Source organism: Paenibacillus sp. NPDC093718 (genome assembly GCF_050279985.1).
Taxonomy (GTDB): domain Bacteria; phylum Bacillota; class Bacilli; order Paenibacillales; family Paenibacillaceae; genus Paenibacillus_AQ.
In genome coordinates this window covers 230,686-273,552 of sequence record NZ_JBNNUS010000003.1, presented here as the reverse complement: position 1 = coordinate 273,552, position 42,867 = coordinate 230,686, and the positions used below count along the sequence as shown (strand labels likewise).

The 42,867-nt window shown below is 48.7% G+C and carries 38 protein-coding genes, 1 tRNA gene, 1 pseudogene and 2 riboswitches (1 of these 42 only partly in view); of the genes and pseudogenes, 27 read left to right on the top strand and 13 right to left on the bottom strand.

Translation table 11 applies throughout. The features are described 5' to 3' along the window. Positions 1-548: 548 nt before the first annotated feature. Complete coding sequence (locus ACQKPA_RS11100) at positions 549-2,882, bottom strand: ribonucleoside-diphosphate reductase subunit alpha (protein ID WP_427492139.1); 2,334 nt, start codon at positions 2,880-2,882, stop codon at positions 549-551. Between the two features lie 194 nt (positions 2,883-3,076). Further along, a riboswitch (cobalamin riboswitch) is annotated at positions 3,077-3,310 on the bottom strand. A gap of 359 nt (positions 3,311-3,669) precedes the next feature. Between ACQKPA_RS11100 and ACQKPA_RS11095 the strand changes: the two genes are divergently transcribed. After that, positions 3,670-3,975, top strand: a complete 306-nt coding sequence (locus tag ACQKPA_RS11095; protein WP_427492137.1) for an MTH1187 family thiamine-binding protein — start codon at positions 3,670-3,672, stop codon at positions 3,973-3,975. Between the two features lie 108 nt (positions 3,976-4,083). Continuing rightward, positions 4,084-4,155 (top strand) — tRNA-Thr (locus ACQKPA_RS11090). A 267-nt stretch (positions 4,156-4,422) separates the two neighbouring features. Here the strand turns inward: ACQKPA_RS11090 and ACQKPA_RS11085 are convergent. The 3 genes and pseudogenes from ACQKPA_RS11085 to ACQKPA_RS11075 all read right to left on the bottom strand — a co-directional run bounded on the left by ACQKPA_RS11085 (position 4,423) and on the right by ACQKPA_RS11075 (position 5,240). Continuing rightward, entirely contained in the window at positions 4,423-4,854 is a 432-nt protein-coding gene (locus ACQKPA_RS11085) for a hypothetical protein (RefSeq protein ID WP_427492135.1), read from the bottom strand. A gap of 9 nt (positions 4,855-4,863) precedes the next feature. Further along, positions 4,864-5,043 (bottom strand): annotated as a pseudogene (locus ACQKPA_RS11080) (hypothetical protein); the annotation flags it as partial. A 2-nt stretch (positions 5,044-5,045) separates the two neighbouring features. Beyond that, positions 5,046-5,240, bottom strand: coding sequence for an Arm DNA-binding domain-containing protein (locus ACQKPA_RS11075; RefSeq protein ID WP_427492780.1), 195 nt, complete (start codon positions 5,238-5,240; stop codon positions 5,046-5,048). Between the two features lie 360 nt (positions 5,241-5,600). Here ACQKPA_RS11075 and ACQKPA_RS11070 point away from each other — a divergent pair, with 360 nt between their 5' ends. The 4 genes from ACQKPA_RS11070 to ACQKPA_RS11055 all read left to right on the top strand — a co-directional run bounded on the left by ACQKPA_RS11070 (position 5,601) and on the right by ACQKPA_RS11055 (position 11,619). Continuing rightward, on the top strand, positions 5,601-5,801 hold the full coding sequence (locus ACQKPA_RS11070) for a hypothetical protein (RefSeq protein WP_427492133.1): 201 nt from the start codon (positions 5,601-5,603) through the stop codon (positions 5,799-5,801). 637 nt (positions 5,802-6,438) lie between these two features. Beyond that, positions 6,439-6,538: riboswitch (cyclic di-GMP riboswitch) on the top strand. A 344-nt stretch (positions 6,539-6,882) separates the two neighbouring features. Continuing rightward, the gene (locus ACQKPA_RS11065; RefSeq protein WP_427492131.1) at positions 6,883-10,017 is read left to right on the top strand and encodes an Ig-like domain-containing protein; all 3,135 of its coding nucleotides are present in this window, start codon (positions 6,883-6,885) and stop codon (positions 10,015-10,017) included. 371 nt (positions 10,018-10,388) lie between these two features. Beyond that, entirely contained in the window at positions 10,389-10,514 is a 126-nt protein-coding gene (locus tag ACQKPA_RS11060; protein ID WP_427492129.1) for a hypothetical protein, read from the top strand. Positions 10,515-11,451: 937 nt separating this feature from the next. Further along, entirely contained in the window at positions 11,452-11,619 is a 168-nt protein-coding gene (locus tag ACQKPA_RS11055) for a stalk domain-containing protein (RefSeq protein ID WP_427492127.1), read from the top strand. Positions 11,620-11,839: 220 nt separating this feature from the next. On the opposite strand, the gene ACQKPA_RS11050 is transcribed toward ACQKPA_RS11055, so the two are convergent. After that, complete coding sequence (locus ACQKPA_RS11050) at positions 11,840-12,079, bottom strand: WGxxGxxG family protein (RefSeq protein WP_427492125.1); 240 nt, start codon at positions 12,077-12,079, stop codon at positions 11,840-11,842. Between the two features lie 274 nt (positions 12,080-12,353). Between ACQKPA_RS11050 and ACQKPA_RS11045 the strand changes: the two genes are divergently transcribed. Together ACQKPA_RS11045 and ACQKPA_RS11040 are read left to right on the top strand one after the other, a co-directional pair. Then, positions 12,354-12,452: a YjcZ family sporulation protein gene (locus tag ACQKPA_RS11045; protein WP_074961926.1), complete on the top strand. Its 99-nt coding sequence runs from the start codon at positions 12,354-12,356 to the stop codon at positions 12,450-12,452. A 1,201-nt stretch (positions 12,453-13,653) separates the two neighbouring features. Continuing rightward, positions 13,654-14,382: an N-acetylmuramoyl-L-alanine amidase gene (locus ACQKPA_RS11040; protein ID WP_427492123.1), complete on the top strand. Its 729-nt coding sequence runs from the start codon at positions 13,654-13,656 to the stop codon at positions 14,380-14,382. A gap of 273 nt (positions 14,383-14,655) precedes the next feature. Here the strand turns inward: ACQKPA_RS11040 and ACQKPA_RS11035 are convergent, their stop codons facing one another. After that, positions 14,656-14,988 carry a hypothetical protein gene (locus ACQKPA_RS11035; protein WP_071222114.1) on the bottom strand — a complete coding sequence of 111 codons (333 nt, stop codon included), beginning with the start codon at positions 14,986-14,988 and terminating at the stop codon, positions 14,656-14,658. Positions 14,989-15,250: 262 nt separating this feature from the next. Between ACQKPA_RS11035 and ACQKPA_RS11030 the strand changes: the two genes are divergently transcribed. From ACQKPA_RS11030 to ACQKPA_RS11005, 6 genes are all read left to right on the top strand, one after another. Beyond that, complete coding sequence (locus ACQKPA_RS11030) at positions 15,251-16,996, top strand: ABC transporter ATP-binding protein (RefSeq protein ID WP_427492120.1); 1,746 nt, start codon at positions 15,251-15,253, stop codon at positions 16,994-16,996. Continuing rightward, positions 16,993-18,798 carry an ABC transporter ATP-binding protein gene (locus tag ACQKPA_RS11025; protein ID WP_427492118.1) on the top strand — a complete coding sequence of 602 codons (1,806 nt, stop codon included), beginning with the start codon at positions 16,993-16,995 and terminating at the stop codon, positions 18,796-18,798. The genes ACQKPA_RS11030 and ACQKPA_RS11025 overlap by 4 nt, the downstream gene beginning before the upstream one ends. Positions 18,799-18,938: 140 nt before the next feature. After that, positions 18,939-19,172, top strand: coding sequence for a hypothetical protein (locus ACQKPA_RS11020; protein WP_427492116.1), 234 nt, complete (start codon positions 18,939-18,941; stop codon positions 19,170-19,172). Positions 19,173-19,383: 211 nt separating this feature from the next. Further along, entirely contained in the window at positions 19,384-19,683 is a 300-nt protein-coding gene (locus ACQKPA_RS11015; RefSeq protein WP_071222109.1) for a phage holin family protein, read from the top strand. 113 nt (positions 19,684-19,796) lie between these two features. After that, on the top strand, positions 19,797-20,315 hold the full coding sequence (locus tag ACQKPA_RS11010) for a DinB family protein (protein ID WP_427492114.1): 519 nt from the start codon (positions 19,797-19,799) through the stop codon (positions 20,313-20,315). 190 nt (positions 20,316-20,505) lie between these two features. Continuing rightward, the gene (locus ACQKPA_RS11005; RefSeq protein ID WP_427492112.1) at positions 20,506-20,667 is read left to right on the top strand and encodes a hypothetical protein; all 162 of its coding nucleotides are present in this window, start codon (positions 20,506-20,508) and stop codon (positions 20,665-20,667) included. A gap of 51 nt (positions 20,668-20,718) precedes the next feature. Here ACQKPA_RS11005 and ACQKPA_RS11000 read toward each other — a convergent pair whose 3' ends face one another. Beyond that, positions 20,719-20,949, bottom strand: a complete 231-nt coding sequence (locus ACQKPA_RS11000) for a hypothetical protein (RefSeq protein WP_071222107.1) — start codon at positions 20,947-20,949, stop codon at positions 20,719-20,721. Beyond that, positions 20,950-21,525, bottom strand: a complete 576-nt coding sequence (locus tag ACQKPA_RS10995; RefSeq protein WP_071222106.1) for a 5' nucleotidase, NT5C type — start codon at positions 21,523-21,525, stop codon at positions 20,950-20,952. A gap of 286 nt (positions 21,526-21,811) precedes the next feature. On the opposite strand from ACQKPA_RS10995, the gene ACQKPA_RS10990 reads away from it, so the two are divergent. From ACQKPA_RS10990 to ACQKPA_RS10980, 3 genes are all read left to right on the top strand, one after another. Beyond that, positions 21,812-24,064 carry an ATP-binding cassette domain-containing protein gene (locus tag ACQKPA_RS10990; RefSeq protein ID WP_427492109.1) on the top strand — a complete coding sequence of 751 codons (2,253 nt, stop codon included), beginning with the start codon at positions 21,812-21,814 and terminating at the stop codon, positions 24,062-24,064. A 292-nt stretch (positions 24,065-24,356) separates the two neighbouring features. Next, positions 24,357-26,033, top strand: coding sequence for a glycoside hydrolase family 13 protein (locus tag ACQKPA_RS10985; protein WP_427492107.1), 1,677 nt, complete (start codon positions 24,357-24,359; stop codon positions 26,031-26,033). Positions 26,034-26,072: 39 nt separating this feature from the next. Then, on the top strand, positions 26,073-27,134 hold the full coding sequence (locus tag ACQKPA_RS10980; RefSeq protein ID WP_427492105.1) for an NAD(P)-dependent alcohol dehydrogenase: 1,062 nt from the start codon (positions 26,073-26,075) through the stop codon (positions 27,132-27,134). 130 nt (positions 27,135-27,264) lie between these two features. Here the strand turns inward: ACQKPA_RS10980 and ACQKPA_RS10975 are convergent, their stop codons facing one another. Together ACQKPA_RS10975 and ACQKPA_RS10970 are read right to left on the bottom strand one after the other, a co-directional pair. Then, a complete protein-coding gene (locus ACQKPA_RS10975) occupies positions 27,265-28,113 on the bottom strand; it encodes a hypothetical protein (protein ID WP_427492103.1) in 849 nt (282 codons plus the stop codon). Next, positions 28,110-28,628, bottom strand: a complete 519-nt coding sequence (locus ACQKPA_RS10970) for a sigma-70 family RNA polymerase sigma factor (RefSeq protein WP_427492101.1) — start codon at positions 28,626-28,628, stop codon at positions 28,110-28,112. The genes ACQKPA_RS10975 and ACQKPA_RS10970 overlap by 4 nt, the downstream gene beginning before the upstream one ends. Positions 28,629-29,339: 711 nt before the next feature. Here ACQKPA_RS10970 and ACQKPA_RS10965 point away from each other — a divergent pair. From ACQKPA_RS10965 to ACQKPA_RS10950, 4 genes are all read left to right on the top strand, one after another. Then, a complete protein-coding gene (locus ACQKPA_RS10965) occupies positions 29,340-29,660 on the top strand; it encodes a PadR family transcriptional regulator (protein WP_427492099.1) in 321 nt (106 codons plus the stop codon). Between the two features lie 71 nt (positions 29,661-29,731). Further along, entirely contained in the window at positions 29,732-30,073 is a 342-nt protein-coding gene (locus ACQKPA_RS10960) for a DUF1048 domain-containing protein (protein ID WP_427492097.1), read from the top strand. A gap of 169 nt (positions 30,074-30,242) precedes the next feature. After that, positions 30,243-31,004, top strand: a complete 762-nt coding sequence (locus tag ACQKPA_RS10955) for an ABC transporter ATP-binding protein (protein WP_427492094.1) — start codon at positions 30,243-30,245, stop codon at positions 31,002-31,004. Continuing rightward, positions 31,005-31,754, top strand: coding sequence for an ABC transporter permease (locus ACQKPA_RS10950; protein ID WP_427492092.1), 750 nt, complete (start codon positions 31,005-31,007; stop codon positions 31,752-31,754). Between the two features lie 103 nt (positions 31,755-31,857). Here the strand turns inward: ACQKPA_RS10950 and ACQKPA_RS10945 are convergent, their stop codons facing one another. Beyond that, positions 31,858-36,057 (bottom strand): WIAG-tail domain, encoded by a 4,200-nt coding sequence (locus tag ACQKPA_RS10945; RefSeq protein ID WP_427492090.1) that lies wholly within the window; start codon positions 36,055-36,057, stop codon positions 31,858-31,860. A 651-nt stretch (positions 36,058-36,708) separates the two neighbouring features. Between ACQKPA_RS10945 and ACQKPA_RS10940 the strand changes: the two genes are divergently transcribed. Beyond that, positions 36,709-38,214 (top strand): HD-GYP domain-containing protein, encoded by a 1,506-nt coding sequence (locus tag ACQKPA_RS10940; protein WP_427492088.1) that lies wholly within the window; start codon positions 36,709-36,711, stop codon positions 38,212-38,214. Between the two features lie 186 nt (positions 38,215-38,400). Here the strand turns inward: ACQKPA_RS10940 and tatC are convergent, their stop codons facing one another. Both tatC and ACQKPA_RS10930 read right to left on the bottom strand, forming a co-directional pair. Further along, positions 38,401-39,171: a twin-arginine translocase subunit TatC gene (tatC, locus tag ACQKPA_RS10935; protein ID WP_427492086.1), complete on the bottom strand. Its 771-nt coding sequence runs from the start codon at positions 39,169-39,171 to the stop codon at positions 38,401-38,403. A gap of 23 nt (positions 39,172-39,194) precedes the next feature. Next, on the bottom strand, positions 39,195-39,446 hold the full coding sequence (locus ACQKPA_RS10930; protein WP_071222093.1) for a MerR family transcriptional regulator: 252 nt from the start codon (positions 39,444-39,446) through the stop codon (positions 39,195-39,197). A 277-nt stretch (positions 39,447-39,723) separates the two neighbouring features. Between ACQKPA_RS10930 and ACQKPA_RS10925 the strand changes: the two genes are divergently transcribed. From ACQKPA_RS10925 to ACQKPA_RS10905, 5 genes are all read left to right on the top strand, one after another. Next, positions 39,724-41,328 (top strand): flavin monoamine oxidase family protein, encoded by a 1,605-nt coding sequence (locus tag ACQKPA_RS10925; RefSeq protein ID WP_427492084.1) that lies wholly within the window; start codon positions 39,724-39,726, stop codon positions 41,326-41,328. Positions 41,329-41,347: 19 nt separating this feature from the next. Then, positions 41,348-41,902, top strand: a complete 555-nt coding sequence (locus ACQKPA_RS10920) for a RidA family protein (RefSeq protein WP_427492082.1) — start codon at positions 41,348-41,350, stop codon at positions 41,900-41,902. A 91-nt stretch (positions 41,903-41,993) separates the two neighbouring features. Further along, positions 41,994-42,209, top strand: a complete 216-nt coding sequence (locus ACQKPA_RS10915) for a twin-arginine translocase TatA/TatE family subunit (protein ID WP_071222091.1) — start codon at positions 41,994-41,996, stop codon at positions 42,207-42,209. A 244-nt stretch (positions 42,210-42,453) separates the two neighbouring features. Beyond that, positions 42,454-42,657 carry a CsbD family protein gene (locus ACQKPA_RS10910; protein ID WP_071222090.1) on the top strand — a complete coding sequence of 68 codons (204 nt, stop codon included), beginning with the start codon at positions 42,454-42,456 and terminating at the stop codon, positions 42,655-42,657. Positions 42,658-42,690: 33 nt separating this feature from the next. Next, positions 42,691-42,867, top strand: the 5' portion of a protein-coding gene (locus ACQKPA_RS10905) for a hypothetical protein (RefSeq protein WP_427492080.1). The gene runs 99 nt beyond the window's last position; only the first 177 of its 276 coding nucleotides appear in the window; the start codon lies at positions 42,691-42,693; its stop codon lies off the right edge, out of view.

Below are 42,867 nucleotides of genomic sequence, written 5' to 3'. Positions count from 1 at the left end.
AGTAACTCAACAAACGTACGAAGTAACTCAGAAGTCCCCGTACCGCATGAGAAGCGATTCCCAAAGGGAGAGCGATCCCAGTAGGCAGCAACTCAACCAATCGCACGATGTAGCTCAGTAGTCCCGCAGCACCGCATGAGAAGCGATTCCCAAGGGGAGAGCGATCCCAGCAGGCAGTAACTCAACAAAACGCACGAAGTAACTCATGGTCCCTGCACCGCATGAGAAGCGATTCCCAAGGGGAGAGCGATCCATGCAGATAGTAACTCAACAAACGTACGAAGTAACTCAGAAGTCCCCGTACCGCATGAGAAGCGATTCCCAAAGGGAGAGCGATCCCAGTAGGCAGCAACTCAACAAATCGCACGAAGCAGCTCATTCGTCTCCGCACTAAATTCCAGCGTTCCCGTAGGGAGAAAGCGCTCCTAGCCACCAAAGTAACGTAGAAGGTCTCATTCACACCTTATACGCCTTGCGGGTGTCCAGAGGGCAGAGCCCTTGGGGCCCTCCCTTGGAAGGGAGGGTTTGGGTGGGATCGAAATTAAAGGTTAGCTTGCGCACGACTCGCACTCTTCAATCGTCAGCGCACGGCTGCGTACATAGTACGTGGACTTAATACCGGCTTTCCAGGCATGCAGGTGCAGCTCCAGGAATTCCGAAGCACGGATATCAGGGCGGACATACAGGTTAAAGCTTTGTGCCTGGTCAACGTGACGCTGACGGGCGGCAGCCATTTTGATGGACCAATGCTGGTCGATCAAGAAAGCCGTTTTATAGTACCAGATCGTTTTTTCGGACAGATCCGGAGCCGGGTTAGCCACTTTATAGGTGGTTTTTTCTTCATAAGAAAGAAGTTCGTACAATGGATCGATGCTCGCCGTGGAACCTGCGATGATCGATGTGGAGCCGTTCGGTGCGATGGCAAACAGCCATGCGTTACGGACGCCGTTCGCTTGTACTTCTTGCTGCAATTCGCGCCATTGTTCGGTGGTTACGTACTTGCCCTCATGCTCGCCGTCGGTGTAACCGCGGAACGTGAAGTACTCGCCGCTCTCCCAGTCGGAGCCTTTGAATTTCGGATAATGGCCTTTTTCCTTGGCCAGCTCCATGCTGGATTTAACGAGCAGATAGTTGATGTGCTCATACAGGTTGTCATTATAGGCAACGGCTTCGTCGGATTCCCAGCGGATGCCTTCCAGCGCCAGCAAGTGGTGCAGACCGAAGGTGCCGAGACCGACCGCACGATATTGACTGTTGGTATATTGAGCTTGCAGAACTTCAATATTGTTAATGTCGATGACGTTATCCAGCATACGAACCTGGATTGGAACGAGACGCTCCAGCACACCGGCAGGTACAGCACGAGCCAAGTGGATGGAGTTCAGGTTGCAGACAACGAAATCGCCAGGGATTTTGGAAATGACGATCCGGGTTTGGCCGTCTTTCGTAACCAGCTCCTCTTGTTCAACCACTGTCGGAGATTGGTTCTGCATGATCTCCGTGCACAGGTTGGAAGAGTAGATCATGCCATGCGCAGAGTTCGGGTTCGCACGGTTGACCGTGTCGCGGTAGAACATGTACGGTGTACCCGTTTCAAGCTGGGATTTCATGATGCGCTTCATAATGTCGATGGCTTGTACCGTAATGCGCGGCAGCAGCGGGTTCGCCACAGCTTCAGCATACTTTTGACGGAATTCGCCTTCGCCTTGTCCTTGATCATAGAAGTCTTCCAGGCCCAGCGGACGGCCATTCTCGTCTTTCCAGCCCATGATTTTCTTCACTTCATGCGGACAGAACAGGCTCCACTCTTCACGTGCTTCTACAGCCTCCATGAACAGATCAGGCAGACATACGCCATGGAACACGTCGTGTGCTCTCATACGCTCGTCACCGTTGTTCAGCTTCAGATCCAGGAAGGATAAAATGTCTTTGTGGAACACATCCAGATAAACCGCGATGGCACCTTTACGAGTTCCCAATTGGTCAACGCTGACAGCGGTGTTGTTCAACTGGCGAATCCAAGGGATAACGCCGGAGCTGGTATTCTTGTGACCGCGGATGTCAGAGCCGCGTGCACGGACTTTACCGAGGTATACCCCGATGCCGCCGCCCATTTTGCTGAGACGGGCGATATCCGTATTGGAATCGAAGATCCCTTCCAGGGAGTCGTCCACGGTATCGATGAAGCAGCTGGAAAGCTGGCCGGCTACTTTTTTGCCTGCATTGGACATTGTCGGCGTAGCCGCTGTCATGTACAGGTTACTCATGGCCCAGTAGGCTTCCTTGACAAGGTCGAGACGCTTGTCGGCAGGCTCGTTATGCATGAGGAACATCGCGATGACCATGTAGCGTTCTTGCGGAAGTTCCATAACGCGACCGTCAAAATCGTTTGCCAGGTAACGCTCAGCCAGCGTCAACAAACCGATGTAATCAAACAGCAGATCGCGGCTTGGATCGATGCACTCGCCGAGTTCTTCGATTTGTTCTTTGGTATAGCTGGTCAGAAGATCCTCGCGATAAATGCCTTTTTGTACAAGCTCCGTAATGAGCGGATAGAAGGCACCGTATGGTTCTTCCGGGTAAGCTTTGTATCGGCGGTTGGTGGCCGCTTTTTTATATAAAGAGGTCAGAAACGAACGTGCAGCTGCAAACTTCCAATTCGGCTCCTCTTTGGTGACAAGCTCAAGGGCGGACATTGTGAAGGCGTTGCTGATTTCTTCGCCGGTAACTTGCTCACCGCGCAATTTGGCATTGACGCCGCGAAGCAGGCGCTCTTTATCGAGCATGTCCAATCCTTTAAGAGTCCGGTCGGCATAAACGGAGAGGCGAATTTCATCAAAGGCGAGCTGACGGTTGTTCGGTTTAACTACGAGCTGGGGCATGAATAAATTCCTCGCTTTCTTCGGGGGAAATATGAAAAAGGACATCAAAAAAACATTTTCTAAAACCCGCGGGCAGGCTTGAAAATGTCCGTGCGCTGTGATTCGAAAATGACGTTTGCCATAAGCCCATGAACGGGCATGATGTTATGTACAGACGCAAGTTTAACGAACACTTACCTAAAACCCCGTAGGTTGGTGTCTACTGCATATAGGCAGGTCTCCTGACTCGAGCTTCTTCCCTCGGCATTGCCTTTCCAGGGACCTTGCTCCGGTTCCTCGGTGGCATATGTCGTATGTGGATGGCTGATAGACCATAAACAGCCTTAGAGCCCTTACAGTGGCGGGACCGTGATGGATTTACACCATGCTTCCCTATTAAGCCGGACTGCCTTATAGGTTGATCCGGCACCTATATACACTATATTTGGTTGTTGTTAATCTAATTTAACCCAATATATTGTGTTTGTAAACCATATTCTTAAAATTGAACGCAAAATGAATTATAGCAAACGAGCGGTCATTGTGCCAGTTAAGAAACTGTCAAAAGGCCATAACATTTCCTGAATTGTGACCAAATGCGACCTTTTCTGCGCAGATACCACGTATATTATCGTTTTGACAAAATAGGATATATTCGTATGGACGAAACGAGGAAGGTACACCATATCTTGTGTGAAGCTACAGACAGACGGACTTTGATATGGAGGGCCAGAATTGTTATGATAACAGTATTCGAGAGTTTAGAGCATTCCATATAAATGAGATGGGAACGAGGGAGGTTTTCAAGATGGCGATAGCGGAGGTAACGGTGATACCGATCGGAACCGCAACAACGAGTTTGAGCTCTTATGTTGCCGAGATGCAGCGTGTATTGAAACAACAGGATGGAATATCCTATGAGCTGACTTCGATGAGCACCATCATCGAGGGAGAGCTTAACATGATCTGGCGGGCGATTGAGGCTTTGCATGAAGCGCCTTTTCTGTCCGGTGTGCAGCGCGTATCGACTTCCGTGAAGATCGACGACCGCAGGGATCAAGTTTCCTCAAGCAAACAGAAGATCCAGTCCGTGCAGGAGAAATTAGGCGGGTAATGCCGCCAGTTTCGGGGGATATTTCCGTAAGAATTGGGCTTGCATTTTGCTGCTGAAGTATTATAATAATTTTTGTTGTTTCGTGAGGAATAGCATCGAACCACATGTGCTGGTGTAGCTCAGGGGTAGAGCAACGCACTCGTAATGCGTAGGTCGGGGGTTCAATTCCCTTCACCAGCATCTTCATAAAGTCAATAACGGCGCGGCTTTCCGGGATTCGGGAGCTGCGCCTATTTGTTTAATAACCTACACTTCTAGCATTCCTCTAACCCTAAGTCGAGTAAAGTAGGCTTTTCGTCCTCGATTTGATTCCCTAAGATCGAGTCACCAATAGTGTTAAGAACAGCTTCTTGCAAGTTGGGTAGCACGTGGGAATAGGTATCTAAGGTTAATTAATAGAAGAATGGCCCAATCGTTCTTGAACGATTTTAGGGTGTATACCTGCTTTTAGAAGAAGTGTAGCGTTTGAACGACTAAACCCGAATCTGTGTAAAATGTATTTGTTTCTTTCTCTATCCGTTGTTTTTCAAAATGGTCTTGGAGAATTTGTACAGTGTTTGCAAACAGAGCGATTGATCGAATGCTGCTATCATGTTTTGTATCGTCAAAATCATGTCCAACCTCTGCAATTGTATATATCTGTCTTACCGATATGCTCCGGATGTTTAAGTCGACATCAATACGTCTTAAAGCAAGGATCTCGCTCTGCCTCATGCCGGTGAATGCAGCGAGTTCGAAGGCAATGTAATACTGATTATGAGCTGCTGTATCCAAGAAAAGTTTTAGCTGTTTTTCATTCCATACTTCAAACTTTGCTTTTTTCCCTTGGGGAAGTTCGACAGAACTTGCTACATTTTGGACAATCTCACTCCAAGTCACAGCTCGATCTTAAAGCGTCCATAATGATTCGTGGGCCTTTTTAATGGATCCAACTGCTAATTTCGGTAACAGCGTTTTATGATAAAAATCGTGGAAGTGTTTTGGTTTTAATTTTGTCATCTGCACCTTCCCGAAGTTTGGAATAATATGTTTATAAACTAACCACTCATAAGACTTCCAAGTGCCATGTTTTACTGAAGTTTCTTATCCTTAAGCCACGTTTCCATGATTTCTCCAAAAGTTATCTTAGAAGGCTCCACAAAGGTTCCTTTAATAAAATCAGAGAGCACTCCAGGAGGTGCCCGTTCTGCATCTCTTTTACGATCATATCCTGACAGCAACTTTTGTTTTCTTTTCCCAGTAACCTCATCTTTATTTAGATCTATTACAATGTAATTACTTGTTCCCCTTTTTGGCGATATGTCCTCTCATCAAAGATCCTCCTTAAAAATCTTCTCCATAAAACTGCAGCAATTGCTCGATATCTTTCCTTTGTACGAAGGCAGAATTATAGTGCCTACTGGCAGGATGACTGAGCTTCAAGCTGATCCGTCCGTCCATCGTGTAATCCAAAGCATTAAACTTTACAGGTTTACTGTCTGTGAAATTCACAAGCTGGCCATCCTCAACTAGCTCAAATGGACCATCCAAGGAGAAGATAAGTTCTTCTTGAGAGCGGAGGAGCTCAGGAAGGTTCCGATCTCCCGGAATGGATGCAAGACCAGAAGCATGAGGAAAAATCGGATGTGCAGGAAATGACCCTCGAGGAAGGTGATCAAAAGCCTGCAGCGGACGGCACCTCTGATTCTGAGGAAAGCCAGGCATCCAGCGATGAAGTAATTAGCAAGGAGGAGCTGGAACGGTTCATCCTGAAAGAACGCCCTTCTTTTGAAGATATTCCATTGGATTTCCCGTTGTTCTTGGAAAAACGTCTGAATGAGGGTTAGACATGGGTTGAGATTTCAAAAATTGCTGGTATTCCTTCCAGCCAAATTCAGCCGAAGTGGAAGAAGTATAAGGAAAAGGTCACAAAAATGATGAAAGGCGGCGGAGCCGCTTAATAGAGACCAGAGTCACAATCCCGGTCGATTCAGGCCGGGGTACCTAAATACATTTAAAATAAGTGGCCATTGATGGCGAAGTTGCTCGCCGCATCGATCAGGAGGACTTTCATGCTGATTAGACTGCCAACGCTACGATTCTGATAGAAAAGCAGCGTTGGGTATATCAACGGTATCGGTTCTACACGCAGCAGCTTGAAAGGGCTTTTGGTTTGATACTTCAGGGAACTGAGAGTATGGCCTATACGTTGAAACTAATGGGGGTCTTTGAGCAGGATCATGAGGAGTTTTAAGAATAGGGAAGTAAAAAAAAGCTGTCCTCATCGGACAGCTTTCTTGTTCTATATTTAAAATAAAAGTTTTCTGAAAAAATATGACCCATGGCCTATTATCATCATATTTTTCCTAAAAGCGACAAATAGAAAGAAATAACTACGAAAAATGAGTCTCAAGATCCTAACTTATGATTCTTTTATAATATAATTTAAATCTAATGGTTAATTTTCTCAAAAAATACATGCTCGTACGATAATGGCAAACCCATTGAAAAATGGGGACGCAAAGCTAAAGGGGCTAACGGATTTGTAGGAAACTACAAATGCTACTGCCAGCCAGCTACCGAATACGACGGAAAACTCCGTCTGCTTGCGCCTGTCCGCTAAGATGGAGTTTTTTTATTGGGAGCTTATAGGAGAGGTGGTGGTAAACAGTAAGGATTCAAAATAAGACTTATATAATTTGAATGGTCAAAAAGGTAAGAATGCTGCGCAGAGGTGTCTTTTTTTGTTTTATGGCCAATTGATGATACGAACATATTATCAAGACACTAATATAAAACCTGCCCTGGTGCATTGACCGTTATCTACTAAATAGGAGGGGAAATCGAACATACATAAGAAATCACTCATAATCAAATTTTCCCCGGTCAAGTAGAGAAGAAGGCAGCGTATAAGGAGGGGAATATCTAATGCAATCAAAAGCAATTATCAGTCCGATTATTAAAGTTTTGCTGGTGATTCTCATCACTATCAGTGGAATGCTTTCACCTGGATTGGAGGTTAATGCTGCAACCGCAGTAACCGTCAATAATGTTGATTCATATGGTATTCAGGGGATGACACTTCATCAATTTGATGGGAATAATCCAAGAGCTACCCCAAAGGCAAGTGTTCGTATTACAGGTGTTGCTGAAAATACTGGTTTAAACGGGTTGGCAGTAGCTATGAAAGAGAATGCTTTCTATGCAGCTACTTACACTTACGGGAGTAATCCTGTTTCCAAAATTTACAAAATTAATGCAAATGGAACCGCCCAGTATGTAACCCAAGTGCAGGGCATAACCGGGAATTCTGTAATCTTCGAAGGTAAATATTATTACATTTATGGTCTTAACGGTAAAGTGTATATAGGAACCTATGATTTAGTTACGAAGCAAAAGAAATCAATTCAAATAACTAATTATAGTTTTCCGTCATATCAGGATATGGGGGGCGATATGATTTTTGATAGCAATGGTTATATCTGGTTCTCCCAGTCCAATTCTTTAATGCAGATCAATCCAAAGACGGGTACCGTTGTTCGGAGTGTCAACATATCCGCAACAAATAGTACCCCTGTAGAATTCGGTTTAAGAGGAATGAGCTTTTTACCTAACGGAAATGTATTAATCGTTGGTGGTCAGAGTAATCCGAAATTCTATATACTTAATCGTGTTACTTTCAGCACGACTTACCTCGGAGCAATGACAGGGGGATTGATTTTTGATTTAGCATCGGAAGTTGCGCCGAAATTCGATCCCAATCCTCCTAGTCTTCAATCCGATAAAACGGTAACCATACAACAGAAAGCGGCAGGAAACACGGATACAGCCCATCCGGAGGTGGGAGATACATTACTTTACACGATTAAAGGCCGCAATACGGTAGCTAAAAGTCTGATTAGTAACCTTGTTATCTCGGATACCATTCCGGCAGGACTGGCATACGTCCCTGGTAGTTTGAAGGTAGATGGAGTGGCTGTCACTGATGCTGCAGGGGATGATAAAGGGCATTATGCTGCTACAGGTAAGGTTGTCGGTCAGTTTGGTGACATTGTAGACACCAACTGGCACACGGTTCAATTTAGAGCGACCATCCAAGCGGGCCAAGCTGGCAAAAACATTCGGAATATAGCAGAAGTTTCTGGCATCAATGTCAGTACTCCAAGTAAGCCTAGCGTGGAAGTGAACGTATACCCGCCTGCAAACCAATCGCCAATGGCATCGGATACTCAAGAAACTACATGGAAAAATACCACGGTGTCTGGAAGTGTGTATGGAGTAGATCCTGACGGTGACCAGCTGACATTTTCCAAAGGAAGCGATCCGAAAAACGGTACAGTAACGGTGAATCCGGATGGTACATGGACGTATGTGCCGGACACAGACTTTACAGGAACGGACAGCTTTACGGTTACAATCAGTGATGGAAAGGGTGGAACCTTCACATCGACAGTAACAGTTAATGTAACTGAGCCTCCAAACTTGCCGCCAGTGACCGGCAATTATGAAGTAACGACGCAGCAGGATACGACGGTAACCGGCAGCGTGTATGCAACCGATCCAAACTCGGATACGTTGACGTATACGAAAGGAAGCGATCCGAAGCACGGTTCGGTGACAGTGAATCAAGATGGAACATGGACATATACTCCAGATCCAGGATATGACGGTCCGGATATTTTTACGGTCACGGTCAGCGACGGTAAGGGCGGGGTTACGACATCAACGGTAACCGTGAATGTAACGGACAAGCCGAATAGTACTCCAATAGCACCAAATAAAAACGTAACGACGGACAAAGGTACATCCGTAACGGGCGATGTTTATGGCACGGACCCGGACGGAGATCCATTGACGTATACCCCAGGCAAGCAACCGGGGAACGGAACTGTCATTGTCAATCCGGACGGAAGCTGGAAGTATACCCCAGATCCTGACTTTGTCGGCGAGGACAGCTTCACTGTTATCGTTGACGACGGCAAGGGAGGCCAAACTGAGGTTGAGATTATCGTAGATGTGACGGATACAACGACTCCGCCACCAACAAATCAACCTCCAGTATCTCCGGATAAAGAAGTAACGACGGAAAAAGGTACATCCGTAACGGGTGATGTGTATAGCACGGATCCGGATGGAGATCCATTGACGTATACTCCAGGCAAGCAACCGGGGAACGGAACTGTCATTGTGAATCCGGACGGAAGCTGGACATATACCCCAGATCCTGATTTTGTCGGCGAGGATAGCTTTACCGTCATCGTTGACGATGGCAAGGGAGGCCAAACTGAGGTTGAGATTATCGTGGATGTGAAGGATAAGACGAATCAACCTCCAGTATCTCCGGATAAAGAAGTAACGACGGACAAGGGTACATCCGTAACGGGCGATGTTTATGGTGCGGACCCGGATGGAGATCCATTGACGTATACCCCTGGTAAGCAACCGGGGAACGGAACTGTCATTGTGAATCCGGACGGAAGCTGGAAGTATACCCCAGATCCTAACTTTGTCGGTGAGGATAGCTTTACCGTTATCGTGGATGACGGCAAGGGCAACAAAACCGAGGTTACAGTTACCGTTCGAGTAACAGAACCGAAAACAAATCCAGGGAACGGCACAAACCCAACAGATCCGGGCAACGGCACGAATCCAACAAATCCAGGGAACGGTACGAACCCAACGGATCCAGGGAATGGTACGAACCCGACAGATCCAGGGAATGGTACCAACCCAACAGATCCGGGCAATGGTACGAACCCAACGGATCCAGGTAACGGTACCAACCCAACAGATCCAGGTAACGGTGCAAACCCAACAGATCCAGGTAACGGTGCAACTCCTGAGGATTCTGGAGATGGGGCTGGCCAGTCAGACTCTGCACAAGATAACAACGAAATGACCGCAGGAGAATCTGGTGGAGTTCCTTCAACTGCAGACCAATCTGGTGCACCTCAAGGCAACAAGTTGCCGAATACATCAACAAACCTCTTCAACTTGGGACTTGCAGGACTCATCGCCTTGTGCGCTGGCTTGGTTCTCATGTTCAGAAAAAGAAAAGCTTAATTGACGAAAGAAAGCAAACACAATTTCCTTTGGGAAGGTGTTTGCTTTTCTTTTTATATTCAAGAATTGAGCTAAACTGCTAAATATTTAGATGATGTGAGTCGATCTAGATTTGACCGTAAAGTAAACACAACGTGAGCACATGTTGACTCTAAGTTGAGCACTACATGACAGTTTTCCCGTGATAGGATGTAACCATAGAAAAAGGCGAGAATGACACGCACGGCTGCATGAATGCGGCATATGACCGAGGCGTAACTCTTCTCGCTTTTTTTATGTTCTCGAAGGAGTGTGATGTTATATGAAATGGTTTGAATGGTTGGTCCGACTCACGGCGGGCAATTCGCCACGAAATAGAGAGGAAAGACGACATGGCAGGAAAACGTAATAAGCTGCAACGACCACGTTATCGCCAAAGCAGCCGGACAAGTGTAAGAGGTGCGAATGGGGTGAATGGACTGGCACCAAGCAGTTTTGCAGCAGACGACCATGTGTGAAGAAGGAAAAACCTTCCTAATGTCGAAATTTGTTTTATTTAAGATATAGGAAAGGTGGTGGAATCGATTTACAATGACGACATCCAAATTATTGAGCTTAAAAATACAAGTCTTTCTCGTTCGCAGTTATACTTGTCTCATTCATATTATTCTTCACAATAGTGCCTCTTTTAATTAAATATTTGCCAGATAAACAAAGCGAAAAAGTAGCTAAAAGTATGCCCTTTTTAATTGTTGCTATAATAATTGTAGACGTTATAATAGCTGTAATCTTTGATAGATGGTTCGTGATTTAGACAAGCTTGTACATAAATTTAGAGAATGTCGCTCTAAACGACAAAATCTAAGCCGATTTAAGGCATCGGTGACCGATTAGGGATGAATAGCGGAATAAGTCATGAAAATAGCAGAGAAGGGGCATAGCGTTGGCGTATGCTCCTATTTTTGTCGTTGACCACCCAAAACTATACTTCGATGTCCAGATCAGAAATCCAAGAACAAAAACTGCTACTGAGGAAGTAGTATCAGAGCTAGTTGATTCGTATTTTGAGTAATTAAGTGAAAACGGTGAAGTCGACGCTAGTTTGCAGTCTAGGTGCTTTTTTAATTTTCACTAAATTGGGTCTTGACCACTATATGCCAGCAGGTTCTTTTTTTCGTCTAAGTCGTATTAATCGACTCACATGCTTTATTTCCTCTAATGGAACCCAGACTGGCCCATAAGCACTCCGCATCTCTAAACGATCTGTACAAGCATCTGGTATGCCTTGTAATACTTCGCCATTGATGAGGTATATCGTCACGATATGCTTCTTCTGAATGGCTATTTTTAGTTCTTTATCCCACATTTGATTGATCACGCACCCATGACTAAAGTAATAATGTCAGTATATCAAATTCAGGTAAAATTTACTATGGTTCATTTGAACACGAGTAGATGGTATCTGAAAAAATGGGGATTACAGACGGTAAGTTAGCAGACGGAGTAACTTATGTACCTCTCTGGGCTGTTGGCGAGGTGCTCGGGGTCAACGTGGGCTGGGATAACAAAACTAAAACGAAAGCTAGAGCACTAATGGAATATAAGATCCTGCTGGCTTATTGACAGGCAGTTTTTGTTATATCTAAGGGTCTCAGCTCATTTCCATCAAGTCAAAGTACACCAAAAGTCAAGGAACGGGACTCGCGAAAGGGAACCTCGCTGCTGCAAAGTGTGTTGACTCAAAGGGCCGATCCTGAGCAAGGTGGACTCTGAGATTGGTGAAAGGAATGATAAAATCCCGCTCGAATGAGCAGGATTTTATCATATTGCTTCAACGTTCTCTTTAATGACGTTCCGGATTGCGACGTCTCAGACCTACGAGGCCGGCAAGACCGAGTAAACCGAGCCAACCCCAGTCTGTATCGTTGTCATTGCCTACAGCATTCGTGTTATAGCCGTTTGTGTTCACGTTATTGGTTCTCATATCGTTTGAATTCATGTTGTTGTTTTCTGCAAAAGCAGGAACCGCAAGAATCAAAGCAATACTTATACCGGCTAAAAATGTGGTGAGGATTTTCTTCACGATTTGAACTCCTTTCAGTAATATTGTTGATTATTTAGCGGGACAGGTACCAGAATTATGGTGCCCTTTACGGATATTATTATTCGTTACTGAACAACGAAGGACATCCTCATCGTTATAGTGGAAATACGGATAATGAACAGGGTTAATCAGTAACCTCATCTTCGATAGTTCTTGTTTTATAAAATATGTACTTGACTATTACCTCTTGCCTTTGCGTTATCAGATGCCCTTACATACTATGTATTATTCCAATTAGGAAGGGGTATGGAAAATGAGTGGATACGAAGGTTCTGGGTATGGTAGTAGTATTGGTGTTATTCTCGTTCTCTTTATTCTACTTGTAATTATACTTCGTACTTGGGGATTTTAATTAAATACCTTGGTAAGGACCCCGCTTACGTGAATTGAATGTTCCAGGATTATATTTGAAGGCATCCAGACAAATCTGGGTGCCTTTTCCATAACACAGTGCAATCAGAGAGAGGGTTCTCTTGTCGATTGTTTCATGATTTCATTTCATAGATTAGTAGTCCAATTCATTCTCGCAGACGCTGCATATAATGCAATATCTTCTGTGAAGGGAGGATTTCTTATGAAAAAACATCATCATAAGGTTAAAGTTATCGTCCTCAAACCTGGACAAAAAATCATTGTAAAGTGTAAAAAGCATAAGAAGAATCACGCATAAAAAGTCTGTAATGCAGTGGTGAACCTTAACAAAGGTTCACCACTATCCTTAGAGCTACAACTTGAGAATGAAATGGAATTGACTATCTGCCGCTTTTCCTTTGATAGGATGTATAACCATTGAAAAAGGCGAGAAGGTGTGTGGGGGCTCGCTATTATGCTTGGAGAGAGGGATCATAGCAGTACAATCAGAATTCCAGCCACGAATAAAATGGACCCGAGAACCAGCAGAAGAAGCCCACTGGATTTGATATATTGAATGTAGTCCGAACTTGGCTCAGACTCATACTTCACTTTCCATATTGTGTATAAGGAACCCCATGTGGGTTTGCGTATTCTCAATACACCACGTACCAAAAAAACGACAGCAAACACGATAAGTACAAATCCAGATATATTAACCAGCTCCTCACCAAAAACTCAATGAAAATAGTTAATACGAGTAATACATATTACAAGCTAAAAAGGTGGATAATTCCACCAGAGCTACAGTTCATTCGAATTGCTATTTCTTCGGATTTCTGAATATGAATAGACCAAGCCAGATATGAATGGCACCGACGAACATGGTAAACATAGAATCAACCCCTTACAAGACCATGCGCAAGTCTCAATTTAGAACTTCGTTTAATGTAAAACGGGAGACGTGTACCTAATGCCCAAAAGGGAATAGAGACTGTATCTAGGCCATCCAATATAGGCTTAAGCAAACACCGAATGTACCAGATTGGAGTATCTTATATATTATACTCGTCCTTGCAGTAGGACTTACAGTTGCTTGCCTAATATAAGCGTGGAAGCATTGGTGGAAGGAATTGCTGCAGTTGCCTTCGCTGTAATGGATCACCGGGCTATTCAACAACCTACAAAGGCGGTGAATGATCGTGAAAAAGGTTTGGATTGACGCAGGGCATGGCGGGAAGGATTCCGGAGCAACCGGAAATGGCCTGCAGGAGAAAGACGTCGTGTTAGCGGTGTCTCTTGCTGTGAAGAAACGATTGGAAGCTGAATATGGCGATGTCCAAGTACTACTCTCCCGGTCTTCAGATGTGTTCCTTGAATTGGCTGAACGGACCCATAAGGCAAACGCTGCTGGCGCAGATATCCTAGTTAGCATTCATTGTAACGCGGGTGGAGGTGCAGGGGGCTTTGAGTCATATCGATATACCTCGGCAAGCTCCGGTTCGGTAAAATTGCAGAACGTTATGCATATGGAGGTCATGAATGCCATTAAATCCTTCGGAGTCATCGATCGGGGGCAGAAGGCCGCTAACTTGCATATGGTCCGTGAATCTAAAATGCCTGCTGTCTTAACCGAAAACTTGTTTATCGATGTCGCGGCAGATGCAGCCAAGCTTAAACGGCAGGATGTAATAGATTCTATTGCGATCGGGCATGTGAATGGCATTACTAAATATTTGGGGCTTCAGAAGAAAGAGGGGGCTGGTACAGTGGAGGATAAGGTACATGTCGTCGTCAACGGAAAGCAGATCGCGGATGGCAAGCTTGAGAATGGCGTGACCTATGTGCCGCTTCGGGCCATCGGTGAAGCATTAGGCGCCAAAGTTAGCTGGGATAATAAGACCAAGACGGCTACAGTTACGACCGAATAAATACCTGATTATTATGAGATAGGAAGTATGGTTCTCCTCCATGTATATGCAAACCTCCACTTGTTGGGGGTGTGCAAAAGAGCAGTGCTTTTTGTGCCCCATCGAACAATTTATGTCCCTTTAATCCTAATTTAAGCTCCCATTAATATTCGGAGCATATGATATAAGCACCCCTTAAAAAATATATCAGAAGCCCTTCTAACATCGGTTAGAGGGGCTTCTTTGGTTGTCTTCCCTCATCTGAGGCAAAGTCCAGTCTTTTGGATGAGCTATTTACAATCCCAGCCATTTCGTGATATAAGCCGATACGGCTAATTCCTGGAAATCCTGCCAGCTGCGAAATGGGGTATGTTCAACGATAAACGGGTTAATCGTATGTCCTTGTATGAATTCGTCAAACTCTTCATCTGTGCTTCCCTCATAACCTGCGGCTTTCAGCAAGTGACCGATTGAAGAAAACTTGGTATGTCTTTGAATAAATGATTCCGAGAACAATTCTTCCACGGGCACTTCTTGTTTCATGTCCGAGAGCCTTGCAGCATTTTCGCGAATTTCTGATAGCTTCTCTTCATCCAGTCCGTCTAATCCACTGATCCCAGTATTCATTATGCCCACCTCCAAAAAGTTGCACGTCACTCTATTATACATATACGAGTATGCTGAATTATCGGATTCGCTTTTTTTTGAAGCAGGTATTGACTTGCTATTTTTATATAAAGGGAGATGGTTTATTACATATTTATAATTATTCTTTACCTAGGAATGACGGTCGATATCATGTAGACTGGTAATGATTTACTGCCGCCACACCTTGCTTTATGGGGGGTGGAGGTCCGTACATACTTGCTTGCATATGGGGGTGGGCACTGTGCCCAAACAAGAAAAGGTTTCCATGTCATGGCTGCTGCGGTATTTGAAACCGGTTAAAGGACGGCTAATACTGCTGCTCGTGTTGCTGCTGACGTCGACGGGCTTGCAGCTCTTGAATCCGCAAATTGTTAAACGGTTTATTGACACGGCAGCCGAAGGCGGGGTTATAGCCACGCTGATTCAGCTGGCGGGATTGTTTCTGGTCGTTGCTGTTTCTAACCAGCTGATAACCGTGGCTGTCAGCTATATGGGGAACGATATTTCATGGCGCGCGACAAACCGGCTTCGCGGCGATCTTTTGAAGCATTGCTTGCGGCTGGATATGCGATTTCATAATGTCAAAACGCCCGGCGAGATGATTGAGCGGGTTGACGGCGACGTGACGAATATTTCGAACTTCTTCGCGATGTTCATCGTGCAGGTTATCGGAAGTTTTGTGCTGCTCGCCGGCATACTAGGATTTATGTTTACGGTCAATCTGCCGATCGCGATCGTCATGACGGTGTTTACACTGCTGTCCATTTTGTTCATGGTGTTCATCCGGAATATGGGCGTCAATTCTTCGAAGAATGAACGTGAAGCCAGCGCTTCGCTGTTCGGGTTAATTGAGGAACGCATCGCTGGCATTGAGGATGTACAGGCGAACGGCAATGTGCCGTATGTGATGAATCGGTTTCACCGCATGATGCGCAGTGTTTTCCTGAAAGGGAGAAAAGCCTGGATGCTCCGCGTCGTCCCTTGGAACACCACGGTGATTCTGTTTGCTCTTGCGGTTACCGCTGTCCTGTTACTAGGAGTTCGCTATTATTTGATCGGTGAAATTACGCTGGGGACCCTGTTCCTAATCTATCAATATACGCAGATGCTGAATGACCCGATCGAGATGCTGGGTGACCAGGTGCAGGAGTTTCAAAAAGCAAAATCCGGCATGCTGCGCTCCAGAGAGCTGTTGTCCAACAAGAGCGAGATTGTAGACGGAGAGCAAGAAGAGCTTCCGGAAGGAGCGCTCGGTTTGGAATTTGAGGGCGTCAGCTTCAGTTATAACGAAGATAAACCGGTGTTAAAAGACATCAACTTTGAAGTCAAACCAGGCGAACGCCTGGGCATTATCGGTCGTACCGGCAGCGGAAAGTCGAGTCTCAGCCGTATTCTGCTTCGACTGTATAACATCGACAGCGGCGTGATCCGCGTCGGGGGGACCGATATCACGAAGCTGAAGCTGCCTGCGCTTTACCGCCGGGTGGGTATGGTCACACAGGATGTGCAGCTGTTCGATGGCTCGCTGCGTGACAACCTGACGTTGTTTGATCACGGCGTGTCGGATGCATTCATTCTGGAAACGACGGAGCGTTTGGGGCTTCGGCAATGGATCGATGCACAGCCGGAAGGCCTGGATACGCATCTGACAGCAGGCGGAGCTTCGCTGTCTGCGGGAGAAGCGCAGCTATTCGCTTTAACCCGGGTATTTTTGACGCAGCCAAGCCTGGTGATTCTGGATGAACCGTCTTCACGCCTGGATGCCGCAACGGAAACGATGCTGCAGTCAGCCGTGGATCAGCTGATGAGCAGCTGTACGGGCATCATCATCGCGCACCGGCTGGCTACGCTGGAGCAGGTGGATAAAATTATGGTGCTGGGTGACGGGCGAATTATGGAATTCGGCGCACGGGAAGCTCTTGCGTTAGATCCGGCATCACATTATGCCAGACTGCTGAGCACAGGCAGAGAGGAGGAACTGGCATGACCATCACGGGTTTTATAGGGCGCCTCTTTCGATTCAGGCCTTCATTATTTTTAATCAACGGTCTGTTGTGGTGCATTTTTCATTCCTTGCCGCTATTGATCGGGCTGGGGATGCAGTGGTTTTTTGACCGGGCGACGGCAAGTTCCACGGATTATGTATGGCTGGCGGTGCCCTTGATCTTTATTGCCGTTGTAAGGGTTGCGCGGGTAGGGACGTTCTTTGCGGCATTCTATCAATGGGTAACGTATATTTACCACATTCAGGCCATTCTGCGCACGAACATGCTGGCCGGGATTATGCGTTGGCCGGGGCGGAATTTGCCGGCTTCTCCAGGGGAGGCGATGAGCCGCTTCCGCGATGATGTGGATGAAGTTGTGGAATACGTGGAGTCCTGGGTTGATTTCTGGGGACGTCTCGTTTTTGCCCTCGTATCCGTTGTCATTATGGCGAGCATTAACTGGAAGATCATGCTGGTGGCCGTGCTTCCGCTCGTGGTAGTCACGCTCCTGAACAATCTGTCCGGCAACCGCGCGCGTCGTTACGGGCTAAAGAACCGGGAAGCTACGGGGCGCATTACCAGCTTTATCGCGGAAACCTTCGGTGCGGTTCAAGCCTTGAAGCTCGGGCAGGCCGAGGATCATGTACATGAGCGCTTCATGAAGCTGAACGAAGACCGCCGGCAGGCAGCGCTGAAGGATAATCTGTTCAAACAATGGATGCGATCCTTGAATCAGCATGTGCTTAGCATCTGTACGGGACTGATTCTGTTAATGTGCGCAGCTGAAATGCAGGCCGGGCATTTTACCGTCGGGGACTTTGCTTTGTTTACGTCTTACCTTGCCAATATCGGCTTCAGCATTTCCTTATTCGGTTATATGGTATTCCAGCACAAGCGGCTGAAGGTTTCCTTTGACCGGATGCGCTCGCTGTTTCGCCCTGGCGAGGAAGACCGGATTATTGAGGCGCGGGAAACGTATTTGAACGAAGAGCCGCCGGAACTGCCCGTCATTCACAGAGAACCGGGGGAGAAGCTGAAGGAGCTGGAAGTCAAGAGTTTATCGTACCGTTATCCGAATTCGGAGAATGGCATATCGGATATTAATTTCCGCCTGGAGCGCGGCAAGTTTCTGGTGGTGACCGGACGAATCGGGGCGGGGAAATCGACGCTTGTCCGGACATTGCTGGGACTGCTGCCGAAACAGGAAGGGACGATCCGCTGGAACGGGGAAGAGGTGGATCCTGCAACCTTCCTAATGCCTCCACGGGCGGCATATACTCCGCAGGTTCCAAGGCTGTTTAGCGATCCCTTGAAAGAGAACATCGTACAAGGGAAGAAAGAGCGGACGGAGGAAGCTCTGGAACGGGCTGTCCGTCTGGCCGTCATGGAGAAGGATATCGAGAATCTGGATCAGGGACTGGAGACGTTTGTCGGTCCGAGGGGCGTGATGCTGTCGGGGGGACAAATCCAGCGGGCGGCAACAGCACGCATGCTGATCACGGGCGCGGATTTATTCATTTTTGATGATCTGTCCAGCGCACTGGACGTGGAGACGGAGCAGCTGGTATGGGATGGGTTGTTCAAGGAGCGGGACGTCACTTGCATCGCGGTATCACATCGCAGGGCAGCCCTTTCGAAGGCCGATCATATCATCGTCATGAAGGATGGCCGGATCGAAGCGGAAGGCAGCTTGTCTGAGCTGCTCGCCACTAGCGAAGAGATGCAGCTGTTATGGCAGGGCGAGCAGTCGGCTGTCGAGGCTCAGGCCCCCGCAGAGGATAGAGCTGAGGTTAGCAAGGTATAACATCAAGTTTGGTTTGGAATTGGGGATGTTAGAACAGGTTTCGAATAAGGCAGCTTCCGTTGGTGTGGAGGCTGCCTTTTTTGTACAATGTATATGGAAAATAATAGGCGAGAATTCGGATGTTTAAGGAGGAGGTCATTATGAAGAATCGCAAATTCTTGGTAACCTTCGGTTATAACCTGGACCATAGCAATATCGATTATCTGGTGTCAGATCACCTATCCCGCTATAAGGGCTGGATTCAGAAGGATTATTTTGATCCGGTGCTGCACAAAGGGGCTGCGTTTATTCTAAACTACCAGATCATCGACACGAAATTGCAGTCAAGAAGAGAAGGATCGGCGGCTGACCGACTGGATCATCGGAATTATTGAAGCGGGGAGGCAGCAGCCTTAAGTGTCACCGCCATTCATATTGGATACTCACTGCGATTTCCTCCACCGGGGAAACAAAGTAATTCGTTGCTGCGTCTGCTCATCGTCAAACCTATCGTAAATTCCGTTTCGCATATTCTATTATTTTGCTTGCGAGAATAAGGATATAAATACAAGCCGATCGATAGGCTCGGGGAATAGGATGTAGAAGATGAATGGAAAGGGTGGGTTTACCATGGAATGGAGCGTCATTTTTCAATTGATTGACCCGCGGCTCTTCATGGTCGTTGCTGCCTGTTGGGTAATCGGATATGTGCTGAAGCAAACGCCCAAGGTTCCGAATTGGAGCATTGTATATTTGGTTATGGTTGTATCGATTCTGTTCACAACCGGCTTGATCGGCTGGAGCGTGGAAAATATCATTCAAGGCATACTCGCAGGAGCGTTTGCGGTGTTCGGCCATCAGGCCGTTAAACAAACGGCAGAGGCGATTGCGACTAGAAAGAAGTAAGAACGGCTGAATGCCCCGGGATGATTTTTGCCTAAACCGAACTTTACCTGGCAGTCTGCCGCTTGAGCCTGTTACTCTTAAGTCCATAAGATGATTTAAGGGAGCGTGAAGATTTGCAGAGGAAAACGTTGACGGTTGAGGCACTGCCTGGGTTTGAGCCGGAGATCGGCCGCTGGATATGGGGACTTGAGGATGTGCGGCGAACGATATTGAAACGGCTGGAAGGGATTCGGTATGAGCAGTTGAACCATAGGGTGGACGGTCGGCAGTCGATCGGTTCGCTGTTGTACCATATTGCTTATATTGAAGCGGACTGGCTATACGCTGAAGTGCTTGAATCCGATTGGGATCCGAAAATAAAGGCCGGCTTTCCCTGGGATCACCGTACCGAAGATAACCGTCTTTCTGAAGTGCCGGATCAGTCACTGGATGAACACCTTCACCGTATGCAGAAGGTACGTCATGAACTGCTGACCCATTTCAAAGGCATGGACCTCTTGGACTGGAGGAAAGTCAGACAACTGGAACCGTACGATGTAACACCGGAATGGGTCATCTATCATCTGATAGAGCATGAGTCCCACCATCGGGGACAGATATTTCAGCTGTTAAGAGAATTGGAGCCATCTTAAGAATCGAAAGTCCACTCCGATGAGAGTTTTGGCCTTCGCGGCTAAAGACGGAGCTTTTTGAGGCTGCTGCTATTCACGTTCATATTCCCCGGGCAGGGAGCTTTCCTTGCTCTTTTTTTGTATATCTACAACGATCCAGCTTGCCAAAACGTAATAAGCAGATAAAGAGTACGGTATCGGAGGAGATAGGATGAATAATGAATTCTACGTGGGATGGGGAACGCTGGCGTTAATCAATGCGGGATTGGCTCAAGGGAAAAACAGAACGGGATTAAACTGGTTTCTGCTATCCCTGTCCCTGTTGTTAGGTCCGCTCGCAACCCTGTTTCTTGTCCTGTCAGCTAAAAGGTAATCTGAGCAATAAAAGAGCCGCCTCCCGGCAAGGGAAGCGGCCTTTATCGGTTTACATCCGTTGAAACATAGCGGTGTCACGGCTGTAGTGCGTCAGATAACCTGTCTCTTCGTTACGGATGCGGACGACATCCGGTGTGTAGCATTCAATGTAACCTCGCTCGATCTCCACGTATACGCTTGCGGGATCCTCTTCCCATACGGAAACCACCGTTTCCGATAATGCGGCCGCGAAAAAATGGATGTCTTGCGATAGGTACCGGCTATTGCGGTCTGTATTCATTTATTTCATATCCCCTTGATGGTTAGAATCAGATAAAATGCGGTCTACTAGCTCGTTCATTCCCTTCCAGGAATCCTTCAGAATAAATTCATGCTGAATATGCGCGTTCCACGGACGCGGAATCAGAATGGTTTGTTTTCCGGCTTTTCTGGCGGCAATCGCATTATGGGGACCATCGTCAATCAGAAGATCAAATTCCACTAAATCCTTGCGCTTGGCCACGAAAAAATTCTCGAACGGAATAAAAGGCATATGCCGCTGCAGCCATCTCCATTTCTCGGGCACTGAGGAGGGGCGGGCTGCGGTAACAACAATGACGTCATAATCATGCGTCATTCTGTGGACTTCGTCAATCGTATATTCATCAAATAGTTCCAGTTCTTCATATAAACCCGGCTTTCCGAAGAAAAACTCTTCCGAGCATTCAGGATGCCAGATTTGGTGCAGGTTATAATCGGTAATCTGATCCAGTGTCAGCTGAGGATCCTTGTACTGCAAATTGTGATAATGAATGGCCTTGGGTATGAGATGGCAGATGGTATCATCCATATCGATGGCGACTATTTTTTTGCTCATATCGTCATTACTCTCCTGTTAATCATGAATTCTAAGAAACGATGATGTTCCGTAAATTGTAAGGGACAGGATGCTTGTTGGCAAACCAGAATCAAAAATGGGAGGAAGTAACATTTTTCTTCTCCTGACTCATTATAAACTAAGTATAGCATTAATGCGGCAACAACCTTCCTGATATTTCGCGGTTACGGGAATAACTTAATAAAGCCTTCATCCATTATGACAGTACATGTCATGATTGCCCTTTTATAATAAGAACACTACAGGGTACAAGGGAGGAACGGCCATGGTGCAAGAATATATCAACATTCGTGGAGCCAGAGAGAATAACCTGAAGAATGTGACGCTGCAAATTCCTAAACGAAAAATCACGGTCTTTACCGGCGTATCCGGGTCGGGCAAATCGTCCATCGTGTTCGATACAATCAGCTCGGAAGCTCAGCGATTGCTGAATGAGACGTTTACCGCTTTTGTCCGTAACCGACTTCCACGGCACAGTCAGCCGGACGTCGATTCGATCGAGAACTTGTCTACGGCCATCGTCATTGACCAGAAGCGTCTGGGGGGCAATTCGCGATCCACGCTAGGGACGATTACGGATCTGTACGCCATACTCCGTCTGTTGTTTTCCAGGGTGGGACAGCCATTTGTGGGATATTCCAACGTCTTTTCTTTTAATGATCCCCAAGGCATGTGTCCGGAATGTCAGGGAATCGGCAGGAAGGTCGATCTCGATCTAAATAGACTGCTGGATACGAGCAAGTCTTTGAATGAGGGAGCGGTCCGATTTCCTATTTTCTCCGTAGATAGCTGGTATATGAAGAACTACACCCTGTCCGGTTTCTTTGATAACGACAAGAAGCTGGCCGACTATTCCGAAGCGGAATGGGATCTCTTCCTGTACGGCAAGGAGGGGAAGGTAACGTTCCCGTCCAAGGGAGGACCGGTACAGTCCGACTTCGAAGGTCTCGTGTTGAAGTTTAACCGGCTTTATATTCAGAGAGACAGCAGTGAATTATCGGAACGCACCTTGAATCACGTCAAAAATTTTATTACGCATGGCACATGCCCGTTATGCAAGGGGACGCGGCTCAGTCAAACGGCATTAAGCTGCAGGATCAACGGTTATAATATCGCCGAGTGTGCGGCCATGGAGATTGGGGAGTTAAGGGAGGTCATCCTGAATATCAAAGAGCCGGTGGCTGCCAGTATGGTGGCCAGCTTGGCCGAGCGGCTGCAGCACTTGATGGATATGGGGTTGGATTACCTGACGCTGAGTCGGGAGACAACCACGCTCTCCGGGGGCGAGTCGCAGCGGGTGAAGATGGTTAGGCATCTGGGCAGCAGCCTGACGGATATGATGTATGTTTTTGATGAGCCTAGCGTAGGTTTGCATCCCCGGGATGTTCACCGGCTGAACGACATGCTCAGGAAGCTTCGCGACAAGGGCAACACGGTGCTGGTCGTGGAGCATGACCGTGACGTGATTGAAATTGCCGACCATGTGGTGGACGTGGGGCCGAATGCCGGTACCCGGGGAGGGGAAATTGTCTTCGAGGGCACGGTTGAGCAGCTATGCAGCCAAGATTCTACGTTAACCGGGCAGTATATGAAACGTTTCATGCCGATGAAAGAACAGTTCCGGGTACCGACAGGACAAATGCGCATTGCCAATGCCAATCATCATAATCTGAACAATGTAACGGTGGATATCCCGGAAGGCGTGTTGACCGTGGTTACGGGCGTAGCGGGGTCAGGCAAGAGCTCGCTGATTCATCGTGTCTTCCTGTCCCAGCATCCCGAGGCTGTCGTCATCGACCAGTCCGCCGTCAGCACCTCGATCCGTTCGAATCCTGCTACCTATACGGGCATCATGGATGACATCCGGAGCATGTTTGCCAAAGCTAACGATCAGAGTCCATCCCTGTTCAGCTTCAATTCGAAAGGGGCTTGTCCCGACTGCCACGGCCTCGGGTTCATCTATACGGACCTGGCGTTCATGGAAGGCATCAAGTCTCCGTGCGACACCTGTGACGGCAGGCGCTTTAAGGATGATGTACTGCAGTATAGGCTCCATGGAAAAATGATTACCGATGTGCTGGATATGACCGTGCTGCAGGCACTCGATTTTTTCGAGAAAAAAGAAATCAGGCGGCGGCTGGAGGCTTTGCACGATGTGGGCCTGCACTATCTGACCCTCGGACAGCCGCTAAGCACCCTGTCCGGGGGCGAAAGCCAGCGCATCAAGCTGGCCAGTGAACTGCACAAGCAGGGAAAGATCTACGTGATGGACGAGCCGACGACCGGACTGCATATGTCGGATGTCGGGCATTTGCTGGACATGATGAATCGGCTCGTTGATAATGGCAGCTCGGTGATCGTGATCGAGCACAATCTGGATGTGATCCGTCAGGCGGACTGGATCATCGATCTCGGACCCGAGGGCGGCAGCAGGGGAGGCAGGGTCATGTTCGAAGGAACGCCTGCTGAACTGATCGCGGCGGAACAATCGCTGACTGCGAAGTATGTACGGGGTTAGCGGGAATTTAAGGGAGTGAATGCCGATCCTTACCGGTGTCTGACAGAACCCCTGCAGTATGTTACATGGGAGCAGGGGCGAATTCGCTTTTCGTAGTTTCATAGTAGACTTGCTAAAGGCCATGCTGCATATCCCCGCGGCATGGCTATTCTATGGTTGTTAGGCTTATAAGATCGCTTATACGGCAATACTGTATGCTGCGACAGACCAAGTTGGTTAATGATGTACGTGTAATGACTCGGTCTGCATTTCTAAATAAGCAGCATATTTATTGTAAACGGGGGATACGACAATGCAGAAAGTATGGTGGAAAGAAGCCGTTGCTTACGAAATCTATCCGCGCAGCTTTATGGATTCGAATGAAGACGGCATCGGGGATCTGCAAGGGGTTATATCCCGCCTGGATTATTTGAAAGATCTCGGGATAGATGTTATATGGGTATGCCCCATCTATCGTTCGTCCAATAACGACAACGGTTACGATATCAGCGATTATCAGGATATTATGACGGAGTTCGGATCCATGGCCGACTTCGATCAGCTGCTGGCCGAAATCCATAACCGCGGCATGCGGCTTATTATGGATCTGGTGCTCAATCATACCTCGGATGAACATCCGTGGTTTATTGAATCCCGTTCCTCCCGAAACAATCCGAAGCGGGATTACTATATCTGGCGGAATGCGAGGGATGGAGCCGAGCCGAACAATTGGGAATCCGTCTTTACCGGCTCCGCTTGGGAATATGACGAGTTAACGGATCAATATTATCTCCATCTCTATTCCAAGAAGCAGCCTGATTTAAATATGGAGAATCCGGCGGTCAGGGATGATCTGGTCAAGATGATCCGTTGGTGGCTGGATAAAGGGATTGACGGTTTCCGCGTGGATGCGATTACCCATATTAAGAAGCTTCCGGGTTTGCCGGATATGCCGAATCCGAATCACCTTCGTTATGTCGACTCGAATCCCGGACATCGGAATATAGAGGGCATCCATGAATTTCTTCAGCAATTCAAACGCGAGGCGTTCGCTCATTATGACATTATGACGGTTGGCGAAGCGAGCGGCATTCCGATAGCGGAAGCAGACCGCTGGATCGGGGAAGAGAACGGGTCGCTGAACATGATTTTTCAATTTGAGCATGTCAATCTTGATTTCGGACTGGAAGGTCGCTGGGATTATGCGGTCTGGGACTTGGCCGAATTGAAGCAGATCATGCATAAATGGCAGACGGGGCTTGAAGGCGTGGGCTGGAATGCTCTCTATATGGAGAATCACGATCAGCCGCGCTCCGTATCCCGTTTTGGCGATCCGGTCCATTATCATAAGGAATCGTCCAAGATGCTGGCTACTTTTTTTATGCTGATGCAGGGGACGCCGTTTATTTATCAGGGTCAGGAAATCGGAATGACGAATGTCGAGTTTGCAGAGCTGAGTGATTATCGGGATGTGGAGATCTACAATTATTACCGCGAGCGGCTTCTGGACGGGAAAGACGTGTCCGAGACGATGCGTAGAATCGCGTACCGGGCTAGGGACAATGCAAGAACGCCGATGCAGTGGGATAACACGCTCTATGGCGGCTTCTCAACGGTTGTGCCGTGGATCCGCTGCAATCCGAATTATCATGAAATCAACGTAGAGCAGCAGTTAACCGATCCCGATTCCATTCTGAATTACTATAAAGCCTTGATCCGACTGCGCAAATCCAGTGAGGCGCTGATCTACGGAAAATATGAAGCCGTGCTTAAAGAGCATTCAGAAATTTTCGCCTATTCCAGATCGCTCAGGAACGAGGCGTACTTGATTGTTCTCAACTTCTATAGCGGAACACCGGATTTTCAATTCCCGGCGGAATGGCGTGAGCATCAACCGGAAGTTGTACTCTCGAATTACGAGCGCTCGGACCGAAGCTTCGACGAATTCGCTTTACACCCTTATGAAGCGATAGTTTATCGTGTAAACTAAGTTGGTAAGCGATTTCTTGAGATGAGAGGTGAATGCAGCTTGTCACAATTCAATATGATGTCTGCCGCCGTTCTTGAGCGCCCGTTATCCATTGGGGTGAAGCAGGTTCCCATTCCTAAGCTGAAGCCGGATGAAGCCTTGATTCAGGTGTACTGCATCGGCATATGCGGCTCGGATGTGCATTACTATGAGCATGGACGGATTGGCAGGTATGAGGTGAAGGAACCGTTGATTCTGGGACATGAGCTTGCCGGCGTTGTGGTAAGAACGGGGGAGAAGGTAAGAAATGTCTCCGTTGGTGACCGCGTGGCCGTGGAACCGGGCGTAACGTGCGGGCGCTGCTCTTATTGTAAAAGCGGACGTTACAACCTGTGTCCGGATGTTGTATTTATGGCGACCCCGCCGGTTGACGGAGCTTGGGCCGAGTTCGTTGCGGTGCGAAGCGACTTTCTGTTCCGGCTGCCGGATGAAATGTCCTTTGAGGAAGGCGCTTTGCTTGAACCGCTGTCCGTAGGACTTCATGCCGTACGCCGCGGGCGTATCCGGCCAGAGGACCGGGTGCTGGTGCTCGGACTGGGGCCGATTGGCTTGCTTGCCATGGAGGCGGCCAAAATGTCCGGAGCCTCACAGGTATATGGCAGCGACGTCGTGGAATACCGACGTAATCTGGCCCTGCAGATGGGAGCCTCCGGCGTGATCAATCCGATGGGCGAATCCGTTTCGCAGCGATTGAACGAACTCACGGGCGGCAATGGCATTGATCTTATTATTGAAACGTCAGGCAACGCCGGGGCCATCGCGGATTCGATCGGTTATGTGAACCGGGGAGGCCGGATCGTGTTTGTAGGACTGCCCACAAAGGATGCTATCCCGGTTGATATTGGCGCTTTGGTTGACGCCGAACTGGATGTATACGGCGTGTTCCGCTACGCAAACACGTACCCGGCGGCTATTCAGATGCTGCAAAACAAGGCCAGCCGCATACGCGATATCATCACCCACCAATTTTCCTTGGATCAGATCGAGGAAGCCGTAGAGCTTGCTCGCACGCACAAGGACACCAGCGTAAAAGTCATGATCTATCCTCATCCAAGAGCGTAGTTGTTCGCGGCCTGGAGAGTCGCTTCCGGAGCTGGTGCGTGTAACAAACGCGCCAATGCAGCGTAATGGACCATCATCAAAAGGCACCGCTCCAACATTTGTCGGAGCGGTGCCTTTTTCGTGTTACCGATTAGTTCGGGCGTTCATTACTCATCCAGCTGTCGATGCGCAGATCATCGCCGTAGCTGTCGCGGGCCGAAATTTCGCCGAGCTTCTGCTCGGCTTCCTCACGGGTATCGAACCCGCCGATGACCGCGATGAAGTCGTCACTGGCCGTCTTAATGAAGGTTACGTCGTCTTCCCAATAAATCTCTTCAAGAATAGCAAGGGATTCCCCTTGCGGCATGGCTTCACTGCGGATATAGAAGACCTCGCGCGGGGTTACCGGCTCTCCGGTCGAAGTGAGCTTCAGCTCAATATAGCCGGGGTCTTTATATTCGGATACGGTATGCTTCACGCCATCCTTCAGTTCAACGACAAAACGCATGGCCGAGTCGTCCAGAATCACGTTCTCATAGACATCCTTCACCAGCGGCAGAGCCAGCATGTCTTTCTTAAGGGTTTCATAATCAAAATTTCGTACTCCATTAAACGTGAAGATCAGACGGTTTGGCGCATCCCGATGATCCACCGTGTAGGCCGGGACACTGGAAACGGACTTGCCTTCCTGGTCAAATTGAATTTTTAGTACGTCTTCGGAAGCTTCCGTGCCCACGGTAACGCCGTCGGTCCGTTCGCCTCCGCCCCCGAACTGCAGAACCTGAACGATGCTGCCCACCACAGGGACTTTGGATAAGGCGTTGGCCACCGTCGGGATGTTGACCACGAATAGCAGGGCAACGGCAGCTGCAACAACGGAAGAGTATCTCGTCAAGCGCATGGAGCGTTTGCGGGCAGCCGCCTTTTTCTGTGCAGCATCTATAACGCCGGTTAGCTGGGCGGGGATTTCAATGTGTTCGTAGCGTTCTTTTCCTGTCATAGGCTATCGACCTCTCCCTCGATTAGATATGATTTTAGTTTTCCGATAATACGATAAAACCTGGTCTTGACGGTACTTTCGGATACGGATAGCACATCCGCCATTTCTCGAAAGCGCAGGTCTTCAAAAAACTTTAAAATAATGTAGGTTTTCTCCTCCGGCAGCAGTCTGTCCAGCGCATCGTACAGATCCATCTTCTCTTCCAGCGGTACGGCATGCTCTGCGGCTGCATAGTCTTGCGTCTGATCTTCCATATAAGTAACCCGCTTCTTGCGACCGAGATGGTCGATGGCAGCGTTAATAACGATCCGGGTCATCCAGGAATCAAAATACTGCGGCGTGTTCATCCGCTCGTAAGCGAGATATCCCGTATAGGTTGCCTCGGAGACGATATCCAGTGCCTCCTGTTCATTTTTGACATAGCAATAGGCTACCCGGTATAACTTGTTTTTGCATTTCTCCATATTTTCTCTGAACTGTTTTTGCTTCGACTCTTTCGCTCTCAGTTCACTCACCCCTAACTACTAGCACTAGTATTAACGTCATGGCACGAATTCGTTTCATCTATTCATTCATTGGCCGGATTGGATCATGCTCAAGTACTTGAGTGCGCTTGACTGATCATTAGACCGTGGAGGGGGCCAAATAGTTTTAACCGGGGATAAAAAAGTTGCGGTTTGGTGAGATATACCATCGAATAATCATTAAACAAAAGGCGAGCTTAACGCTCGTCTTTTTTTTGCATGCCTAAATTGATCCGGACGCAAGCTGCAGCAAGCATCGAAAAACGGTGCATGTCGACTTAAAGGAGATGTTCGAATATGTCCCCAAGGCAAAAAGTAACCGTACTTTCCAGAATTCAGCATTATCAAGCGCTGGATAATCAATACGGTTTACGGAACGTGAAACCTTAATAATCGCAGGGCGATACTGGTTTTGAAAATATTTCGAAAATCCGGTTGACAATCCATCTACTACGTATTACGATATACCTGTAGTAGGTCACACTGAATACCGACAACACTGAGCAATGAGGTTGCAAAAATATTTTTAAAGAAATTGTTGACATCCCCTACTACTCAGTATTACAATGTACATGTAATGAGTGATACTTAATAGTGTCTTTTTTCAAGTGCTATTAAGTAAAAATTTCCCTTAGTACTATGTTATACTGAATATAGGTAATACTGAATAGGGGAGGGACGAAATAGAGGAGGCTTTCGAATATGGAAAATTTAACTGAAATGCTGAAGGGTTCGCTGGAAGGCTGCGTGCTGGAAATCATCAGCCGCCGTGAAACCTATGGCTATGAGATTACCCGCCGTCTGAACGAGCTTGGATTTACCGAAGTCGTGGAAGGAACGGTCTACACCATACTCGTGCGGTTAGAAAAGAAAAAGCTGGTGAACATTGAAAAGAAACCGTCAGATATGGGGCCGCCGCGCAAGTTTTACTCACTTAATGAGGCAGGCCGCCAGGAGCTTGAATTATTTTGGGAAAAATGGGATTTCTTATCATCCAAAATCAACTTCTTGAAGTCAAATTAGCCTCATAAGATATTCCGTCCGATATTTTTGGGGTGCCTTGTTCAGCTTTATATAAAAGGAGGAAAAATAATATGTTGGAAATGTTCAAAAAAATGATTGGTGATAAAAAAGAATACAAAATGATGATGGCACGGGTCGAAGTCCTGCCAGAGGACTACCAGTTTGTATTTAAGAAAATTCAAAACTACATGTGGAATTTCTCAACGGGCAACGGGATGGATATGCTGCACATGCAGTATGAATTAATCGAGTTGTTCGAAGCCGGTGCGGCGGAAGGCAGACAAGTGCTGGAAATCACTGGTGACGACGTGGCGTCCTTTGCCGACGAACTAGTGGCAAACGCTAAAACCTATGTAGCCAAGTATCGGGAAGATTTGAATCAGGATATCATGAACCGATTGGGAAAAAAATAATTTTAATAGATAATACGACTGATTAGCTGGTTTACAAACGTGAATTACCGCCTTCGCTATTCAGTTCATTTTTGACCCGGTAGTAAGTAGTACAGATTATCAGTCATACTAAATAGATGAGTGTAGGCAATCTAGCTCCGCAAGGCACCTATTATAAGGAGGATAAAATATGAGAAATGCAGTGATTTCTGTAAAAGGGTTAAAAAAATCCTTTAAAGACAAAGAGGTCTTAAAGGGGGTGGATTTTGAGGTGCGGCGCGGCGAAATTTTCGCACTGCTGGGCTCCAATGGAGCGGGCAAGACGACGACAGTCAACATCCTCTCGACGCTGATGAAGCCCGATGGCGGCGAAGTAGGTATTTGCGGCTTTGACGTCCAGCGTCAACCGGATCATGTTCGCCAGAGCATCAGTCTGACAGGGCAGTTTGCAGCTTTAGACGGCATGCTCACCGGGCGGGAAAACCTGATGATGATTGCCAAATTGCGGGGAGTTTCCAATCCTGCTCAAGTTGCCGACAATCTGCTTGCAAGATTCAGCCTGACCGATGCGGCCAATCGCCGGGCAGACCAGTATTCCGGCGGGATGAAGCGCAGGATTGACATCGCCATGAGCCTGATCGGGACGCCAGCCGTCATTTTTCTCGACGAACCGACGACAGGGCTTGACCCCGAAGCGCGAATTGAAGTCTGGGATACCGTCAAGGAGCTTGCCGGCGGCGGCACGACCATCTTGCTGACGACCCAGTACCTGGAGGAAGCCGAACAGCTAGCGGACCGTATCGCCATCCTGCATAGCAGAAAAATCATCACGACCGGTACGCTTGCCGAACTCAAAGCGATGTTCCCGCCAGCGAAAGTGGAGTACATTGAGAAGCAGCCGACATTGGAGGAAATTTTCCTCGCGATCATCGGCAACAAGGAGGCGATGTAAATGAAAAGCAAAACAGGGACATTACTAGGGCGTTTAATGCGCAACATCATGCGCAGCCCGGATACGATTATCACGGTGGCGATTACGCCGATTATGATGATGCTGCTGTTTGTCTACGTATTTGGCGGTGCCATAGAGACAGGTACGGACAACTACGTCAATTATTTATTGCCGGGAATCTTGCTGATGGCTGTCGCATCCGGCGTCGCTTACACTTCACTGCGGCTGTTTACGGATATAAAAAGCGGGTTGATGGCGCGTTTCGTTACCATGCCTATCAAGCGCTCTTCGATATTGTGGGCTCACGTGTTGACTTCGCTAGTTTCTAATGCGCTTACTGTCGTGGTGGTTTTCCTCGTCGCGCTGCTGATGGGCTTCCGTTCAAGCGCGAGTATCCTGGATTGGCTCGCGGTAGCTGGGATACTAGGGCTGTTTACGCTGGCGCTGACATGGCTGGCGGTCATCCCTGGATTGACAGCGAAGTCTATGGAAGGGGCGACAGCCTACTCGTATCCGCTGATTTTCCTGCCGTTTATCAGTTCGGCCTTTGTCCCCACCGAAACCATGCCTAAAATTGTTCGGGCGTTTGCTGAGAACCAACCCGTGACATCTATCGTGAATACGATTCGTTCCCTTTTGTATGAAGGGTCTGTTGGAAACGGGATCTGGGTTGCGCTTGGCTGGTGCGTCGGCATCATGGTCATCGCTTACTTCTTCGCCAGTAAACAATTTAAACGCCAGTTAGGGTAAGTACACCATGATGAGATTAGCCATATCAATAGTCAGCCGCTAGTGAAAGAGGCCCTCCCGTGTTATGCAGGGGAGAGCCTCTTTTTTGGGGATTGCTATGGTGTTATCGTGAAGGGCCGATTGCAATCCAGGACATGAAGCCGTAGGCGAGATTGCAGTTGGGCTGGCGGCTCACTTCAAGGACGGCGGCATCCTCGCGTTGGGATTTCAAGGAGATCTGGAAGCCTGGATTATTGCTCATTCCCACAATGATGTAGTTGATCCCAGCAAAAGCCTCCTCGAATTGGACGGTCACCTCGGTCAAAGCTTCAGCTCCGAATACAAATGGCGTCATGCCAAATTGCTGCAGCTTCGGCTGGCCGGCTGCGCTGCGTATTGGCGCAAAGCTTAAATGTTCTGCCGTTACTGCACCTTTAGCCAATTGTTGTCCGGTAACGGCTCCGTCGGCCAGATGGGCGGTTGTGACGGCGCCGTTTGCAAGCTTGTCGCTATCAATGGAGCCTTCGGCTAACGAGAAGTTGTTGAAAGCATCCGGTCCGAGATGTTTGCTGCTGATGGCCCCGTCGGCAATCTGGGCGCCAGTCAGAGAACCGTCAGCAATGTGAGCGCCTGTAATGGAAGCCTCAGCAATCTTGCTGCCAGTAACCGATCCTTCGGCTAACGAGAAGTTGTTGAAGGCATCCGGTCCGAGATGCCGGCTGCCGATGGCTCCGTCAGCAATCTGGACGCCCGTCAGCGATCCTTCAGCTACATGCGATCCTGTGATGGATGCCTCAGCAATTTTGCTGCCGGTAACCGATCCTTCGGCTAACGAGAAGTTGTTGAAAGCATCCGGTCCGAGATGTTTGCTGCTGATGGCCCCGTCGGCAATCTGGGCGCCAGTCAGAGAACCGTCAGCAATGTGCGCGCTGGTGATGGAGGCGTCGGCAATTTTGCTGCCGGTAACCGATCCTTCGGCCAGCGAGAAGTTGTTGAAGGCATCCGGTCCGAGATGCTTACTGCCGATGGCCCCGTCGGCAATCTGGGCGCCAGTCAGCGATCCTTCAGCTACATGCGATCCTGTGATGGAAGCCTCAGCAATTTTGCTGCCAGTAACCGATCCTTCGGCTAACGTGAAGTTATTGAAGGCATCCGGTCCGAGATGCTTACTGCCGATGGTTCCGTCGGCAATCTGCGCTCCGGTAAGTGAACCCTCAGCAATATGCTTGCCGGTGATGGAAGCCTCAGCAATTTTGCTGCCATTAACCGATCCTTCGGCTAACGTGAAGTTATTGAAGGCATCCGGCCCGAGGTGCTTGCTGCCGATGGTTCCGTCGGCAATCTGCGCTCCGGTAAGTGAACCCTCAGCAATATGCTTGCCGGTGATGGAGGCGTCAGCAATCTTGCTGCCTGTAATTCCACCGTCCTGCACAAGTTCCGTTGTGATTGCGCCGGCTTCGATATGCTGCGAACCGATGCTGGAAATTTGCAGGTGATGGGGAAGAACGGCACCCTCCGCCAGTTGCCTCGATTTTACGGCCCCCGGCTGCAATTGATCGACGCCAACGCTGTCCGGCTGCAGGTGGACATGACCGACAGACTGATTTCCGAGATGCGCTGCGTTGATCGAGTACGGCGCCAGGTGATGGCTTTGAATCGAGAATAATTCAATATGCTTGGAGCTCACAGCGCCTTCGGCAAGGTGTCCGCCCTGGATCGACTCTCCGGCGATATGCTCAGGAAGGACGGCCTCGTTCGTGATATGTGCGGACTCTATGCTTTCAGCTTGAATGTGCCGGGCATTGACAGAGCCGGAAGCAAGATGGCGGCCAGTCACCGATCCTTCATCCATATGCTGTGACTTCACAATATCCACGCCCAGATGGTCAGACTGGACGCTCGCTTCTTGCAGATGCACTGCTGAAATGGAAAGGGGCTTGATCTTGTCACCACTCACAGCGTTCGCTTGCAGTGCGGCTCCCGAGACCGACGAAGGCGAGAGATGGGCTTCCGTAATCGATTGTGATCCGATTTTTGCGCCCGGGATGCTGCCGTCCGCAAACAACGCTTCCGCTGAGCGGCTTTCATCGGCCAAATGGCTTAACGTGATCGATTTTTTCTTCAAGTGGTAGCCATGAATGGCCTCCTGCACGATATGTTTGCCCAGGATGGATTCCAGTCCCAGATGTGCTCCCTCTACAGCTTGCGGAGCGATTTTCTCTGAAGTAACGGCCTTGTTCTGAAGCGCTTCTGAGGTCACCGCATTCGGCGAGAGATGAGTGGATTGAACAGCCTTTGGAGCTATTTTGCCAGCAGTGACACTGCTCTCAGCCAGTTTATTAGAAGTTACGGCAAGGTCAGTCAATTTATCCGTGGACACGCTTTCCGGGGACAGCTTCGGTGAGGTTACGGCATGGTCCCCCAAATGTCGAGGCGCAATAACCCCATCGCCGATCGAGGACTCTACGATGCTGCCTGCGGCAATTTTATCTGTCGTTACCGCACCCTGTGCGAGCGCTTGTGTCCGTACGCTTCCCTTCTGCAGATGACGGCTGGCAATAGAGCCATCGGCCAGATGCTGCTCGCGAACCGCACCGTTTTGCAGAGCTTCGGCACCTACGCTGCCTCCTGACAGATGCTGCTGCTGAATGGCCTCACTGGCAATATTGCCGGAGGTTACGCCATGCTTAGCAATAATGGCTCCGCCAACCGATCCAAGCGCAAGCTTTTGGCTCGTCACGCTCTCAGGTGCCAGCGTCTCTTCTCCGACGGATGCGGGCTGAAGATGCTGTTTCCCGATCGCTCCGTCAGCCAGATGCTGCTCCGCTATCGTTTTGGGATGAATGGCGCGCCCTATGACGCTCTGAGGCGCGAAATGCTTAGGTAAGATGCTGCCCTCGGCAATGTGCTCGGCGTTTACTGCATCCGCAGCGAGATGCCGGGTTTGAATGGCATCCGATGCAATTTGATCCGATTCCACCGTGCCCTTAGCCAGATGGCGCGTTTGGACGGCTTCATTGGCAATTTTGTTAGGGAGTATGCTCTGATCTGCGATTTTCGAAGCCGTCACCGCCTGTTCCACCAGCTTCACCGTATGGACGGATTGATCGGCAAGCTTGGAGCTTGTGACGCTGGAATCGGCCAGATGGCGGGCCGATACGGCGTTGATGCTGATCTGGTCGGAACCGATAGAGCCAGGCCGGATTTGCTCTGATCCTATGGCTCCGTCCGCTAAATGGCGGGCGCTGAGCGAGCCTTCCTCAATATGTCCGGCATTAATGGCACCATCTGCAATTAGGCCTGACCCGATGCTGCCGGCAGCAATATGCTCCGTAGTTACGGCTTCGCTGGCCAAATGCTTACTTTCGATGCTTAGCGGTTTTATGTGGGACCCTGAGATGGCATCATCGGCAATTTTTTTCCCTGTTACGGCACCTTCACGGATTTTGGTCGAAGTGACTGCATCCTCTGCAAGCTTGGAGCTATGAACGCTCCCATTAGCGAGATGTCGGGTTTCTACGGCGCTGGATGCGATTTTGTCTCCTTGAACCGCTTGGTCTTCGAGCAGGTCGGTCGTCACGAGAAGCTGTTGAAGATGACGTGCAGTAATAGCCCCATCCGCGATTTTGTCGCTAACTACGGCGTGGTCTGCCAGCTTCTGCGAGGTTACACTGCCATCCTTGATCTTGCTGGCATTCACGGAACCGTCTCGAAACTTGCGCGTAGATAAGATGCCATCCATTAGATGTTCACCCGTGACCGATAATGGCGCGATTTTTCCTGAGGTCACGGCTTCGTCGGCAAGGTGCAGACTGGTGATGCTGTAATCTTGTATGGCATCAGGTCCGACGGCACCACGTGACAGCTTGGATGCTGTGACCGCTCTCGAAGCGATCCGGCTTTCGGTTACCGCATATTCCCCTATATCCTCTGTATATATGAATGCGCCCTTAATTTCAGGCATTTCCTTCTCCATAATCAGCTGCACATGCTCGATCTCCATCTCGGGAAGGGAGGGGGGATCGGTAGGCACGGTCAGGGTGTCAGCGGCTACAGCATCTTCTGTAGGTAAGCTGGAATCTTCGTCAGATATCGATAATGGGGTGTTTTCTTTGTTTTCTTTTTCTTCTTGTCTTAATTCCATGATACCGATAAGATCCTCATCCAGATCCATAATGGTTGCTGCTGAAAGAATGTGGGCATCTTTATCTTTTTTGAGGCTGCGTCCTTTATTTCGCTCGAGCAGATCGAGTTCCCTCGTAGTGGGATCTACCCTGTAGGGCTGGGAAGAGGAAGATGATGGGCTTTTCTTCTTTTTCTTCAAAACAACACGCTCCTTCCGAATACTCATCGTCTCCGGTATCATATGCAGCCGTTTAGGCGGCTGTCACTGGTCTTTTGGGATTCGACAAACGAAAGGGCAGCGTAACATGGAAAAGGACCCGGCCAAAGGCCGAGTCCTAGGTTGAGCGCTAAAAAGCACATATAAAATTTAACCCCTGACGGCCGTTAACGGCTGTACAGTCGGTTCCGTATTTGAAGTATTCTCAAGAATCTTTGCTTCTAAAACGACAAAAGCCCTGCCTCTCTTTCGTCCTTGCGGCTCCGATGACCGCGCCAGTGTGAATCAGAAATCCGTTCCATAAAACTCTTACTCTTAGGGTCATAAAATAGGAATTTGCACTTCAACAGAGATGTAAATAACCATGTTTCGAGGAACTAACGGGGTTAAACTTCATGTAACAATTACTTATTATAGCACAGGTACTCGTAATAAGCAAAGATATTCAAATGTATATTAGAATGTTATGCAAAAACGCTTGATTTTTTCTGGAAATCCAACGATATTCATATTAACAGTTTTTTCTTGCAAATTCTGCTGTTGGGATCTTAAGTTGTAGCATCATGTCGAATACGTTCGGATTCACACCTGCCTTGCCGATGTTTATTATCTGTTAATGAAAGTAGGCGTTCCATGCAACTGTATAAGTCTTTTCTTAAACAGCTAATCCGGAACTATATGATCGGGTCCATTGCAGCTGTGCTTGTTGTGGGTGGCGTATTAATGGTAACGACTCTGGAAATTCCTATTGAGGAAGGCGCGCGCCTTGTGGTCATACTGACCATTTCATTCATGGTGATGATTGCATCCGAGCTGACCGTCTTTCTTCGGCATTTACGACCGATTCACGCGGGGTTTAATGAAGGCCATACGGATTTGGAAACGTTGGAAAAAGCATATTTGAGCATACACCGTATGCCGCGTTTGGCGGTATACCGTATATTCGGACCTCATCTGCTCGGCTTGTCGCTTCCGGCCATTCTGCTGACGGTTTGGATGATGGAGCAGGGCAAACTGAATTTTCCCCCGTTCTATATATGGCTGGCTTGCCTGGGGGCGGTCCTGCTAGCCAGCTGTCATGCCATGATCGAATTTTTCCTGACGATAGCCGCCATTCGCCCTTTGATCAAGGAGATTCGGCGGCAGGCGTTATCTCGGTATGGCGTGGATTTCTCCCTTGAGGGTCATGTATTCATGGCGATTCGCACAAAATTTTTGCTCAGCACGATGCTAATCGGCACTTTTCCGCTGTTTCTGTTTAGTCTGGCGGTCCAGATTCGTCTGGAGGGGCTCAGTCAGATCGTAGCTCAGCAGTACTGGGGTTGGGCGGGATTTATACTGCTCCTTGGCGTCGGTTTTGCTTATATCGGCGCCTGGCTCTTGACCCAGGATTTACAGCGGCCGATCCGGCAGCTGTACCGGGCGATGAATGAGATTAAGGAGGGCCGTCTGATTCAGACCTCCAATCTCTATTCTGATGAATTTTCTAATCTGATCGCGGGTTTCAATATGATGGTTCGCGGGCTGCAGGTGCGTGAGGAGCGGAATCGCAAGCTGCTGGACAGTTATTTTGCCGCCCTGGCAGCGGCATTGGATGCCAGAGATCCATACACGGCCGGACATTCGCTTCGGGTAGCGGAGTATTCGGTGTTAATCGGCCGTCTGGCAGGACTCAGCGAAGAGCAGGTTGATCTGTTGCACAAGACGGCATTGCTGCATGATATCGGCAAGATCGGAGTTCGGGACAATATTTTGCTGAAGGAAGGGAAACTGACGGCAGAGGAGTTCGATCAGGTAAAGGCCCACCCGGCTCAAGGAGAGAACATTCTGCTGCAGATCGAGCCTGCCGATGCCATGGCTCCTTATCTGGAAGGGGTGCGGTCCCATCATGAGCGCTATGATGGAGGCGGGTACCCTGACGGGTTGAAGGGGAAGGAGATTCCGTTGTTTGGACGAATTATTGCCGTGGCCGATGCCTATGATGCCATGACGTCGGACAGGCCGTACCGCAGCGGCATGAAATCGGTGGATGCCTTGAACATACTGGAAGCCGGCAGGGGAACCCAGTGGGACCCCGATTATGCGGGCGTATTCGTTAAATATATGAAAGCGGAGAAGAAGGTCATTACGATCCGCTAGTGGTAATAAGCAGGGAATCGCAGCTGATTCTAATGGATACGAATGAGAAGGAGACCGTACCTGTGCAGGTAAACGGCCTCTTTTTTGTACGCCTGTCGTTAAAATATCACTGCCCCTAGGGCAGCCAATAAATTGGTCTTCGATTCTCGTGCTGCTCCGTGAGTCGGCTAGGAATGAATACGGAAATTAGATCATCTGGTGAGCCGTATCGATTTCCGTGCTTTCTTCATGCTTCACATGCTTCTGTTTGCGATGCATCCAGCTTGCCAGCCATGTGCTGATCTCATACAGACCGATGAGCGGGATGGCAACCATCAAGTGAGATACGAGATCAGGCGGCGAGATCAGCGCTGCAATGATCACCAGAACGACGTAGGCATAGCGCCTCATCGTATGCAGGATAGCCGGGCTTAATATTCCTATTCGCGTCAGAAACAGGACGACAACGGGCAGCTCGAAGGCAAGGGAGAGCGGGATGATGATATTAAACATGAATCCGAAGTACTGGGCGACGCCGTACGTTTCGACAAGGTCCATCTGACTGTTGATTCCTGTCGTAAAAGCAAGACTCATCGGAAAAACGACAAAGTACGCAAATGCGACCCCTATAAGAAAACATAAGGCGGAGAAAGGGATAAACCGAAGGGCTGCTCTCTGCTCGCGGTTGTTCAGTCCCTGATTGACGAACAGCCATATTTGATAAAGGGTAAACGGCAGGGTAGGAAGCAGCGATAATACGATACTTATGCTCATATAGATGCGCAGTCCGTCCCAAGGCGAGAACACGTTCCAGGTTACCTGAAAGGCCGGTGAGTGATGCTTTAACATGGATAACACATGGGGGGCGGCAATCAGGCCTACCGCCATACTCAGGATGAAGACGGCAGCTACCAGTAGGATCCGTTTTCTAAGTTCGGCGATGTGCTCGAGCAGCGTCATGGTATTCTTGAACTCCATAGGCTTCGTCACTCCTTTGGTCATCATCGGAAGATGGGCGTGCAGCGCTGTTTTTTCGTTTTGTTCAATTCCTTCAGTTCAAATGTATTAAATCCCTCCTGCATTTTTTGATGGATTTCCTGGATGCTTTTCACATCCTCAAAAGAATATCGACGATTTCCTCCCTTCGTACGCTCCGGAAATATAAGCTTTCGTTCCTCGTAGTACCGAATTTGCCGTTCCGTCAAGCCGGTCAGTTCGCAAACAACCCCAATACTCATCACCTTACTCTCCATAATCTTTACCTCCTATGTAAGTATTGTTAACCCTTAGCTATTGTTCCTGGCTTGGGATTAAAACCGAAGAAGATAAAACGGCAATAATTTTGGCGATTTCATTTTGTTTGGAAGGATTTATGACATGATTTTATGAAAAAGAAGGTGAAAAAGCAATCATTTTTCAAAAATAAAAAAACTATGTAAGAAAACCTAACAAAATTTAAGCCAAACCTTGTATTCTCTGCTAAGATCGGCTCATGAATCCAATCACAAACTAGCGAAGGAGTGAACGAGGGTGGCTACAAAAGAACAACCAAAAGAGATGACCCGGAGGCAATTTCTGACGACTGTTGGCAAGGTGGGGGGATCTGTCGCCGTCTTCAGCTTGATGGGTACGATGGGGCTCCTTACGCCAGAAACGTTGAAAGCAGCGGAATATACGCCTCCCGGAAAAAATGACCTGAATCTAAGCGGCCGCGGTGGCAAGAAGATTATTATTCTCGGCGCAGGAATCGCGGGTTTGACGGCAGCGTATGAGCTCGGTCTGGCAGGTTACGACTGCACGATATTGGAAGCAAAAAGCTTTGCCGGCGGGCGCAACTGGACGATTCGCAAAGGAACCTCCATTGCGGAGATCGGATTCGGCCGTCAGACTTCCCGCTTTGATAACGGGCTGTACTTCAATGCAGGCCCGATGCGGATTCCCCAGTTTCACGTCACGCTGGATTATTGCAAGAAGTTTGGCGTAGCCATCGAGCCATTCAACAATGTGAATGAGAGCGGCTACTACTATAACGAGAACGTGGGGGCTTTATCCGGGCAGCGAGTCCCCAAGCGTGCAGCCAAAGCCGACGTGCGCGGTTACGTGGCCGAGATGTTGGCCAAAGCCGTGAATCAAAATGCGCTGGATCTGCCGCTGACAGCGGAAGAGAAGCTGAAGCTGGTGGATTATCTGAAGGCCGAAGGAGATCTGAATCCGGATCTGTTCTACAAGGGATCCGAGCGCGGCGGGTATAAGGATGAGCCGGGAAGCCGCCTGGATGCCGGTGTGCTCCGGGATCCATTCGATTTGAAGGCGATCATCAATTCCGGCTTCGGCAAATATTTCAGCAACGAGTACGGTTATGACCAGCAGATGATGATGTTTCATCCCGTAGGCGGCATGGACGCCATCGTCAAGGCATTTGAGAAAAGAATCGGCAACCGGATCAAGTACCGGGCAGAGGTGAAGGAGATTCGCCAGTCCTCTTCCGGTGTGCGGATCGTGTACACGGACGGCCATTCCGCCAGAGAGCAAGAAATTCGCGGCGATTATTGCATCTGCACCATACCGTTGACGGTATTGAAGAAAATCCCGGCCGATTTCTCGCCGGAGATGTCCAAGGCGATCAGCAGCGTCGGCTACGCCTCCGCAGGTAAAATCGGCCTGCAGTTCAAACGGCGTTTCTGGGAAGAAGACGAATATTTATATGGCGGCAGCAGCTTGACGAATATGGACATTACGCAAATCTACTATCCGCCGACGGACTATTTTGGAAAGAAGGGGATTCTGCTCGGCTATTACGCATACGGGGGCACTGCGGATAAACTCGGCGCCATGTCGTATGCCGAGCGCGAGCGACTTGCGCTGACGCAGGGCGCCAAGATCCATCCACAGTATCCGAAGGAGTTCGAAGCATCCTTCTCCATCGACTGGAAAAAGACCAAATACCAGGAAGGTGGCTGGGTATCCTATTCCGCCAACGACAGGAAAACCTATTACCCTACCCTTTGCAAGCCGGATAACCGTATTTACCTGGCAGGAGAGCACATCAGCTACATCACGGCTTGGCAAGCAGGGGCCATTGAGTCCGCCCGCGAGGTCGTAACCGACATCCATCAACGCGTAATGAAAGCGTAAATCGAAGGGAGACGATTCCATGAAAAATCAACTGAAGACAATCCTGGCACTGGCCATGCTGATCAGTGCGGTGAGTGTTCCCGCCGCGTATGCCGACAGCTCTTCCGCCTATAAGAAGCCGTCCAAAGCTTTACCCGCCCCGAAATTTTACGGCAGTCCTACCTCCTCTATTTCCAGCGGGGTTATCGTACCCGAAGGGGCCTCCTATCTTTATACAAGCGGGACGGTTCCGCCCTTGCTGAACAAGGATGGCAAGACGGTTTATGAGCGCTATGGCGATACCAAAACCCAAGGGATCGGCATCCTGAAGGAGATCGAGAAACAGCTGAAGGAGCAGGGGCTGACGATGAAGGATGTCGTCTATTTGAGAGTGTACTTGACCCCGGATGCAGCCAAGAACGGAGCTTTTGATTATACCGGCTGGTTTGACGCATACGCCCAGTTTTTCAATACGAAGGAGAATCCCGTGAAGCCTGCTCGTTCTACCGTAGGAGTGGCGAGCCTCGTGAATGCCGATTGGTTAATCGAGATTGAAGCCGTAGCCGTATACCCTGGCAAGGATAAGAAAAAGTAAGTTGTTCTCGTTTCACGAAGTCTGCTGATCGAATAGCCGCTGGCTTTTACAAATGAACGGTCACCATCACATATTAAAGGAGTTGGGTTCTATGTTTCAAAATGTCGGCTTTGTTGGATTGATGATGATCCTGATTGTTGTGCTCATTTTGTTCGGTCCTTCCAAGCTGCCGGAGCTTGGCCGGGCGGTGGGCCGCACGTTGTCTGAATTCAAAGCTTCCGCCAGAGACTTGGTTGGGGAAGATAAAGAAGAGGAAAAAGGCAAGGAGAGGGAAAGGGAGGGGGCGGTCATCAAACTGAAAGGGTGATCAGGCCGTTTCATCCACCCCTCAGCACTATGAGATTGGATATGTATGTACAAATAAAGCTGTCCCGTGGAGCTGTTGATGCCCATGGAGACAGCTTTTTTGATGTGCCTTTGAGGGTCAATGCGAGGACTGAAACTTCGCGATGACATCCTTTGCCAGGATTCAGAGAAACTCCTGAGGGGTATACACAAGTACAGGCAATTCTACATTTCATCATTCATTACTCTAAGAGGAGCTGATATTTATGGATAGCAACGTATTTAAAGGGAAATGGAAACAGATGAAGGGTGAAGCGAAGAAGCAATGGGGCAAATTGACGGATGACGATCTTGATGTGATCGACGGCCAGAAGGATAAATTGGTTGGCAAGCTGCAGGAACGATACGGACATACGAAGGATGCGGCGGAGCGTGAATATACCGATTGGAGTGCAAGATACCGCGACTAGTCTAAAAGGACGATAAGGGAGGCAGAACGAATCATGTTGGAATCCCGGGTTGTGACCGGCAAGGTGATCGATATTCGTGACGGCAAGGTGTTTACCTTACACGGAGACATGGTCAGCACCTATCATTTGGGATACTATGAGATGATGAATGAGGAAGTTCTCCCTGTCACAGACAGTCAGCAGGCGGCATTGTCCACCGCGGGGCTTATG

Coding starts and splice junctions, on each gene's coding strand:
- ACQKPA_RS11100 (WP_427492139.1), bottom strand. CDS start 2,882: ATGCCCCAGCTCGTAGTTAAACCGAACAACCGTCAGCTCGCCTTTGAT.
- ACQKPA_RS11095 (WP_427492137.1), top strand. CDS start 3,670: ATGGCGATAGCGGAGGTAACGGTGATACCGATCGGAACCGCAACAACG.
- ACQKPA_RS11065 (WP_427492131.1), top strand. CDS start 6,883: ATGCAATCAAAAGCAATTATCAGTCCGATTATTAAAGTTTTGCTGGTG.
- ACQKPA_RS11060 (WP_427492129.1), top strand. CDS start 10,389: ATGGCAGGAAAACGTAATAAGCTGCAACGACCACGTTATCGCCAAAGC.
- ACQKPA_RS11055 (WP_427492127.1), top strand. CDS start 11,452: ATGGTATCTGAAAAAATGGGGATTACAGACGGTAAGTTAGCAGACGGA.
- ACQKPA_RS11045 (WP_074961926.1), top strand. CDS start 12,354: ATGAGTGGATACGAAGGTTCTGGGTATGGTAGTAGTATTGGTGTTATT.
- ACQKPA_RS11035 (WP_071222114.1), bottom strand. CDS start 14,988: ATGAATACTGGGATCAGTGGATTAGACGGACTGGATGAAGAGAAGCTA.
- ACQKPA_RS11025 (WP_427492118.1), top strand. CDS start 16,993: ATGACCATCACGGGTTTTATAGGGCGCCTCTTTCGATTCAGGCCTTCA.
- ACQKPA_RS11020 (WP_427492116.1), top strand. CDS start 18,939: ATGAAGAATCGCAAATTCTTGGTAACCTTCGGTTATAACCTGGACCAT.
- ACQKPA_RS11015 (WP_071222109.1), top strand. CDS start 19,384: ATGAATGGAAAGGGTGGGTTTACCATGGAATGGAGCGTCATTTTTCAA.
- ACQKPA_RS11005 (WP_427492112.1), top strand. CDS start 20,506: ATGAATAATGAATTCTACGTGGGATGGGGAACGCTGGCGTTAATCAAT.
- ACQKPA_RS11000 (WP_071222107.1), bottom strand. CDS start 20,949: ATGAATACAGACCGCAATAGCCGGTACCTATCGCAAGACATCCATTTT.
- ACQKPA_RS10995 (WP_071222106.1), bottom strand. CDS start 21,525: ATGAGCAAAAAAATAGTCGCCATCGATATGGATGATACCATCTGCCAT.
- ACQKPA_RS10990 (WP_427492109.1), top strand. CDS start 21,812: ATGGTGCAAGAATATATCAACATTCGTGGAGCCAGAGAGAATAACCTG.
- ACQKPA_RS10985 (WP_427492107.1), top strand. CDS start 24,357: ATGCAGAAAGTATGGTGGAAAGAAGCCGTTGCTTACGAAATCTATCCG.
- ACQKPA_RS10975 (WP_427492103.1), bottom strand. CDS start 28,113: ATGACAGGAAAAGAACGCTACGAACACATTGAAATCCCCGCCCAGCTA.
- ACQKPA_RS10965 (WP_427492099.1), top strand. CDS start 29,340: ATGGAAAATTTAACTGAAATGCTGAAGGGTTCGCTGGAAGGCTGCGTG.
- ACQKPA_RS10960 (WP_427492097.1), top strand. CDS start 29,732: ATGTTGGAAATGTTCAAAAAAATGATTGGTGATAAAAAAGAATACAAA.
- ACQKPA_RS10955 (WP_427492094.1), top strand. CDS start 30,243: ATGAGAAATGCAGTGATTTCTGTAAAAGGGTTAAAAAAATCCTTTAAA.
- ACQKPA_RS10950 (WP_427492092.1), top strand. CDS start 31,005: ATGAAAAGCAAAACAGGGACATTACTAGGGCGTTTAATGCGCAACATC.
- ACQKPA_RS10940 (WP_427492088.1), top strand. CDS start 36,709: ATGCAACTGTATAAGTCTTTTCTTAAACAGCTAATCCGGAACTATATG.
- tatC (WP_427492086.1), bottom strand. CDS start 39,171: ATGGAGTTCAAGAATACCATGACGCTGCTCGAGCACATCGCCGAACTT.
- ACQKPA_RS10930 (WP_071222093.1), bottom strand. CDS start 39,446: ATGGAGAGTAAGGTGATGAGTATTGGGGTTGTTTGCGAACTGACCGGC.
- ACQKPA_RS10920 (WP_427492082.1), top strand. CDS start 41,348: ATGAAAAATCAACTGAAGACAATCCTGGCACTGGCCATGCTGATCAGT.
- ACQKPA_RS10915 (WP_071222091.1), top strand. CDS start 41,994: ATGTTTCAAAATGTCGGCTTTGTTGGATTGATGATGATCCTGATTGTT.
- ACQKPA_RS10910 (WP_071222090.1), top strand. CDS start 42,454: ATGGATAGCAACGTATTTAAAGGGAAATGGAAACAGATGAAGGGTGAA.